The 57671-nt window shown below is 49.0% G+C and carries 52 protein-coding genes and 3 pseudogenes (2 of these 55 cut by a window edge); 14 read left to right on the forward strand and 41 right to left on the reverse strand.

Annotated elements, in window-relative coordinates; translation table 11 throughout:
* The 4 genes from NYE48_RS13850 to NYE48_RS13865 all read right to left on the reverse strand — a co-directional run.
* Nucleotides 1-725 carry the 5' end (the start) of a M56 family metallopeptidase gene (locus NYE48_RS13850; protein ID WP_340999081.1) on the reverse strand. The gene continues 1129 nt to the left of window position 1, outside the view, so 725 of the gene's 1854 nt are visible here — the first part of the coding sequence; its start codon is at nucleotides 723-725; its stop codon lies off the left edge, out of view.
* 3 nt (nucleotides 726-728) lie between these two features.
* A complete protein-coding gene (locus tag NYE48_RS13855) occupies nucleotides 729-1136 on the reverse strand; it encodes a BlaI/MecI/CopY family transcriptional regulator (protein ID WP_340999082.1) in 408 nt (135 codons plus the stop codon).
* A gap of 146 nt (nucleotides 1137-1282) precedes the next feature.
* Complete coding sequence (locus tag NYE48_RS13860; protein WP_340999083.1) at nucleotides 1283-1951, reverse strand: hypothetical protein; 669 nt, start codon at nucleotides 1949-1951, stop codon at nucleotides 1283-1285.
* 27 nt (nucleotides 1952-1978) lie between these two features.
* Nucleotides 1979-3129, reverse strand: a protein-coding gene (locus tag NYE48_RS13865) for an IS3 family transposase (protein ID WP_340999084.1) whose coding sequence is annotated in 2 segments (ribosomal slippage) — nucleotides 1979-2874 and nucleotides 2874-3129 — 1152 coding nt in all. Because the reading frame shifts where the segments join, the coding sequence is not laid out codon by codon here.
* Nucleotides 3130-4078: 949 nt separating this feature from the next.
* On the opposite strand from NYE48_RS13865, the pseudogene NYE48_RS13875 reads away from it, so the two are divergent.
* Nucleotides 4079-4411: pseudogene (locus tag NYE48_RS13875) on the forward strand (class I SAM-dependent methyltransferase); the annotation flags it as partial.
* Nucleotides 4412-4722: 311 nt separating this feature from the next.
* On the opposite strand, the gene NYE48_RS13880 reads toward NYE48_RS13875, so the two are convergent.
* The 3 genes from NYE48_RS13880 to NYE48_RS13890 form a co-directional block, all read right to left on the reverse strand.
* On the reverse strand, nucleotides 4723-5001 hold the full coding sequence (locus tag NYE48_RS13880) for a hypothetical protein (RefSeq protein ID WP_340999085.1): 279 nt from the start codon (nucleotides 4999-5001) through the stop codon (nucleotides 4723-4725).
* Nucleotides 5002-5934: 933 nt separating this feature from the next.
* Entirely contained in the window at nucleotides 5935-6957 is a 1023-nt protein-coding gene (locus NYE48_RS13885; RefSeq protein ID WP_340999086.1) for a 2,3-butanediol dehydrogenase, read from the reverse strand.
* Between the two features lie 221 nt (nucleotides 6958-7178).
* Nucleotides 7179-7715, reverse strand: a complete 537-nt coding sequence (locus NYE48_RS13890) for a TetR/AcrR family transcriptional regulator C-terminal domain-containing protein (protein ID WP_340999087.1) — start codon at nucleotides 7713-7715, stop codon at nucleotides 7179-7181.
* A gap of 108 nt (nucleotides 7716-7823) precedes the next feature.
* On the opposite strand from NYE48_RS13890, the gene NYE48_RS13895 reads away from it, so the two are divergent.
* Both NYE48_RS13895 and NYE48_RS13900 read left to right on the forward strand, forming a co-directional pair.
* A complete protein-coding gene (locus tag NYE48_RS13895; protein ID WP_009226929.1) occupies nucleotides 7824-9125 on the forward strand; it encodes an IS1380 family transposase in 1302 nt (433 codons plus the stop codon).
* 786 nt (nucleotides 9126-9911) lie between these two features.
* Nucleotides 9912-10343 (forward strand): annotated as a pseudogene (locus NYE48_RS13900) (alpha/beta hydrolase fold domain-containing protein); the annotation flags it as partial.
* A 284-nt stretch (nucleotides 10344-10627) separates the two neighbouring features.
* Here NYE48_RS13900 and NYE48_RS13905 read toward each other — a convergent pair.
* Nucleotides 10628-12019 carry a family 4 glycosyl hydrolase gene (locus tag NYE48_RS13905; protein WP_340999088.1) on the reverse strand — a complete coding sequence of 464 codons (1392 nt, stop codon included), beginning with the start codon at nucleotides 12017-12019 and terminating at the stop codon, nucleotides 10628-10630.
* 173 nt (nucleotides 12020-12192) lie between these two features.
* On the opposite strand from NYE48_RS13905, the gene NYE48_RS13910 reads away from it, so the two are divergent.
* Nucleotides 12193-13044 carry an AraC family transcriptional regulator gene (locus NYE48_RS13910; protein ID WP_340999089.1) on the forward strand — a complete coding sequence of 284 codons (852 nt, stop codon included), beginning with the start codon at nucleotides 12193-12195 and terminating at the stop codon, nucleotides 13042-13044.
* Nucleotides 13045-13183: 139 nt separating this feature from the next.
* On the opposite strand, the gene NYE48_RS13915 is transcribed toward NYE48_RS13910, so the two are convergent.
* From NYE48_RS13915 to codB, 6 genes are all read right to left on the reverse strand, one after another.
* Complete coding sequence (locus NYE48_RS13915; RefSeq protein WP_212952231.1) at nucleotides 13184-13567, reverse strand: cupredoxin domain-containing protein; 384 nt, start codon at nucleotides 13565-13567, stop codon at nucleotides 13184-13186.
* A gap of 57 nt (nucleotides 13568-13624) precedes the next feature.
* Entirely contained in the window at nucleotides 13625-13819 is a 195-nt protein-coding gene (gene tatA / locus NYE48_RS13920) for a twin-arginine translocase TatA/TatE family subunit (protein WP_340999090.1), read from the reverse strand.
* A 71-nt stretch (nucleotides 13820-13890) separates the two neighbouring features.
* Entirely contained in the window at nucleotides 13891-15570 is a 1680-nt protein-coding gene (locus NYE48_RS13925; protein ID WP_341000658.1) for a GMC family oxidoreductase, read from the reverse strand.
* A 67-nt stretch (nucleotides 15571-15637) separates the two neighbouring features.
* The gene (locus NYE48_RS13930) at nucleotides 15638-16426 is read right to left on the reverse strand and encodes a gluconate 2-dehydrogenase subunit 3 family protein (protein WP_340999091.1); all 789 of its coding nucleotides are present in this window, start codon (nucleotides 16424-16426) and stop codon (nucleotides 15638-15640) included.
* 431 nt (nucleotides 16427-16857) lie between these two features.
* Nucleotides 16858-18126 (reverse strand): cytosine deaminase, encoded by a 1269-nt coding sequence (locus tag NYE48_RS13935; RefSeq protein WP_212952234.1) that lies wholly within the window; start codon nucleotides 18124-18126, stop codon nucleotides 16858-16860.
* The gene (gene codB / locus NYE48_RS13940) at nucleotides 18095-19372 is read right to left on the reverse strand and encodes a cytosine permease (protein WP_340999092.1); all 1278 of its coding nucleotides are present in this window, start codon (nucleotides 19370-19372) and stop codon (nucleotides 18095-18097) included. Before codB ends, NYE48_RS13935 begins: the two co-directional genes overlap by 32 nt.
* 519 nt (nucleotides 19373-19891) lie before the next feature.
* On the opposite strand from codB, the gene NYE48_RS13945 reads away from it, so the two are divergent.
* Entirely contained in the window at nucleotides 19892-21193 is a 1302-nt protein-coding gene (locus NYE48_RS13945) for an IS1380 family transposase (protein WP_120463466.1), read from the forward strand.
* Nucleotides 21194-21368: 175 nt separating this feature from the next.
* On the opposite strand, the gene NYE48_RS13950 is transcribed toward NYE48_RS13945, so the two are convergent.
* Complete coding sequence (locus NYE48_RS13950; RefSeq protein WP_340999093.1) at nucleotides 21369-22085, reverse strand: MerR family DNA-binding transcriptional regulator; 717 nt, start codon at nucleotides 22083-22085, stop codon at nucleotides 21369-21371.
* A 153-nt stretch (nucleotides 22086-22238) separates the two neighbouring features.
* Between NYE48_RS13950 and NYE48_RS13955 the strand changes: the two genes are divergently transcribed.
* Nucleotides 22239-22925: a DUF6273 domain-containing protein gene (locus NYE48_RS13955; RefSeq protein ID WP_340999094.1), complete on the forward strand. Its 687-nt coding sequence runs from the start codon at nucleotides 22239-22241 to the stop codon at nucleotides 22923-22925.
* Nucleotides 22926-22977: 52 nt separating this feature from the next.
* Nucleotides 22978-23886, forward strand: a complete 909-nt coding sequence (locus tag NYE48_RS13960; protein ID WP_340999095.1) for an RCC1 domain-containing protein — start codon at nucleotides 22978-22980, stop codon at nucleotides 23884-23886.
* A 62-nt stretch (nucleotides 23887-23948) separates the two neighbouring features.
* Here the strand turns inward: NYE48_RS13960 and NYE48_RS13965 are convergent, their stop codons facing one another.
* The 3 genes from NYE48_RS13965 to NYE48_RS13975 are packed head-to-tail and all read right to left on the reverse strand — an operon-like array spanning nucleotide 23949 to nucleotide 25114.
* A complete protein-coding gene (locus tag NYE48_RS13965; protein ID WP_340999096.1) occupies nucleotides 23949-24293 on the reverse strand; it encodes a hypothetical protein in 345 nt (114 codons plus the stop codon).
* A gap of 6 nt (nucleotides 24294-24299) precedes the next feature.
* On the reverse strand, nucleotides 24300-24710 hold the full coding sequence (locus NYE48_RS13970) for an SHOCT-like domain-containing protein (RefSeq protein ID WP_340999097.1): 411 nt from the start codon (nucleotides 24708-24710) through the stop codon (nucleotides 24300-24302).
* A 38-nt stretch (nucleotides 24711-24748) separates the two neighbouring features.
* Complete coding sequence (locus tag NYE48_RS13975; RefSeq protein WP_212952241.1) at nucleotides 24749-25114, reverse strand: DUF2089 domain-containing protein; 366 nt, start codon at nucleotides 25112-25114, stop codon at nucleotides 24749-24751.
* Nucleotides 25115-26084: 970 nt separating this feature from the next.
* Between NYE48_RS13975 and NYE48_RS13980 the strand changes: the two genes are divergently transcribed.
* Nucleotides 26085-26879, forward strand: a complete 795-nt coding sequence (locus tag NYE48_RS13980) for an SDR family NAD(P)-dependent oxidoreductase (RefSeq protein ID WP_212952242.1) — start codon at nucleotides 26085-26087, stop codon at nucleotides 26877-26879.
* A gap of 178 nt (nucleotides 26880-27057) precedes the next feature.
* Here NYE48_RS13980 and NYE48_RS13985 read toward each other — a convergent pair whose 3' ends face one another.
* From NYE48_RS13985 to NYE48_RS14025, 9 genes are all read right to left on the reverse strand, one after another.
* Nucleotides 27058-28638 carry a DUF4179 domain-containing protein gene (locus NYE48_RS13985; protein ID WP_212952243.1) on the reverse strand — a complete coding sequence of 527 codons (1581 nt, stop codon included), beginning with the start codon at nucleotides 28636-28638 and terminating at the stop codon, nucleotides 27058-27060.
* Entirely contained in the window at nucleotides 28619-29191 is a 573-nt protein-coding gene (locus NYE48_RS13990; protein WP_212952244.1) for an RNA polymerase sigma factor, read from the reverse strand. The genes NYE48_RS13985 and NYE48_RS13990 overlap by 20 nt, the downstream gene beginning before the upstream one ends.
* 216 nt (nucleotides 29192-29407) lie before the next feature.
* Nucleotides 29408-30262 carry a copper amine oxidase N-terminal domain-containing protein gene (locus tag NYE48_RS13995; protein WP_212952245.1) on the reverse strand — a complete coding sequence of 285 codons (855 nt, stop codon included), beginning with the start codon at nucleotides 30260-30262 and terminating at the stop codon, nucleotides 29408-29410.
* Nucleotides 30263-30509: 247 nt separating this feature from the next.
* Nucleotides 30510-31277: an ABC transporter permease gene (locus NYE48_RS14000; protein ID WP_212952246.1), complete on the reverse strand. Its 768-nt coding sequence runs from the start codon at nucleotides 31275-31277 to the stop codon at nucleotides 30510-30512.
* A complete protein-coding gene (locus tag NYE48_RS14005; protein WP_212952247.1) occupies nucleotides 31277-32047 on the reverse strand; it encodes an ABC transporter ATP-binding protein in 771 nt (256 codons plus the stop codon). Before NYE48_RS14005 ends, NYE48_RS14000 begins: the two co-directional genes overlap by 1 nt.
* A gap of 14 nt (nucleotides 32048-32061) precedes the next feature.
* The gene (locus NYE48_RS14010) at nucleotides 32062-32928 is read right to left on the reverse strand and encodes a pentapeptide repeat-containing protein (RefSeq protein ID WP_212952248.1); all 867 of its coding nucleotides are present in this window, start codon (nucleotides 32926-32928) and stop codon (nucleotides 32062-32064) included.
* 301 nt (nucleotides 32929-33229) lie between these two features.
* Nucleotides 33230-33625: a cupin domain-containing protein gene (locus NYE48_RS14015; protein WP_340999098.1), complete on the reverse strand. Its 396-nt coding sequence runs from the start codon at nucleotides 33623-33625 to the stop codon at nucleotides 33230-33232.
* A 90-nt stretch (nucleotides 33626-33715) separates the two neighbouring features.
* Complete coding sequence (locus NYE48_RS14020) at nucleotides 33716-34471, reverse strand: carboxymuconolactone decarboxylase family protein (RefSeq protein WP_340999099.1); 756 nt, start codon at nucleotides 34469-34471, stop codon at nucleotides 33716-33718.
* A gap of 44 nt (nucleotides 34472-34515) precedes the next feature.
* Nucleotides 34516-35490: an aldo/keto reductase gene (locus NYE48_RS14025; protein WP_340999100.1), complete on the reverse strand. Its 975-nt coding sequence runs from the start codon at nucleotides 35488-35490 to the stop codon at nucleotides 34516-34518.
* A gap of 243 nt (nucleotides 35491-35733) precedes the next feature.
* Here NYE48_RS14025 and NYE48_RS14030 point away from each other — a divergent pair, with 243 nt between their 5' ends.
* A complete protein-coding gene (locus NYE48_RS14030) occupies nucleotides 35734-36279 on the forward strand; it encodes a TetR/AcrR family transcriptional regulator (protein WP_340999101.1) in 546 nt (181 codons plus the stop codon).
* A gap of 163 nt (nucleotides 36280-36442) precedes the next feature.
* Here NYE48_RS14030 and NYE48_RS14035 read toward each other — a convergent pair whose 3' ends face one another.
* Both NYE48_RS14035 and NYE48_RS14040 read right to left on the reverse strand, forming a co-directional pair.
* Entirely contained in the window at nucleotides 36443-36619 is a 177-nt protein-coding gene (locus NYE48_RS14035; protein WP_212952250.1) for a hypothetical protein, read from the reverse strand.
* A gap of 208 nt (nucleotides 36620-36827) precedes the next feature.
* A complete protein-coding gene (locus NYE48_RS14040; RefSeq protein ID WP_340999102.1) occupies nucleotides 36828-37877 on the reverse strand; it encodes an NAD(P)-dependent alcohol dehydrogenase in 1050 nt (349 codons plus the stop codon).
* A gap of 201 nt (nucleotides 37878-38078) precedes the next feature.
* On the opposite strand from NYE48_RS14040, the gene NYE48_RS14045 reads away from it, so the two are divergent.
* Complete coding sequence (locus NYE48_RS14045; RefSeq protein ID WP_340999103.1) at nucleotides 38079-38627, forward strand: TetR/AcrR family transcriptional regulator; 549 nt, start codon at nucleotides 38079-38081, stop codon at nucleotides 38625-38627.
* Nucleotides 38628-38753: 126 nt separating this feature from the next.
* On the opposite strand, the gene ppsA is transcribed toward NYE48_RS14045, so the two are convergent.
* From ppsA to NYE48_RS14060, 3 genes are all read right to left on the reverse strand, one after another.
* Entirely contained in the window at nucleotides 38754-41348 is a 2595-nt protein-coding gene (gene ppsA, locus NYE48_RS14050; protein ID WP_340999104.1) for a phosphoenolpyruvate synthase, read from the reverse strand.
* Between the two features lie 515 nt (nucleotides 41349-41863).
* Nucleotides 41864-42268 (reverse strand): nuclear transport factor 2 family protein, encoded by a 405-nt coding sequence (locus NYE48_RS14055; RefSeq protein ID WP_340999105.1) that lies wholly within the window; start codon nucleotides 42266-42268, stop codon nucleotides 41864-41866.
* A 109-nt stretch (nucleotides 42269-42377) separates the two neighbouring features.
* Complete coding sequence (locus NYE48_RS14060) at nucleotides 42378-42845, reverse strand: DinB family protein (protein ID WP_340999106.1); 468 nt, start codon at nucleotides 42843-42845, stop codon at nucleotides 42378-42380.
* Nucleotides 42846-43017: 172 nt separating this feature from the next.
* Between NYE48_RS14060 and NYE48_RS14065 the strand changes: the two genes are divergently transcribed.
* Nucleotides 43018-43866: a LysR family transcriptional regulator gene (locus NYE48_RS14065; RefSeq protein WP_340999107.1), complete on the forward strand. Its 849-nt coding sequence runs from the start codon at nucleotides 43018-43020 to the stop codon at nucleotides 43864-43866.
* Nucleotides 43867-44395: 529 nt separating this feature from the next.
* Here the strand turns inward: NYE48_RS14065 and NYE48_RS14070 are convergent.
* Together NYE48_RS14070 and NYE48_RS14075 are read right to left on the reverse strand one after the other, a co-directional pair.
* On the reverse strand, nucleotides 44396-44860 hold the full coding sequence (locus NYE48_RS14070; RefSeq protein ID WP_036715134.1) for a hypothetical protein: 465 nt from the start codon (nucleotides 44858-44860) through the stop codon (nucleotides 44396-44398).
* Between the two features lie 212 nt (nucleotides 44861-45072).
* A complete protein-coding gene (locus NYE48_RS14075; protein ID WP_340999108.1) occupies nucleotides 45073-45552 on the reverse strand; it encodes a GyrI-like domain-containing protein in 480 nt (159 codons plus the stop codon).
* 110 nt (nucleotides 45553-45662) lie between these two features.
* On the opposite strand from NYE48_RS14075, the gene NYE48_RS14080 reads away from it, so the two are divergent.
* Nucleotides 45663-46625, forward strand: coding sequence for a helix-turn-helix transcriptional regulator (locus tag NYE48_RS14080; protein WP_340999109.1), 963 nt, complete (start codon nucleotides 45663-45665; stop codon nucleotides 46623-46625).
* 130 nt (nucleotides 46626-46755) lie between these two features.
* On the opposite strand, the gene NYE48_RS14085 is transcribed toward NYE48_RS14080, so the two are convergent.
* The 5 genes from NYE48_RS14085 to NYE48_RS14105 all read right to left on the reverse strand — a co-directional run bounded on the left by NYE48_RS14085 (nucleotide 46756) and on the right by NYE48_RS14105 (nucleotide 51611).
* Nucleotides 46756-47775: a glucosaminidase domain-containing protein gene (locus NYE48_RS14085; protein ID WP_340999110.1), complete on the reverse strand. Its 1020-nt coding sequence runs from the start codon at nucleotides 47773-47775 to the stop codon at nucleotides 46756-46758.
* Between the two features lie 497 nt (nucleotides 47776-48272).
* Nucleotides 48273-49253 carry a glycerophosphodiester phosphodiesterase family protein gene (locus NYE48_RS14090; protein WP_340999111.1) on the reverse strand — a complete coding sequence of 327 codons (981 nt, stop codon included), beginning with the start codon at nucleotides 49251-49253 and terminating at the stop codon, nucleotides 48273-48275.
* Nucleotides 49246-49515 carry a hypothetical protein gene (locus tag NYE48_RS14095; RefSeq protein WP_340999112.1) on the reverse strand — a complete coding sequence of 90 codons (270 nt, stop codon included), beginning with the start codon at nucleotides 49513-49515 and terminating at the stop codon, nucleotides 49246-49248. Before NYE48_RS14095 ends, NYE48_RS14090 begins: the two co-directional genes overlap by 8 nt.
* Nucleotides 49512-50030, reverse strand: a complete 519-nt coding sequence (locus tag NYE48_RS14100) for a MerR family transcriptional regulator (protein ID WP_341000659.1) — start codon at nucleotides 50028-50030, stop codon at nucleotides 49512-49514. Before NYE48_RS14100 ends, NYE48_RS14095 begins: the two co-directional genes overlap by 4 nt.
* A 189-nt stretch (nucleotides 50031-50219) precedes the next feature.
* Nucleotides 50220-51611: an amino acid permease gene (locus NYE48_RS14105; protein ID WP_340999113.1), complete on the reverse strand. Its 1392-nt coding sequence runs from the start codon at nucleotides 51609-51611 to the stop codon at nucleotides 50220-50222.
* Nucleotides 51612-51997: 386 nt separating this feature from the next.
* Between NYE48_RS14105 and NYE48_RS14110 the strand changes: the two genes are divergently transcribed.
* The gene (locus NYE48_RS14110) at nucleotides 51998-52744 is read left to right on the forward strand and encodes an EcsC family protein (RefSeq protein WP_340999114.1); all 747 of its coding nucleotides are present in this window, start codon (nucleotides 51998-52000) and stop codon (nucleotides 52742-52744) included.
* Here the strand turns inward: NYE48_RS14110 and nasC are convergent.
* On the reverse strand, nucleotides 52741-54861 hold the full coding sequence (nasC, locus tag NYE48_RS14115; RefSeq protein WP_340999115.1) for an assimilatory nitrate reductase catalytic subunit NasC: 2121 nt from the start codon (nucleotides 54859-54861) through the stop codon (nucleotides 52741-52743). The two genes, NYE48_RS14110 and nasC, sit on opposite strands and share 4 nt — an antisense overlap.
* 53 nt (nucleotides 54862-54914) lie before the next feature.
* A complete protein-coding gene (gene nirB / locus NYE48_RS14120) occupies nucleotides 54915-57068 on the reverse strand; it encodes a nitrite reductase large subunit NirB (protein ID WP_340999116.1) in 2154 nt (717 codons plus the stop codon).
* 451 nt (nucleotides 57069-57519) lie between these two features.
* Between nirB and NYE48_RS14125 the strand changes: the two are divergent.
* Nucleotides 57520-57671, forward strand: a pseudogene (locus NYE48_RS14125) (nitrate/nitrite transporter) (it continues 1074 nt past the right edge of the window).

Here is a 57671-nt window from a genome sequence, read left to right on the forward strand (position 1 = left end):
GCCAAAATCAATTGAAGCTGATCCTTTTGCAATGTAACGAGCAGGCTTGGCGAAATCACCACTGCAGGTTTAAGAAAACCGACCACGGCTGGTCCGGGAATCCGTTCCGATGCGACAAACCTCACATTGCGCTTGATGCCAAATAGATGCTTCGTTTCTTGAAAGACTGCCGATAAAAAAGGAGTATCGATGGTTCGCCCTGCGCGCAAGGCTTGTTTCAATCGGTTCTGGTCAAATACCGTTTTCGCCGAAAAGAATAACACGCCCGCAAGCCATACCGCTAACAGCATATGGATGAAGCTCATATTTTTGATCTCGCTCCACCAAAAACCGCTTTTCTGCACGCTTCCCGGTTCATGGGATGAGGCAGGCACGGTGGCTCCATTCGATTCCGGGCTTAAGGTCCGATTCCTTTGAACCGCCGTCTCCCCTGCGATCACCGCATTCTTAAATGCCGTGGGATCCTGGGCCTTCTGATGAAATCCGGGCGCTATGGCCTCCAAAGACAAAACATTGTACAAGCTAAGCGAAGATTCCGGCGCCCAAGGAAGCAGCAGACGGATCGCTACAGGCAGCCAAATCAAATATTTCCATCTTGCTTCAAGCTTGTTTTTGAATAGAAATTGCACGATCAGGACAAGTAGAACCAAAATGCCGGCCATAAATGATCCGCGAATCACCCAGCCAAAAACGGACAATACATTCGCTTGCAATGTTGGACTCATCAGTTATCTCTCTTTTCCAGGTTCGCCGTCGCTACGGTTTTCGTCAAATAAAGCTTTCAGATCCTCGACTTCCTGTGCATTCAGCTTTCTATCCTTTAATAAGTTGGCCAGCATCGGTTTTAATGCCCCGCCATACAGCTTTTTCATAAAGGATGTGGTTTCGGACAGCAAAAATTCCTGCTCGCTGATGATGGGATAATACAGCAGGGTGCGCTTTGAACCCTCTTCCTGCTTGGCCCCCGCTGCTTCCTTCTGCACTAACCGGTTCAAGAGCGTCCGCGTCGTATTCGGGCTCCAGCCCATTTTGTCTGCTAGCTGCTTTACAACTTCACTGGAAGGGCAGTCGGGATTTGCCCACAACACCCGCATAATTTCCAGTTCTGCATCCGTAACCGATGGTATTTGTTTCATGCATGTAACCTCCAAAGTTCATTCGCCTTAACTACATACGTAGTATAGTTCATGCTACATTTGTAGTTTGGTGATGTCAACATTTAAGAGAGATAAGATTCCCTATTTTTGTTACATGCACAAATCCGCGCCGCTTCCCAAACATATTATTTCTTTACCGCAGCCTTCAGCATCGCGATTTTCTTTTCTCTAGGGATATCCGAAGTGGCAGAGACACCGTATTCGTATTTGCCGCCATCATACCAGAATACGGATTTTGGATAGATATTCGCAGGAAGCGTATCGTTAAAGAACCCTTTCTTTTTGCTTCCCTCCGTATCTTTTGTATACTTTGAGAAAGTTAACGTGCTCTTTCCGTTCGTATACTTGAGACGGATATCCGCCGCTTCCTTCCACTCTATTTTCTTCGCATAGATCGGTTTGCCGCTTTTTTTGCCTTCGGCCTTTACTTCATCAACGAATTTTCCTTTTGTTGGACCTTCGATGGTCGCTGACAAGAACTTGTATCCGGCCGGCAGGTTTGCGGGCTGCTTCAGGATCGAACCCTCCAAAGTGGAAGCTCTTTTCAAGTAGGCTTCGTAAGAAGAGAACTCTTCCACCAGTCCCCAATAGCTAAGTGAAAGTCCGCTATTTAACTGAGGATATTTGTGATATAGGACATACGACTCGCCTGGCTTTTTGGATAGCTCCTTTATTCTGTTGATCTCGTCTTCGATAAACTTTTTGTCCTTTTCAGGTATAGATTTGGTCGCCTCGGCTGTTTTTTTAACGGTTTCTTTCTGAGCTTCCTTATAAGATTTCTGGACCTCTGTCAATAGATTGGACAGCCAGAATCGAGAAAATTACGCAATTTGACCGTACATTTGTTCGTATTGAAAAGGTGTAAGATACCCGATAGCGGAATGTACGCGTTTCCGGTTGTAGAAAAACTCGATGTATTCAAAAATCCGACTTTGGGCTTCCTTGCGGGTTCTGAACTTCTCCAGATAGACGAGTTCCTTTTTGAGCACGCTGTGGAACGATTCGATGCAGGCATTGTCATAGCAGTTGCCCTTGCGGCTCATGCTGCATTTCATCCCGTATTTCAAGAGCCGTTTTTGGTACTCATGAGATGCGTATTGGCTGCCGCGATCGGAATGATGCAGGACTTCGCCTTTCGGCCGTTGACGGTTGTAAGCCTGATCCAGAGCTTGCAGGACCAATTCCTTGGTCATTCGCTCATCGGCGTGCCAGCCTACGATTTTGCGCGTGTACAAGTCCATCACGCTCGCGACATAGAGCCATCCCTCGTCTGTCGGAACGTAAGTGATGTCCGCCATCCAGACTTGATTGGGAGCTTGTGCCCTGAACTGCTGGTTCAGCACATTGTCATGCACTGGCAGATTGTGGTTCGAGTTCGTCGTCGCCTTGTATTTCTTGACGGTGCGCGACTTAAGCCCCAGTTCCTTCATGATGCGGGCGACCGTTTTTTCGGATACCCGAACACCTTGCTGGCGCAAGACTTGAGCGATCTTCGGGCTGCCGTACAGGCGACGCGAGTCCACAAAGATACGGCTAATCTGTTGTTCCAGTTCTCGGCGACGTTTATTTTGCTCGCTTTCCTGGCGCCTGGTCCATTGATAATAACCACTCCGGGATACGTTCAAAACCTTGCACATCTCCGATACCGGATACTTGGAGCGGTGTTTGTGGATAAACGCAAAGATCAGTTCCGGTCTTTTGCGAAGATGTGCATCGCCTTTTTTAAAATTTCGTTCTCCATCTCGAGTTGGCGGATTCGTTTCTGCATTTCGAGAAGGGTTTTTTCCTCGATTTTCAGGTTGCCGCTGCCGCGAAACGCATTGACCGGATCCTGTTTGAATTCGTTGATCCAGCGGTACAGAGTATTGTCGGATACGCCCAATTCTCGGGCGACCTGCGCCACCGGCTTCCCCTGTTCCTGAATCATTTTTACGGTTTGGATTTTAAACTCTTTGTCATATTTCTGACTCATCTTCGGACACCTCGATTTTGCTAGGTTTATTGTCGCATTCTCGATTCTCGGTGTCCACTATTTAGTCTAGCATCATTCGTTTCCGCCGCAAAGCTCGCCGAGGAACCCAGCAGTAATACACTGCTTAATGTTACGATTGCCGCTTTTGATGCTACATTCATTTTGTAATGCTCCTTTCCTGGGATGGTTTAGTAAACTACAATTGTAGTTGACATTAATTTATACTACAGTTGTAGTTTAATTGTGTCAACCCTTTTTATAAAATACATCTTGTTATACGTACAGTTTGTTTTTTCAGTGGATGATTAAACCTCTAACAACCGCGGGGTTAAGCGTTCATGTTGGAGATTTTCACTTATTTCATAGCAGTTTCATTCGTTTCGTACCGATGAGCTGCAGCAACTCAAAAAAGGCTTTTCTTGCTATTTAAGAATCCCCTTTCGGTTCTAAAGCCTTAAAGAAAATGTCAACAGCCACCGATCAGTTTGGATGTATACAGTTTGATTTCGAAGTGTTAGAGCACGTATACAGTGTTCGACCTAAAATCTGAAAGGCGGAAATCAACCATAAATAACTTAAAAGGGAAAACAGCGATTGTTACGGGATTTTCGATAGGAACTGGCCGTGTTATAGCCGAACAACCAGCCAATTTAGCCGCTAAGGTGGTCATCAATTATTCCGGCAGTCCGGCCGGGGCAGCGTGCTCCGAAGAGGTGCCTTCACTGATACCATGTGCATCAGGCCGGTACCATTGCCACACGATAGGTCGTTCATACTCGAGGGATTAGATAGACTGTTCTATGGATAATTTGGGTAGATTTGTCCATAGACAATTGGTACATTATTCGGGGATCACTCGTTCGTGTTTGTTAGGTGTTATTGGAATAACGGCAGGTCCGGATATACGTTTAGGATCATATTTTTATATTTGGGAGGGCGTCGATATGATGGCTGTGGAACCGGTCATTCCTTGCAATATCAGGGGGAACGAAATGTATCTGAACTATGGGCTCTGGATATCTCCGAAAAACAGATCGAAAAAGCAAAGCAACATTTGACCGCATGCGGACTTTCGGCAACCTTTATCTGCCCTCCCTTGGAAGAAGAATGCAGCATACCAAAGGATGATTTCGACTTTGTTTATTCGGTTTATGCCATAGGCTGGACCACCGACCTTGAGGGTACATTTTGCCGAATCGCCTCCTACCTGAAAACAGACGGCGTGTTCAGATCTTGCACCCTCAAATGTGCGGCGTCCCTGATTGAAAATCCTGTCCGGTAGCAGCGGCGCCAATTCGAGAGCATGGATATACGCATATATGGTCCCGTCAGAATGTGCTTATTTTTATCGCCCTGCTGAGAGTTCCCCGGGAAGGCTCCTCCCCACCTGAACGCTCAGCCGCCGGGCATAATTTAAAGTGAATTACAATAAATCCAGGGCTTTCAGTAAGGCGTACTCACTTGATTTGGCGCCTTCTAGAGAAAAATGCGCCTTCGGAAACATGGGAGCCAAATGGTGGTATCCAGGGAATACATGTGATTCAACTAAGACACCGTCAAAAGTCAGTTGTTTTGCAAACATTAAAGCTTCATCTATGAACAAATCAAGCTGCCTATGCTTATATAAGTGGGGGGGTAAACCGGCGCCTGCGCTGTGTGGATATCGGGACCGCCAAAATAACTTGGCACCGCCCTTTCTTCAAACGTGACAGGAAACAGCTGCGTGATATCGGTTTGCGGTAACATTTTTGCTGAATTTTCCCGGGATTCCATTAGCGTGCTTTCGGTAAGATCGCTTGTCGGAAATAAATCAATCGCACGGATAATCTCCTGGTCGACCAAATGTCTGCTCCTGCTTTGTTGTTCGTTCATCGCTAGTGTTTCCTCGCTTTCTTGTTCATTCCATTCTATTGCTGCACACTCGGAATTCGAATGGGGATGGGTTAAGCATTCCTTTCTTGGATCCATTTAAAATAGGCGCATCTTTCTCCCGCCTTAACGGTTCCTCTTTCGTCCTATATATACTCTAAAGAACTCGTGTAGCGATTGAAACGTAAACAATAACTTAGAATTGTATTCGACATCTCGTCGTCATTCAAGGAAGATACTTTCTACCACTAAAAAACACTGACGAAGAAGCCTTCATCAGTGTCGTTCGCTACTTTTATTTTCCGAAATAAACAATTTTCTTAATGGTTTCAATGGAGAGAAAATAGTCTTTAGCAAGCTGTTCAATACTGCTATTACTCTTAAAAGCTTGTCTAATTGCGGCATTTCGGCGAACTAACCACTGTCTTCCGCCACTCAAGCTTCCCCAATGTTTATATTCCTTCTTCTGTTTGTAAAAAACGTACTCCATATAATCCACGGAGCCGTTAAAATTAAATAAGCCTCATAACGCATGCGGATTGCGGGTAATGTAATCCAATCCAGAACATGTTCCTTAGAACCCACCTGCATTCGCTTGTTTCATCAGAAGCAGCTAACTCTCCCCCCACAGCTTTACACACAAAATCAAACATGACCTTTGTAGGAACATCCGTTGCGCCGTCATACCACTTATGGATCGCCGTATTCGGAACGACATTAATTAAATGGCTCAACCAACTCTTCAAACGAAGGATCGCCAATGAGGTTAATTTAAAAACAAGAAAATCCCGTATGCAATAAAATACGGGATTGTTATAAATCAGTTTATTTTTAAAATTCATTAGTTAAATATTACTTATTTAGAGAAAAATTCAGATTTCTTGGCTCAAACACCTTTTCTGTATCGTTCTTCACGCTGCAAATGATTCAAGAAAATTAATGTGCACCACTTAATTTAACTAGAATTTTTGCTTGAGATTTATCATTAATTAACGCTTCAAAGCCTTGTTCAGCAATATTATCTATATCAACTTTACTTGTAATAATTGATTGCGCTGGCAATTTTCCATCAGCAAGTAATTGAATGACCTCATTATAAGTTTCATTACTGTATCCCACAGATCCCATTAACTGTACACCACTAAAGAGCAGGGAAGCAGGGGCATTAAATTGGATTTCTTGAGTGTGGAAGCTGATAACCATCATTATGCCACGAACCTTCGTTGATTGAATGGCTTGATTAAATGTTGACTCAACACCTGCAGCTTCAATTGTCACATCTGCGCCATTTGGGAATACGTTACGAATTGCTTCAACAGGGTTCACATCTTTAGCATTATAGACATGTGTTGCACCAACTTCAGTCGCTTTGTCGAGTCGACTATCAAATAAATCGATAACAATAATATTAGAAGCGCCTGCGGCTTTCGCACCTAAAACAGCAAATAGCCCAATAGGACCCGCTCCGTAGACGACGACAGTATCTCCTTCTTTTACGTTTGCATCCTTGATTGATTGGAAAGATACAGCTGCTGGTTCAATCATTGCTGCTAATTCTAGCGGTAAATGATCTGGAATTTTAAAAATCGTTTTTTGAGGAAGTATCGCGTATTCAGCGAACCCTCCGTCGATTTGTGCCCCAACTGCGTCTAAAGTGACGAAACGTTCGGTTTCAGCATTTAAAGGATTTTTAAGCATCATTGGATAGATGCATACTCTGTCACCTTCTTTAAATTTTGTTACATGAGAACCAACTTCTACAATTTCACCGGAAAATTCATGTCCGAGTACCGTATTCTTATTCATTGGTACTGAATCCGGGTGCAAGTATGCATGCAAATCAGAACCACAAATACCAGCCCATGCCACTTTAACTTTTACATCATTGGGTTGTAGTTCTTTCGTTTCTCTTTCCTCGATGCGAATATCTTTTTCACCATACCACACTGCAGCTTTCATAAAAAATCCTCCCTTCAATAATTCAAATATTACATATTTTTTTATTTGGACATTTTGGTGTAATTCGTTTTTTAAAGCATGAAAGCCGTTTTCTTTTGCTCTTTAACGTTAATCCTCCTTTTCTATGTTCATTAATCTATCATAGGTTTTTGGGGAAATCGATGAACAAAAAATAATATACGTCTTAAAAAGAGACATTTGTTTTAAATCGGTTCATTCATTTATAAATTCTTAGAAATCTGAATTAATTCTTCTTTTGTATATGAATATTCATTGCTTAACCATTTTTTTATAATCTCAAAAAAACCGCTACAATAAAAATCACATAGTACCATCGGGTAGTCAGAGCTTTGGATTTTTTTAGAAAGTGGATCATTATATTTTATTGAATTTTCATATAAATTTTCTGCACCAAATTGAATCAATTTTTCGTATAACTCAAGGCTATTATTTTTACTGGTAATATTTAAAAAAAATTTGCGATTAACATCGATGTATTCGATTATTTCCTCAAACAATGTATGTTCCAGATCCAAACCTTGTTTTGTTTGTTCAAAGAGGTTTATCGCGATGGAATTTGATAGATCACTAAATAGCTCATATTTATCTTCATAATGACGGTAAAATGTACTTCTATGAATCATTGCTTTTTCACAAATATGATTAATGGTGATGGATGAAAATTTTTTCTCTTTTAATAAGTCCATAAACGCATCCTTTATTATGGTCTGTGTGCGTAAACGTGTAAGATTACTCAACCTGAATTTCGAAAGTATCGCTTCTTGAAAATATGAAAAGGGCTCCGAATCTTTGGTAGAATGGTGTTTACTTGGAACACTACACCCAAAGAGAGGAGCACCTTATAGGTGAAGTCTACCACAACGATCAGCAAAATTAAAACAGAATTTTCACTACAAAACGCAACGAGCTGCGGCGGCATCAAAATCTTCCTGGCCTTTCTCGAAAAAATCAAACTGCCGGAGGCGATGTGCAGCCTCTCCGGCGGCAAAGCGCGCAACTCCCTCTTCCCCGTTTACCGTATTCTGCTCTATCTCATCGTTGGCTGGATGCTTGGCTGCGAACGGATTTTTCATTTCCGTCGTTTGCAAAGCGACGTGCTGCTGAGGCGCTTTCTCGGCGGCCGCTGCCCGCATCACAGTCTGTTGTACAAGGAATTGATCCGGCTTGGTCGTTTCTGTCCCTCTCTGGTTAACGAACTGCGGAGGCTGAATCAAGAGATCATTCGACCCTGCTTGCCACCTGAGCTGATTCTCGATCTGGATTCCACGGTAGAGACCGTGTATGGCGATCAGTCCGGCGCGGCCAAAGGCACAAATCCACACAAGCCCGGGCGTAAGAGCTATCATCCCCTGCTTGCCTTTGAAGGCCAGAGCCGACTAAACTTGAACGCCGTGCTTCGACCGGGCAATACGCACTCTTCCACCGATGCGGCCGACTTCCTGCGGCAAACCTTTAGACTGCTCGACGAACACAAAGTGAAGTACGCAAGGTTCGACAAAGGCTTTGGCGGTGAAGATTTTTACAGCTTGTGGGAGCAGCACCACATCGGCTATGTCGGCAAGCTGAAATGGACCCAGCGGCTGGCCAAGGAAGTTGGGGCTTGTCGTTACTGGACGCGATATGTCGACGAAGAGTGGATCATCGAAGGTATTTGCTTGATCTACCAAGCGACCTCCTGGAACAAGGCGCGTCGTGTAGCGATCATCCGTAAGGCGCAAGTGTTCGAGGAGGGCCAAGGCCGCATTGTATTCGATTCGGACTGGCAGTACGAAGCCATGGTGACTAATCTGGAATGGGAACCGATCGATTTGTGGCGATTCTACAATCAGCGCTGCTGCATGGAAAATTACATTAAGGAAGCCAAGAACGGGTTTTCCATCGATCGCATTGCGACAGGTGATTTCAAAGCCAATGGTCTGGATCTGCTGATCAAGCTGCTGGCCTACAATTTGTTCGAGCGCTTCAAACGTGACTGCTGTGAGCCAGTCCATCAAGGCTATACGATTGCCCGGTTCCGTCTGGAATTCTTTTATTGCGCCGCAACGCTCATTCGGCATGGTCGCTCTATCCTACTCAAGCTTGCGAGGGACTTTCCCAGCCGTTATGTCTGGAAACGAATCGAGGTTCGAGTGGCGCAGTTAGAATAATGATAAGCAAAATTTTACATGGAAATCAGGACTGCCTCTTCATTGGGGAGGGGGAAAGACCATCTGCCGCAAGCTTCCGTCTCCACTAAAACATGGGAAACTCCCACCTTTTCACTTCTTAAGTCGCCATTGCTTTAGCATCTTGCATTGATCTTATGCACTTTCGAAATTCAGGCTCAATTTAAGTACCTCCTATATTTAACTTAAGTCATGCTTGAAATTATACTAGTTTGCATAGGCTTATTTTTTTTAGTATGCCTGAATTAGTAATATCCAAAACATACTACTTTTAACGAAACTAAGATGGATAATATAAAATTGGCTCTGGTGCACCTACACCAGAGCCAATTTTATATATCCCGTTGTAATTGCTCAAAAACATTTGGATATTCTACGAAACAATATAATGCGTTTTCCAAGGTGTAATGAGGATTATACACCAAAGAACTTAAATATTTAAAAAATTTATCGAGAAAAGAACCATTTTGAGATAAATGTCGCATTTTGATGCATGTAATCTTTTTTGTTTGTCGCTTTGCATTAATCCCTATGATAAATTGCTAAACATAGCTGGATTACAATTTAATTTTGATGATTTCGTCACTATTAAATTATTTTAAGTTATATTTCACTTTTAAAAAAATAAAAAAAAGGAGTTTTCTAAAATGAAAAACCGAGTAAACTCAGAGTTATTGCTTAGAAATGTATCCGGATCAAGATTTACGTCCAGAATTTTTGCAAGCAATGAGAGAAGAAGCCGCAAAAGTCTTTCCGGCTACCGTTGTTGATCGACAATACCCTTCTATTTGTTTCCAAATGCCACTTTATCCAATGATTGATGATCGTAATAATACACCTTCTGCGAATGAAATTAAAGAAGGGTTTGTTTGGAATCAAAAATCAAATGAAGCTGGCTGGAAAATGTATTTAGGAAAATTACATGGAACAGATCATATTCCTGCCTATGCAGCCGCTGCGCGAGCAGAAGATTATCGTAATCTGCCACGCACCTACACCTGTGTTGGTCAATTAGATCCATTCCGTAGTGAAACATTAACCTATGTAACCAAACTTGCGGAAGCTGGTGTTGATGTTGAATTCCATTTATATCCTGGAGCTTATCATGGGTTCGAAATGTTCCACCCAGATGCTGATATATCTATTCACGCGTTGAATGATTATGTGCGAGCAGTTAAGACTGGTTTTGCAAAAAAGTAGCCAAGGAAGCGACTTAATCTCTTTACAAAAGAACCATTCGCAAATGAACTGGACCCAAAAAGTTGGACACATATTTAAGCAGCTAATAAGGATTGCAATCCGTATTGTACAGGGGGCAATCCTTTTAATTATGTTGCTGATGTACATCATGGCAAATGCCTATTAGTTATTGAACCCGATTCTCCTTAGGATAGGAAAACCGGGTTTTTATATTCCAAAAAATGTATTAGCGTTTACAATATCCGCGTTTTGACGTCAGGCCCCCAAGTTAATTTTCTTGTTAGTCAGTCATCATACCAAGCGTCCGGGATCATCTCGCGTTCCATCACCAGCAATTCTTTGATGATCTTGTCCGCGTCGCTGATGGAATTTACGAGCGGATCCGTCAACATCGCTCTCCTCAGCTTCTCGTAGCTCTGCTCCACGACCGCCTCCGCCGTAAGCTCATGCGTATCGAGCACAAGCTCCTGCATGCCTCGAATTCCCCGCGGCATCTCGCCTACGTGAACCGGCTTCGCCCCGTCCATGCTCACGTCGCACAGCAGTTCCAGGAACGAGTCGTCGCTCATATTCGTCACCGCGCCGCGGTTAAGCGTGTTGATGAAGAATCGTTTCCCCAGGTTTCCCACCATATTTTCGATAATGTCCGTCGCATGATCCGGGCCGAAGGTACTCATGTAATCGGCGATCGGAAGGTTCCCCAAGAGGAAGTCATCCACCTGCCGCCACATCTCATCGTGACGTTGATACCGGTCCTCCGTCTCCCAAATCGATAAAGGCGGGATGGCGTCCGGCGTCTTGCCCAAACCTTGCCAATAACGAACGTATTCCTTCGTGTGGGCCGTGCAGGTAGGAATACACCCGAATATATCGTAAAGTTCATACGTGATGGCGTCGTTATGGAGCGCTTTCGCGCCGCGGTCCCCGCCGTTGTTCTCCTCGCCGGCTGCCTTACGCATGGCCTCCGCGATCGCGGGCATGACATTTTTCCCTTCGTATTCCGCTTTCAGCAGCCACGTGAAATGATTGACGCCGGCAACACGGAAATCGAACTTCCGATTAATCTCTTCGGTGAACTCGCTTATGTCCGCGATAATTCCGGCTCGTATTGCGTAATGGGCCTTCTTATGCGGCATATGGTGGCTGTCGCATAATGCGAACGATTTCAACTTCGGCGCATAACGGTGCAACGCGATACCATGGACGGTAGACGGATTGATATAGTTGATAACCCAAGCGCCGGGGCACAGCTCTTCAATGTCTTTGGCGCATTCCATAATGACCGGCAATTCCCGCATCGCCCGAAAAATACCGCCCGGTCCGATCGTATCACCGGAGCACATGCGGATGCCGTATTTTAAAGACACCTGGCAATCGATGCCCCGATATTTCACCGATTGCTCCGCAAAGCTGAGAACGACGAAGTCGGCCCCGGAAAGCACCTGTCTCCGGTCCGTTGAGCCCTCCACCTTCAAAGATACGTTGTTTTCCCGGGCTACCATTTCCGCAAGCCTTACCATTTTCGATAACCTTTCTTCGTCCGTATCCACCAAAGCAAGCGTCCCTTGATTCAGGTATGGGGAGTGGACCATCTGCCAAATCGACTGACGGCCGAAAAATAGACTGCCTGCTCCGATGACGACAACCTTCGGCTGCTGAATGTTCGAAACGTTCACGAAAAACCCCTCCTTATAAGATATAAATCCATTATAGGAGAACGGCCGGAAAGCGGAATGTGCGGTAGTCTTAAAAACATGTCATATAGTACGATCAAGCACAGCCTATATGTTCTTTGATATAATAGTTAAAATGACGAATGTCATACGGTAGAGGTGATACGGAGATTCCTATGGATGAAAACATGATGAACATGAGTATAATCAACGATCTCTCGGAGTATATTACTCTCCGCATGAGCTCCTATTTGGAGCAGAGTCACGATAAGCACTGGATCGAACACAAGTCCCATCCCGATTACGACCTCTGGTTCATTCAATCGGGTTCCGTGAAGGTGACGATCGACAAGTGCGAACATACGGCGGTCCCGGGAGACGTGGTGTTTTTTTATCCCGATATGCCCTATATCGCATCAACGACCGAAGACGTATGCCGGTTCATTTACATTCATTTCGAGTTCGGCATCGGAGAACAAAAGCGAATTCTGGGCGAGTTTCCACTCCCGGGTATCGTGCCGGGCGAGCTGATCCGGGAAGAAGCAGCGTTGTTCACCAAAGCTTATCGTCGGTTGAAACAGGGCAGCGGCATCCCAGGGAACCGACTCTATTTAAAGGCTTGCCTCCTCGCCGTCATCGCGAAGATCGTCGAGCTTCACGGGCAAGGCGCTTACACCGGTGCGTTTCTCAACGGCAGGAAACCGAGAAAAACCGAAGGAAGCTTGGATGTGCTGCAGGATGTATTCCAATACGTGGATGCGAACTTGCACCGTTCCATACGGATGAACGAACTCGCGGCGATTGCCGGCGTTTCCGAAAAGTATTTTATCTCCTACTTCAAGAAAAACGTGGGCATCACGCCGGGGCAGTATATTTCCCAAATCAAAATGAATCGGGCAAGAGACTATCTCTACGAAAAAAAATACACGATCCAACAAATTGCAGGTTTCCTCGGCTATCCTGATCCGTTCACATTTTCGAAAGCTTTCAAGAAATATTACAACGTGCCTCCTTCGAAATTCGAGTAGCCGCGTTTCATCGGTACAACGCATCTCATCCCGTGATCATTGCCGTTTTTGCGTTCTCTCGTTGCAATCGGCAAATACAAATTGGTATAGACCATACAAAAAAGCCGCAACAATGCGGCTTTTAAGCGTTTAAGCATGCTTATTCAACAATCAGGGTTCCCTTCATGTCGCTGTGTCCGGCTCCGCACATGACGGAGCAGTGGAATTCATGCTCCCCGGCCTGATCGGCGGTAAATTCGGCCGAGCCCGGCTGCTGCAGGTCCACGTTGAAATCCGGAATGGCCAGGCCGTGGTTTCCATCTTTGTTCTCCAGCGTAATTTTGACTTTCTCGCCTTTTTTGACTTTGATCTCCGAAGGCTCGAACTTAAAGTTTGACGCCGTCACCTTGATTTCTTTCACGCCGTCCGATCCGCCCGAAGACGAAGACCCGTCCGACGAGCCGCCTCCTTTTCCGCTGCTTCCGCAGGCGCTTAGTACCAGAACAAGCATTAACGTAAGTCCCATCAGCATCCATTTTTTCATGTTACATCCCTCCAGATGAAATCATTAAGTTGCCTTTGTCGATGCATACAAATCATTCTAAAGCTCTTGCCGGGTGCGCTCCGCTTCCTGCTTCTCATCCTCCTCTTCCGTCAGCTGCCGGGCGGAACTGCGGAATTCGTGAAGCGTCGTTCCCACCGCCCTGCCAAGCTGCGGCAGCTTGGACGGCCCGAACAGCAAGAGGGCGAGCAGCAGCAACAGCAACAGCCCCGGTATTCCGATCGTTGAAAGCATGGTCCATCCCTCCTTTCCAAGGACGTTATATCAATTCGTAAGACGATCGGAAGCATGAGGCACTGAGCCGTTCAGACAAGCATGCCTCCCTGTTTCAAATATTTCTGGATCCCTTCTGCCGCCCTGTAGGCGAGCGCGCCGACGGTATCGGTCGGATTGTATCCGCTGTTGTGCGGGAATGCCGAAGCACCCACGACGAACACGTTTTCCGCTTCCCACATCTGCAAATAGCTGTTCACGGCGGACGTGTCAGGGTCCGAACCCATAATAACGCCGCCTGTGTTGTGGGTAGATTGGTAAGGGACGATATTATACGGGTCCAACTTATCCTTGATCTCCATATGGGAAGGACCCATCTCCTTCATGACCTCACCCGCCTTGCCGGCCACAAATTTCGTCAGCTCCCGGTCCTGGTCCTCAAAGTCAAACGTAATCCGCAGCAGCGGTTTGCCGTAAATGTCTTTATAGGTCGGATCGAGATCCAGGTAATGGTGCTTCCAGGGGAGGCTTGCCCCCTGCGTCGCGACGGTCAGCACCCGGTTGGCATATTTCAGCGTGGTTTCCTTCCACTTCTTGCCCCAGGTCGGCGTGCCTTGCGGCGCCGGATTGTTCTCGATCGGACGCAGGCCGTTTTGGCTGATCCGGATGCCTGCCCCGTGCAAAAACTTCAGATCGGAGTGATCGAAATTGTCCCCGTTGAAGTCGTCGAACTCCATGCCGAGCGCTCCGGCTCCCATGAACGTGCTGAACTCTTCGTCATCGTAAAAGCCGACTGCATGCCCGGAGTTGACCTGATATGCGTAATTCCGGCCGATCGTTCCCCGTCCGGTCTTTCGGTCGTAGGGCGTCCCGAGCTTGGAGTTCAGCAGCAATCGCACGTTGTTCAGCACGAAGCTGCCGAGAATGACCACGTCCGCCGGCTGGGTCACCTCTTCCCCGGTCACTGTGTTGATGTACACCACGCCGGTCGCTTTTTTGCCGTCATGAAGAATTTCCGTCACGTTCGAAAACGTGCGCACTTCCAGCTTGCCGGTGGCCATCGCCGTCGGGATGACGGTCACGACAGGGTCGGCCTTGGCGCCGTATTCGCACCCGAACCGCTCGCAATAACCGCAGTACTGGCAGGCTGCCCGGGAGATGCCGTCGGGATTTTTATAGTTCTCGCTCAGGTTGGCCGAAGGGATCATATACGGATGGTATCCGAGCTTCTTCGACGCCTCTTCGAACCTTTGCAAAATCGGCGTTTTCTTCATCGGCGGGGTCGGAAACGGATTGGACCGTTTGCCAAGCATCGGATTGGCTTCCGATTCCCCGGAAATGCCGGCCATCTGCTCAAACTTGTCGTAATACGGTTCGATTTCGTCATACGTGATTCCCCAGTCCTGCAGCTGCATGCCCTCGGGAATTTTGCCTTTTCCATACCGCTCCACCGTCTTGCTGAAGATCTCAAAATCATATGGAAGAAAGCGGTGCGTCTGCCCATTCCAGTGCGTCCCGGCACCGCCGAGCCCGTCCCCCAGCAGAAAGGAGCCGTAGCTGCGCATCGGCAGCGCCCTCATGGATTCCGAATTGCGGAACGTGATCGTTTCCTTGGACAGATCCTGCATCAATTCAAAACGCCGCGCATACCGGAGCTCGTCATGATCCATGAAATAATCCTCCGTGCTCCGGTTCTTACCGCGCTCCAGTCCGACGACCTGGATGCCCGCTTTGGTCAGCTCGGCCGCAATAATGCCGCCGACCCAGCCCATTCCAACAATAACCACAGGTACTTTAGGTAATTTGGCCACGTCTGATGTCCCCTTATATCCGTGAAATTTATTCGCTCATGTGAGCCTGCAGGCTTTTCGGCTGGATCTTGACCAGCCCTTCCTTCGTAATCTGCTGAGCATAGCTCATTTGGTTGCCCGGAAAATTGCGCATCTTCCATCCGTTCATATTCCGGTTGCCGCCATAGAGCGGATCCGCGTAGACCCCTTCGATCGTCAAATTCCTCAGCATGTTGAAGAAACTGCTGCTCTTTACCCCGCGCATGGGGAAATGGTCTCCTTTCTCCATGGCGGCCAGCACTTCATCCTGCTGCTGGGCCTCAAGCTCCGTAAAATCCTTTTGATGCTTTTGCCGGCAGTAGCTTTTCAGCCCTTCCAGCCCCAGCGTGAACATTTCGTTGCGCTTCAGGCGCGACTGTTCTCCCTGCGTTGCCTGGGCTTGGACGAAAGGACCCATCATATAGTCCCGCGCGTTATAACCCCAAGGGCCTGCAAGCTGATGATCAATAAAAAAGGCCACGCCCAGCGCCTTGGCACCGGGACCGTTCTCATCTTCGGGATAAATCCGTTCCACGGCCGCTTCGGTCATTTTAAACTGCTCCTGATTAAAAAACATCAGCGCATCCTGCAGCGAAGCTTCCGGCTTGTTGCTGGCCGGCGCGGGCGCGGGGGCATGATTTTTCTCCAGACTGTCCGTCAAGACGCCCCCGAACACGCCGCCGACGACCAAACCGCCCAGCGTCATGCCCGAGGCTTTCAAAAATTTCCGCCGGGATTCATCCAGTTGTTTTGACCGGGCCGGCTTGCTGTTTTTTCTCAGTTTCAGTCCTGGCAACATGATCCCTCCGATTATGAATATTGTGGATACAATAATTAACACCACTGCGAATGAGTTACCCAAAATTTCTCTGTATTAAACGGTAGCATCTGACATGAGCTGTCATATCGGGACCAAATGCCTAGCAAGACGCCGCCTGCGATTTTCAAAAAACGCCCTGCTCTGCGTGAATGAGCGCGCACGCCGCCTGCTTCGGTTTCGGCAAGACCCGTCCCGTTTAGGACGCAAAAAAGGCCGCAGTGATGCGGCCATTCAACCCGTATGCTTCTCATCCGAAACGAATGTATTTATCCGTTTTTTAACGCACTAAAAATCCCCTCATGCGTGACAGGAGGATTTCGCGTTCACGCGATCCTTGTTACCCTGTCAGCCATGAGGGGATGTTGGTTTAATGCGAAGGCTCTGCTTGATGCAACCCGCGCTTCATTCGGTTATTTATTGAAAGTGATTTTCTCCGGACCGCCCTCAAGCACGATCGACGTGTCCCGCGGCTTCGTTTCCGCGATTTTGCGGCCGCCTCTGAACGAATAAAGCACTGCCGCCTGTTTGCGTACGGCTTCATATTCGTTTTCTGCTTCGAGAACGATGAAGTTGGCCGGCTTGCCTTCTTCAATGCCGTACGCATCCTCGATATGCAACGTTCTTGCGCTATTTTTCGTAATAAGGTCGATCGAATTCACGATTTGATCGTAACCGAGCAGCTGCGAAGCATGGATGCCCATGTGCAGCACCTGGAGCATGTTGCCCGTGCCTAGCGGATACCATGGATCAAAGATGTCATCGTGCCCGAAGCACACGTTGAGCCCGGCTTCCTGAAGCTCTTTGACGCGCGTCAGCCCTCTTCTTTTCGGATAGGTGTCGAAGCGGCCCTGCAGGTGGATGTTAACCAAAGGATTGGAGACGAAATTCAGGTCCGCCATCTTCAGCAATCTGAACAATTTGTACGTATAAGCATCATTGTAGGATCCCATCGCCGTCGTGTGGCTTGCGGTCGTCCGGGAGCCCAGCCCGCGTTCGTAGGCTTCTTTGGCGACGACTTCCACGAAACGGGATTGCTCGTCGTCGATTTCGTCGCAATGGATGTCGATGAGACGGTCGTATTTTTCAGCGAGATCAAACGCGACCTTCATCGAATCCACGCCATACTCCCTCGTGAATTCGAAGTGCGGTATGCCTCCGACCACGTCAACGCCCATTTTCAGCGATTCTTCCAGCAGTTCCGCGCCGTTCGGGTAGGAGTGAATGCCTTCCTGCGGAAAAGCGACGAGCTGGATATCGATGTATGGCGCCATCTCTTCTTTGACTTCAAGCATCGCCTTCACTGCGGTCAAGCTTGGATCGGTGACGTCCACATGCGTCCGCACATGCTGGATGCCCTGCGCGATCTGCCACTTCAGCGCCGTTTTGGAGCGCGTTTTGACGTCTTCGTGCGTCAGGAACGCCTTGCGTTCCGACCAGCGCTGGATGCCTTCGAAGAGCGTTCCGCTCAAATTCCATTCCGGCTCGCCGGCCGTCAGCGTAGTATCCAGATGAATATGAGGTTCAATGAACGGCGGCAGTACAAGCGATCCGTGAACGTCCATGATTTCATCGTCCGCCGTTGGTTCCAGCGATTGCGTGATTCGTTCAAACTTCCCGTCCTTCACGACGATATTCCATAAGCCTTCTTTACCCCGCAATTTTGCGTTCTGTATAATCATTTGAATTCCCCTTTTCTTTTGATTCTTTGGCAGGAACGATCAGCATCAACACGATGTAAACCACCGCCGTGCCGATCAGTGCGTTCAATGGCGTTACTCCCGGAGCCAACTGGGCGAAAGCTACGCCGATGGCCCAAGCGGCCATCGCTATCCAGTTTACCTTCTTAAAAGCCATATCGGCAAAAGGTTTATAGTTTCTCCGCTTCACAACGAAGAAGTCGGCGACGATGATCGCCCCGATGGACGGGATCGCCGCGCCCAGCACATTCAGAAACCCGACGAAATTGTTGTACATCCACATGGCAAATACGGTACCTACGATGCCGTTCACAACGACGAAAAACTTTTTCGAAATTTTCGTGATGTTGGCGAAGCCCAGCCCGGAAGCATACAGGGCATTATCGTTGGTCGTCCAGATATTCAGCCCCAGAACGATGATCGCCGGAACGATCAAACCTTGCAGGAACATGACCTCCGAGATATCCGCCAGGTTATAAGCCATTGCGCCCACCGCACCGAACAGGAACATGAGCGAGTTCCCCAGGAAAAACGAGATGACCGTCGCGATCACCGCCTGCCGGGACGTCCGGGAAAACCGGGCGAAATCGGGCGTCAGCGTTCCGCCGCTAATAAATGACCCGATACAAATGGTCAACGCTGCCGCAACCGTCAGCGCCTGCGACGGCGTGTAATCGAGCAAGCCTTGCAGGCCGCCCAGTGAATTTGCTCCCTCGAACATCGAATACCCGCCGAGAATGGCAATGGCCGGAACCGCAATATAGCCCAAAATGACGAGCGACTTCATGCCGAAGATGGCGGACGCCGTCATGGCGAGACCAAACAAGAAGATCAGCAGGTATACGTTCCAATCCATCGCCCTCGCGACCGGAACCGCGAACATGGCCACGCCGACGCCGAACCATCCGACCTGCGTGAAGCCAAGCAGGAACGAAGGAAGGTACGACCCTTTCTCACCGAACGAATATTTTGCCAGCAGATGCGTTGAGAGGCCCGTTTTGGCGGCGATATGTGCCAGCGCTCCCGTATAGATGCCGAGAACCAAATTTCCCGCAAGCACAATTCCGATGAACTCCATGAACGTCAAGCTGACTCCCAGCGTCCCTCCTGCCAACATGCTTGCCGAGAAGAACGTGAACGCCAGCATGACGGAAAATGTCTTCAAAAAATTGTTTCTCTGCGTTTTCGGTACCTCTTGCCACGAAAACTCTTGATCTTGTTTGCTCATCAGAATACCTCCAGCTTCAAGTTTCCTGATACCAAAAAAGCAGAAAAAAGAGGCTACTCGTCAAGTTTCAAACTGACAAAGTAGCCTCTTTTTTTACATCATAACCCGCGCGAAGACACAGAGCATCCCCCTGACGGAACATGCACCGATTCACGCGTGATTATAAACATCCGCTGCCCTTGCCAGCCTCTCTGGACTGATTTAAAGGTACCAGTATTCAATTACATTCTATTATTTTGGAAAAACCCGCGGATGTCAATGTCATTATTATCCAATGGTACTGTAAACGAAAGTGACCTGCAAGCTCTCAAAGCAATTTAATAACAAATGCCCCGGGCCATCCTCGGAAAATCCTCCGCAAACTTGTCGCAGCTTCAGAGAGCAAATGCGGCCCTTTTATAAGTATTCAACCTGAATTTCGAAAGTAACATCGTCTGAAAAACAAGAAAAGGGCTCCAATTCTTTGGTAGAATGGTGTTTGTCCAGAACATCACCTACAAAGAAAGGAGCACCTTTTAGATGAAGTCTACCACACCCGTCAGCAAAATCAAGACCGAATTTACCTTGCAAAACGCCTCAAATGTTGGAGGAAGCAAAATCTTTCTGGAATATCTCGAAAAAATCAAGCTCGGTAAGGCTTTGCAGAATTTAAATTGTACCAAGCAAGGCAATTCCCTGTTCCCTGTTTTCCGCATCCTGCTCTATCTCATTGTCGGCTGGATACTCGGATGCGAACGCCTCTTTCATTTCCGCAGGCTGCAACATGACGCGCTCATCCGGCGGTTTCTCGGCGGGCGCTGTCCGCATCACACCCTGCTGTATAAGGAACTGGATCGACTCAGCAAGACCCGCCCAACCTTAACGCTGGATTTGCGAAAGCTGAATCAGCAGATTATTGCACCCTGTCTGCCTTCTGAACTCATCGTGGACCTAGACTCCACGGTAGAAACGGTATACGGTCACCAAGAGGGGGCGGCAGTCGGCACGAATCCCCACAAACCCGGACGTAAAAGTTACCATCCGCTGATGGCGTTTGAGGGCCAGTCGCGCCTGTGCCTGAATGCAGTACTGCGTGCTGGGAATACGCACGCTTCCACCGATGCAGCCGCCTTCCTCCGTCAGATCTTTGAGTTGCTTGGTGACCGTCCGGTAAAGTACGCCCGGTTTGACAAGGGATTTGGCGGCGAAGACTTCTACAGCCTATGGGAAGCCAAGCGAATCGGGTATGTCGGGAAATTGAAATGGACGCAGCGACTTCAGGCCGAAGTAGGGCGATGCCGCTACTGGAAGCGGTTTGTCGATGAGGATTGGGTCATCGAGGGGATCACCCTGATCTACCAAGCCACCTCATGGAAGAAACCGCGCCGCGTTGTGGTGATTCGTAAAGCGCAGGTGTTTGACGGCGATCAAGCTCGGCTTCTCCTCGATACGGACTGGCATTACGAAGCGATCGTCACCAATCTCGAGTGGGAGCCGATCGACCTTTGGCGCTTTTACAACCAGCGTTGCTGCATGGAGAACTATATCAAAGAAGCCAAACGCGGCTTTTCCATCGATCGAATCGCTACCGGTGACTTTACCGCTAATGAAATCGACCTGCTCATCAAGCTGCTCGCCTACAATCTCTACGAGAGATTCAAGCGAGACTGTTGCGAACCGGTCCATCAAGGGTATACGATTGCCCGGTTCCGTCTAGAGTTTTTCCACTGTGCAGCTACGATGATTCAGCATAGCCGACAAGTCGTTCTGAAACTGGCTAAAGATTTCGCGAACCGCTGCGCCTGGCAACGTATCGCCGCCAAAGTCGCTGCCTTAGAATGACGTTTACCACAAATTAACATGGAAACCGTTTAGCCCTGTCTTATGGGGAGGGGGAAAGACTACCCTCTTTTCAGAATCGTCGCGTAATCCACTGGGTATTTCCCTGTTTATTACAGTTGTTGCCTACTAATCCTGCTACAAACTGGCCACCATTATGGGCTTTCGAAATTCAGGTTCAATTTTCGTCTCTTCTTTGCAAAACGTCGATATATTTCATCATTTCGGATATGCCGTTCATTTGATTTTTCAATTGGTCATCCAGCCGTTGCAAAGCCATTTTGAAGGAGCGTTCAATTGCGGCGAGATCGTGCGTCTCTAGAGCTTCAAGCAATTGCTTCATGCTTTCGATAAAATAAACGGTTTTTCTTAAACTGCTTAGCACAATAATCTTTTTTAACTCTCGGGACGTAAAGGCCCTATAACCGTTCTCCGGATTCCGCATAGAGCGGATAAGCCCTTCCTTCTCCCAATGCCGGATCGCGGATGGGTTGACGCCTGCGATCGCGGCGACCTCCCCGATTTTCATCTCTTCCGTGACCTGCACATTCCTGTACTTGGAGAAGTCGGTTTTTTGAACCAGGCTCATGATCTCTTCCAATCGTTGTTTCTCGGCTTGGATGTTGTGCTGTTGTAAGTTGATTTTCCACAAAGCCTGTTCGACGCGTCCCTTTTTTAACAACCCCATGACGTCGTAGCTGACGGGAATGCCGAACCCCTTTTTTAAGGCACGCAAAGCTATAAATGCCTGAACATGGCACGGCGTATAGCATCTCCGATTGCCGGCCGTCCGTGGAACGTCGGGCACCAAGCCGAGTGTTTCATATCTTCTCAATGTGGTGGTGCTGACATGAAGTCTCGTGGCCATTTGTTTCGGCGTAAAGTTTCGGTCCATCGGCTGCACCTTCCTTAAAGTCAAACCCTAAAGTACGGCAACAATATTATAAGGAATCCCCTCCCTCCCCACAAGGACGATTGGCATATAAACCGAAATCTTGCATGAATGTTGTATGATCGGAGTCGGATAGAAAAATCAAGGAGGGAACTTATGGAAAAGGATCTTTTGGCCTTAACCTGCGGGAACACAAAGCCCGGCGGATTCATTACGTTCGGCAAGTATCCACAGACCGCAGACGGTATAGAACAGGAGATTGTATGGCGCGTACTTCAAAATTCAGGAAACGAGCTGTTTGTTTTGAGCGAATCGATTTTGGACTGCAAGAGGTACCACGGCCAAAGCACGGAATTGAAGTGGCGGGATTGCACGGAAACGACGTGGCATGACTGCGATTTGCGCGAGTGGTTGAATCATGAATTCTATGATGCGGCGTTCCATGCGGCCGAAAAGCGGCTCATCAAGACGACTTATTGCACCGGTAACGGAGAAGGCTGCCCGGATACCGGGGACAAAGTCTTTTTGCTAAGCGTTGACGAGGTCAAAGTTTTAACCGAAATTCACGGCAAGGGTTTGCTGCGCGCCGTCGGAACCGGTTTTGCCAAGACGAAAAAGCCCGACGGATGCAGCTTATATGTGTATGATAAATCAAACAAAGATAACTATATCATGCAAGACGGCGAAGAACTCGGCTGCTCGTGGTGGTGGCTGCGAACGCAAGGCAACAAGCCGACGCGTGCGTGTTTTGTAGGAACAGGCGGCAGTATTCGCAGTTATGGGAACAACAGTATCGGCGGTTATGGGGTGCGTCCTGCTTTAAGGATCCATCTTTCATGGTAAAGATGATGCATGAAATGATATAAACCAAGTCTTCTTTTCTAGGAGGTTAAACATGGATAATCGTTCACCGAAAGAAACCGCGTTAACAGTGAAACGGTGGCCTAAAGCTCCCCTGGCGGCGGGTCGTCGCCACAGCGTCGGCCTCCGAGCGGACGGCACGGTGACGGCAGTCGGCGATAATAAGCATGGTCAATGTGAGATGAAGGACTGGCGGGACATCGTAGCGGTCGCGGCGGGTAATGTTCATATGGCGACGAACACGGGCAATGCTCATACGATCGGGCTTCAATCGGACGGCATGGTGGTGGCCGCAGGTTGGAATAAGCATGGCCAATGCGAGGTAAGCGACTGGCGAGACATCGTAGCGGTTGCGGCAGGCTGGAGTCGTACCGTCGGACTTCAACAGGATGGCACGGTGGTGGCCGTGGGGCGGAATCTTGAGGGCCAATGCAACGTAAACGGCTGGCGTGATATCGTGGCAGTATCGGCGGGGGACTGGCATACGGTCGGGCTCGCCTCGAACGGCGCGGTGGAGACGGCTGGCAATAATCGGTACGGCCAATGCAATGTAAGCAGCTGGCGCAATATCGTGGCAGTATCGGCGGGGTACCTTCATACCGTCGGGCTTCAATCAGACGGCACGGTGGTCGGTGCAGGTTTGAGTAAGCATGGACAATGCAATGTAAGCAGCTGGCACGATATCGTGGCGATGGCGGCGGGTAGTCATCACACCGTCGGCCTGAAATCGGACGGCACGGTCGCGGCCGTTGGTTGGAATAAGCATGGCCAATGCGAGGTGAGCGGCTGGCGCGATATCGTGGCGATCGCGGCAGGTTGTGCTCATACTCTTGGCCTGAAATCGGACGGCACGGTGGTGGCTGTAGGAGATAACGAATATGGCCAATGCGATGTAACCGATTGGCATAGCATCCAACGGCCAGGCCATTCGTTTTTAAGGTGATGAATCCATATGGACATGAAAGCCATGCGCCGCCGTGCCCTCGCATGGCTTATACGCTCAAACTACAATTTAATAAATACTTTCGTGCCGTCCTTCGCTTGAACATCAACCAGAACCGTTCCTTTGCAACATTGCAGCTCCTGGACGAGCTGCCTGATCGCTTGCTTCGTGTTTCGGTCTTCGAGAATCGACAGCAGCAGCTCGATCCCGAACCGGCTGCCGTCCGGATCAAAATCTTCCTTTTGACTTGGGTGCGCACCTGAATTCCCGCCGTTTTTGTCTAGCCACCCCTTCATTTTGCGCTGGACAAAATTGGAGGTCAGGATGCCGCTCCCCATGCGCAGCACGGTATATGGGACTGGAATCGTAAGAGAGCCCTCTTTGCTCTTCACCTTCACAATCATCATGACTCATCACTCAATTACTATGGAGACGGTATCCTTTTCACCGGAACGGACGTCCACGATTTGCCCGTCGAGCTCGTTCTCGATGGCATCGATCAAGAGATGGATATCGATATCCTTCACATATTTCGCGGCCTGCGGAATATTGGAAGCGATGCTGTGCCCCGCTCCAAGAAAAGCCTTCAGCAGTTTAATCGGCAAATTGATGCTGACATTATCGTTATCTTGGGTTGTTACCCGTATTTTTAACGTTTTGTCTAAATAAGCGCCGGCATAGTCGGCTTTCCCAAGCACCTGCATGCTTGGCGAAGTAAGGGGCATTTGCTTTTCTTTTAGCGCGCTAATCAACTCTGAAGCCTTGTCTGAATCAATTTTGCCTTCCTGCATCATGGACAGCACTTTGCTGATTTCTTCTTTCATCGTTTTTTCCTCCTGAACGTTTTTTGGGCGCGATAGGCTTATTCGTCCTTCAACATTTTGACGGCTTCATCGGCGGTAATTTCGCCATTTTCCAGCATGGAAATGACCTTCTTCTCATCGACTTCCGGCTTCTTCCGCGTATCGTATCCGAGGGCCGCAATGACATCATTAAGCTTGCCGCGGACCGTCGGGTAAGATATGCCGAGCTCTTTCTCCACTTCCTTGATGTTGCCCCTGTTCACTAGAAAAGTGATGACAAAATGGAGCTGTTCGGGCGAGAGTAGAGCCAGCTTCGACAATTCGAACTTGTTCTCGATTGTCGTCCGGCAATGCCCGCATTCCAGCTTGACGGCGTGCAGCGGATGGTCGCATACGGGACACTGTGTGATGATGGGATATTTCATACGCTACTCCTTTCTTTTTTTGAATTATAAACCAGTAAATACCATTTGTAAATATAAGAAATCAATTTTATTAATCACGAAATTAATTTTGTTGATTTTACATGTTGCTATGATAAACATTTTAAAGCATTTGATTAAAAACAAAAATGTCCGAATCGGTCGTCTACCTCGCATAGTAAATAAAAAAACACTAAAGCAATACATGCTTTAGCCAGGCTGTCGAGAAACCCCCTGTTTTTTTGCAGGGGGTTTAAAATTGCCTCGTCGGTCACTGAAGTAGGGTTCTCAGAGCGCTTTAAATCGATTTTTATTTTAAAAGATATGATTCCCCATATAAAAAATAGAGTGTCGAAAAGTCCGTTGGACTTTCTCGACACTCTGACTAAAGCAATACATGCTTTAGCGTCATTATGGAACAAACAGGCTCTCAGCGCTAATTCATCATATGAAATTTGTCATAAACATTTGATCGAAGAAAGAAAAGGAATGCCTTGCTTTTCCAGCACGGAAAAGTCTGCATGTTAAAGCGAACGATGTTCCCAATCGAGCTGCCCCTTCCTCATTTTTGCAATCGGCCCCATGATGCTCATCATCGGTAAGACGTTAGGCGCTTATGTCCTTCCGGGACTTAGCCGCTCCTTCGAGTCGTGGCTTGTCAGCGTTCAAGGTACCGCCGCCACGGGCTGTCTGTACCAGAGCCAAGTTTTGCTTCAAAATTCATAGGCTCCTGGATCGGAATGTTGACTGCCTGCATTCACACGCCCGTTCGAGGTTTGTTTGTCTTGCCCAATAGAACCTTTAGGTGTCTACGGCACTTCAAAGTGCCTACTTTTCATAATTATCCCTAGATCTCATAATAAATTTAACGGTTATTAACCACATTTTGGAGTATGATTCGGTTTGCGGTTGGTAAAGCTACTGCCAGCACAAATCTCGGCTTCTAAAAACATAACATCCAGGAGGGATATGCATGGATTTGGAACTGAAAGGAAAAACGGCACTGGTTACCGGGTCTACGTCAGGAATCGGAAAAGCCATCGCCATGTCGTTGGCGGCTGAAGGCGCCACCGTGCTCATTAACGGACGTCGCGAGGAAAAGGTGAATCAGACCATAAAAGAAATTCAAGAACGGTATCCTGAAGCCGTCCTTCAATCCGCTGTCGCCGATCTAGGAACGGAGCAGGGATGCGAAGAGGTTATCGGAAAATACCCGGAAGTAGACATTCTTATTAACAACTTGGGCATTTTTGAGCCTGTAGAATATTTTGATATTCCTGATGAAGATTGGTTCAAACTGTTTGAAGTCAACATCATGAGCGGTGTCAGGCTGACTCGCCGGTACCTGAAGCAAATGATTCATAACAAGGAAGGCAGAGTCATCTTTATCGCCAGCGAGGCGGCGATTATGCCCTCTCTGGAAATGGCTCACTATAGCGCGACCAAGACGATGCAGCTCTCGCTCTCCCGCAGCTTAGCCGAATTGACCCAAGGAACGAACGTGACCGTAAATACGGTGATGCCTGGTTCCACTTTAACGGAAGGCGTCGAAACCATGTTAAACAGCCTTTATCCTAACGAGAATATGACCATGGACGAAGCCGAAAAGCGATTTATGAAAGAAAACCGGCCGACCTCCATTATCCAAAGGCTTATTCGACCGGAAGAAATTGCACATCTTGTCGCCTTTTTAAGCAGCCCGCTTTCTTCTGCAATCAATGGTTCCGCGTTGCGAATCGATGGCGGATTAGTGCGCAGCGTGTTTTAATCAACCACATGGAAGCCATATAAAATCCCGATGCTTTCAACGCAATACGGCCGGTGCTTCCCGTAAGAAAAATCCTGCCGGACTACCGGCAGGACATCGGCCTAAATACATATTAGCAAAATAGCATATCTCTTTCGTGTCATGATCCGCAGATCTATCCGCCTCCACTTTATCGTGTTCATTTCCCCGGCATATTTTCCCAGGGAAGCTGCGTATCGTCCCACAAGTCCACACTCCAGTCGACATCCTTGAACACGCGGTTAACCACGGTGCGCGTAAGCGTCAGCCTGGAAGGCACATGATCCATTCCATCGATCCGAAACTCGGAATCATGGATGATTTTTTTATCCCCGTCCGGTGCCGAACCATGGCCGACGAAAACCGGGTATTCGCGCCCCTTTTCGTCGATGGCGATCCATTTTTCATTCATCTCCTGATTCACGTAGGTTCCGTTTGCCGTCAGAATCAACACTTGTCCCCCTTTGGAGTCGTATGATCCAAGTTTATACGCGGAAAACGCCAACTCATCGCCCGATCCATGAAATACAGCCGGTTTTGCAGACAGCTCGGCGGGCTTCATGCTGATGGATTCCTTCACGTGGACCGGCATATAAAAGCCATCCAATACGAAACGTATATTTTTGCTTTCGGGCGGCATGGCAAGAGGATGGATGATGTTTATAAACTCCTTGGTTCCCTCGTTATGGGCATCGGCTCGCTCGGATTGAATCAAAGGCTCGAAGACCCCCGGCTTGCCAAAATCGTAACGCCCCCTTTTCCCTTCCCCGTCAACCGTCTCCAAGTGATAGAAGATCTTCAAGTGTTCCGCACTGGCATCGCTCGACTGTCTTTTTAGTTTTTCGCCAAGGGATGCCGCATAATCCAACCGTATTCCGCTTGGTGTCCGGATGATTTTTTTGAAATCAAGCTCCAACCCGTCCGGGGACGTGTAATGCTTGTCAATTTGCTTTTCGGCAGAGAGCTGTTTGGCCTTCCGCGTATCGAGCTTGAATTGAAAATGCCAATTGACCTTCACCGGTTTTCTGTCGGGCATGGTCGCCGTGAACCGTTCAATTTCGCCGATTTCGCTCGTCACCATTACCACATCAGGCACGGGTCCCGTAAAGACATAGGCGTATTCTTCGATTCCCGGATAGGAGTTTAGGGTGACGGGCACGCGTTTTGCTACTTCGTTGCCTTCCAGGTCCGTGATTCGGAAATCGTCCGTTTCCCGCAAAGGAGACTGCAGCACGCTTCCATCCGGCGCGGTCTGGCGGGCGGAAATGACGATTCGCGAGCGGTCGATAAGGACATGCTCAATTTGAATGGCATAACCTTGATCCTCGGCTTTGACTTCCGGTTTTACCAACAATCCAAGGGGTCTCGATCGTTCGTAATCGTTGTACCAAAACCAGTCTTTCATGCCGGGCGGTACCGTTTCTTCCGGAATCGTCGGTTTCGGCTTGTATGTTTTGAACACGCCTGAAACTTTGTCTCTTAGTTCCGGCTGCTGCCATAAAGTCAAAGCCGACCCGAACACGATGACTGCCGCCGCCGCTCCCCCCATCCATTTTAGTTTTCTCCATCTTCTTTTCGCCGAAGCATAAGCGTTCAGGTTCGGCAGCTTTTCCTTGTCGTTCACCATCTGGACGTTGTCCAATTTATCCAAAACCCGTTGCGTAAAATCGGCATCCATATGGAGATCGGAGAACAGGGCATCTTTCATCGTTTGGTCATCTTTATTGGAAAAAGGTTTCATGGGCCAATCCTCCTTTCTTTTCCATCTCTTTTTTCAGTCGTTTTTTTCCGCGATGCAGAGCATTCCGAACCTGGATGCTGCTTAAGCCGGTAATCTCCATGATCTCCTCATACGATAGTTCATTCGTGTATTTGAGGAGCAAAACGAGCCGGTAGGTATCGGGAAGAAGGTTCAGGTACCGGTATATGTCCCGCTGCATTTCTTTGCGGATGATGTGCTGTTCGGGCGTGGCCGCCGGATCGGACTCTTGGGCATGCCCATCCATTTCGGCGGGGATCGGGCGTCGTTTGCGCACATGATCTTTCATGACGTTAACGGCGATCGTATAGACCCAGGCGCTGAAACGGTTTCCTTCCTGATGCCGGGGCAAATACTTGTACACGCGTATGAACGTTTCCTGTGCCAAATCCTGCGCATCCTGATGGCTTGCCCCCATTCCCCGGAAGATTCCGTAAACGTTGTATTTGTACTTATCAACGAGCACGGAAAATAACTGCTTGTCATTAGCAATGATGCGGCGGATCAGCTCCGTCTCTTGCTGTGAATCCATCATGATTGTCCTCCTGACTTGTCATTCACCCTATAGACCTTATCTCGCTGCCAAACTTCTCACTTTCATCGCTTTTTTTGTTAAAGCTTATCAGAAAAAAAATCAGGGCATCGTCTTGGATCATGTGAGTTGAGTCCGTCCTCCGACAGGTTACGAACAAAAAAGCCGCATACCCAATGCGACTTTTTTGTGATTCCGTGTATTTTTTTCGTCCGCCGTTCAGCGTGAGATCACTTCAAGCACTTGGCCGCTGCCATCTTCGATCATGCGTATGTTTTGGTCATCGATGAGTTGAATGGTTCCGTCCGACTCGAAGCTATCATGCTTCTCTTTTAACCCGTGGGCAACGGATTTTCGTATCAACCCTTGATTCTTAAATACCAACGTATACAGGTCATAATCTCCTGTCTTTCGATTCGTGTATTCAATGAATAAAACCTGCAAATGCTGGGGTGTCGATTCGAAGTTTAAGGTAAGTTCATGGGTGTTCACGTTAATGTCCTTCATGCCTAGCGGAATCAAATTCTTTTTTCCCGTATACAAATCAGTAAACTCGAGATTCCCGTTTGCTGCCTGAATCCTAAAGCTGTATCCCAACATGCTTCCATAAAAAGTGTCCGTATAATTGTTGAGTCCCGTCACGGTGACCTTTCCCGTCTTCGGGTCCCTGTCGGCCACTTCCCCGTCCAAAGCGGATGCCAGGAATCGAATCGGTACATAAAGGTGACTGATATACCATACAGGTTCTCTGCCCATATCCACTTCCCGGCCGTCAACTTCGGCAATGCTGCTCCCCATATGTACGACAATGCGTTTCTGATCCCTCTTCAGTACCGCCGTATTGTCATTTTCCATCCCCCACAGCAGGCCTGATCCGCTGCCGAGCGAGAACAAACTTCCGTAAGTCACTCCGTCTTTATGAAGCGTCTGGATATGAGCAGCTTGACCGTCTTCCCATTGGGCTTCGAGCTCCACGTACTTGGATGCCGCCTCTGTTTCTTGAGCGCCCAACGGCAAAATCGCTGATGACATCAATAAAACGGCGATCGCAGTTTTCCACTTCTTGAGTTTCACGACCAATATCCCCCACTAATTGTAAATTAGATTACTACAATACTAACGTTTATTTCTTGTGAAAGTTGCTATCACCATGCAAATGCGCAGAAAGTGTATGGATTACCGTGTCTTCAACAGCCATGGCGGAACCGCGCTCGCATCGTCTCTTGAATGGCGGCGCGGTTCTATTCTCATTGCTCATTTACAACCTGTTTCCAAAATCAAGGGTCTTTTATTCCATCGTTTCGATTCATTTTTAGCTATTTTACCCCCGCTTCTTATACGCTCGCATCGCAAAGAGATAGGCCACGAGCATGATTCCGACGCACCAAGCCAGAGCGACCCATATTTCATTTCCCACCGGCTGGTCAGACAGCAGCGCACGAATAGCTTCCACGATCGAGGTCACCGGCTGGTGTTCGGCAAAGGCCCGGACGACGCGCGGCATCGAATCGGTCGGCACAAACGCCGAGCTGATAAACGGCAGGAAAATAATCGGATAGGAAAAGGCGCTTGCTCCATCGACGGATTTGGCGGACAGTCCGGCAATCGCCGCAACCCAAGTCAACGCCAGCGTAAACAGCATGAGTATGCCGGCTACGGCAAGCCATGGCAGCACCCCCGCCGGCGAACGAAAGCCCATCAGGAGCGCGACGAGAATAATGACGACAAGGGATATGGCATTGGATACCAGCGAGGTCAGCACATGCCCCCACAGTACGGAGGAACGCGCAATCGGCATGGAATGGAACCGCTCAAAGATGCCCCGCTGCATATCCATAAAGAGGCGGTAAGCCGTGTAAGATATGCCGCTTCCAATAGCAATCAACAAAATACCCGGCAGCAGGTAATTCACATAGTTTCCCGTTCCCGTCTGGATCGCGCCGCCAAATACATAGACAAACAGCAGCATAAACGCAATAGGCATGATGGTCACGGTAATAATCGTGTCCATGCTGCGGGAAATATGGCGCATGGAACGCCCGAGCATCACGCCCATATCGCTAAAAAAATGTTTTTTTATCGTTTCCATTACCTTTCCTCCTTTTTGCCGACGATGGCGAGGAAGATTTCCTCCAACGACGGCTGTTTCTCGACATACTCCACTTTGGCGGACGGGAACAGCTTTTTCAGCTCCGAAAGCGTGCCGTTCGCAATAATCCTGCCCTCGTGCAAAATGGCGATTCGGTCGGCAAGCTGCTCGGCTTCTTCCAAATACTGCGTGGTCAGGAATACGGTCGTGCCGCTGTCGGCCAGTTCCTTAACGATCTTCCAAACCTCGATGCGCGACTCGGGGTCAAGACCGGTCGTCGGCTCATCGAGGAAAATGATCTGCGGATTGCCCACAAGGCTTAGGGCGATGTCCAGCCTGCGGCGCATCCCTCCCGAATAAGTGGACGCCTTGCGGTCGGCTGCGCCTGTCAGGCCGAATCGTTCAAGCATGTGATCCGCCACCTGATGCGGGTTTTTGAGGTGTCTCAACTTGGCAATCATCACCAGATTTTCCCGTCCGGTCAAAATCTCATCCACGGCCGCAAATTGGCCGGTCAGGCTGATCGATTGCCGCACGTGATCCGACTTGGCCGCGACATCGAATCCGTTGACGGTGGCGGTGCCGCCGCCAGGCTTAACCAGCGTGGTAAGGATTTTTACCGTCGTCGTCTTGCCCGCGCCGTTGGAGCCGAGGAGAGCGAAAATGCTGCCCTTTTCCACATCGAAATCTACGCCCTTCAGCACTTGGTGCTGCTTATAGGATTTTAGTAGTCCTTTGACTTGAATCGCCTTGGTCTGCACGGTTTGCATCCCTATTCCCTCCCTTATATGACTGTCACTTTGGACAAATCGGCTTCCATCCCTTTAAGGGCGGCATAGGTCAGTTTATCCATCGTTGCGCCGTCAAAGGAGATGGTTTTGATCATGCGATAATACTTCTTCGTTAAAGTAAACCCCGGCTGAAAGGAAACGTTTTTAAAGGTAGCGTGCTTGAACGAAGCTCCGGTCAATGCCGCTTTTTCAAACTTAACGCCGATAAACGTCTGTCCGTCAAAACATTGCCCGCTCAGATCGGAGTGCTTAAAGTCAACGCCATCAAATAAGCATCCTTCAAACACCGCGTTTCTAAGATCGGTCTTCGATAATATGACGTCGGTCAGCCTTGCGTCTGTGAATTTGGCTCCATCCAGGCCCGACGCGGTGAAGTTGGTGCGTACCAGGATCGTTTTATTGAAGCTTGCATTTGTCAGGTCGAGGGCAAACAGGCTGCAATCCGTCAGATTGGCAAAGTCGAAATTAGCTTCACGCACATCGCTGCTCTCAAACGAGCTGCCGGTTAAATCTGCCCCTGAAAAGTCGGAGCCGTGCAGCGCGCTGCCATTAAATCGACCTTGATGAGCCGTCACGCCCGCAAAGTCGCTTTTCGCCAGGTTGCTCGAGCTAAGGTTTGTCACCACTTGCCGTTCCAGCGAACGGGAGAGGTTGGCGACCTCCAGGATCGTTTGCTCGATGTCGCCGATGCCCTCCACCGTCATCTTAAACGCCGTTTCATCGTCCTTGCCTGCGGCTTTAAGTTCACGGAACCGCTCCTGCACATCGGCGAGTAAATCTGCCTTTAATTCCGCGACGCTTTTTACCCCATCATAGGGTGCGAAAATACCGTTCAAATAACTGGATAACTTCTCATTCATCGGGCCATATCTCCTTATAATAAGTTCTCTAACAAGCGCTTTGCATACAGCTTCAGACAAGAGCCGTAAAATCATCGTATCCGTATGACCGCGCAGCGGCTCGGATGTGATTTTGTTATCGCTCCTGCAATCACCTTCATATCTGCATAATAAATCATATTACTGTGTCTGTCAAGGTAATTTGTTTATTAAAATACCTTGGCGGTTTTTCTATTCATTATGCTGAAAATCGCCAATAAACGCGACAAAGCTGCCGATCGATCGTCGATTCGGCAGCTTTGTATTTTGAGCACATTTTTTATTAGAGTTTATTGTATTCTTCCTCTGTTACGGGTTCTAACCAATCGGTTTGCCCCGGCGTAAGTGCCAAGTGTACAAACCAGCTCTCTTTGGTGGCCCCATGCCAATGCTTTACGTTCGGCGGAATGTTGACCACGTCGCCTGTTTGGAGCAGTCGGGCCGGTTTGCCTTCTTCCTGGTACCACCCTTCCCCTCCGGTAACCAACAACACTTGCCCGGCATGGTGAGCGTGCCAGTTATTGCGGGCGCCTGGAGCGAAAGTGACGTTTCCGATCGCCGTATTGAGCGGGGCGGGATCGGTAAACACCATCTGCAAGAAGGCGTCACCGATAAAATGTTGTTCCACTTTCTCACCTAACGGAAAAATAGTGCTGTTGCTTAAATGCTCGTTTTTCATATCATCGTCCCTACTCTCTTTTATTATCATTAGACGGCCAGAACGGTTTGGGCGCGTGTTCAATCCCCTGGACCCGACAGTAAAACGCCACTATTCCGGAATGATTTCGTTTATGCAGCCCAAAGCATTCAATGTTCTCGGAAATCCCATATAGGGAAGGCAATGCGTGATGGCGGCAATCATCGTCTCCTTGTCATTGCCCACATTCAGATTGCCCCGGACATGCGCCTTGACTTGACTTTCGGCACCGCCGAGCGCGCTTAACATGCAGAGGGGAAGCAGCTCGCGCGTTTTCAAATCGAGACCTTTTCGGGTGTAGAAGTCACCAAAACAAAAGGCCGAAAGATAATCCTGCATATGCTTCTGATCGGGCGATGCGCTCTCGCGATTTTTTTTAATCGTATCGCCAAAGATCTCCACCTGCACGGCGAGTCCTTTTTCAAACCGGTCGTTCTCGCCAACCTGCTTCTGGCTTTCGAGCGGCAAGGTTATATTTCTTTCTGCGAACACCTCATTAATCACCGATATGGAACTTAAAGTTTTAGGAAATCCTAAATAAGGTGCACATTGGTATATAGCTTCTTTGATTTCTATAGGCGTCAGTCCAACATTCAGCGCTGCATGAGCATGTGCTTTGAGCTGGGGCAGGGTTTGATTGGTCGCAAGCACGACCAGGGTTACAAGCTCGCGTTGTTTGTCGTCCAGGTTGCCTTGATAAAACACTTCCCCAAAAACGAAACGGCTCAAGATGTCCTGAATATCAGGATCTGTTGCGTACGCCGCTGGGACATCGTCGCCAAAAAGCTTCTTGTAGGTTGTCTGGCTCTTTTCGTACCGATTCGTCATAACAAATCCTCCTGTCCGTTATTCGGGGTAATCATCCTTGTTGCTTAAAAATGCCCGACGACCGGGTGCGGTACATAGGGTTCCTCCAGGAACGCAATTTCATCGGGCGTGAACTGAATGGAAAGAGCCGCAGCCGCATCTTCGAGCTGGGCGATTTTGGTCGCACCGACTATAGGAGCCGTTACCGGTTCCTTATGAAGCAGCCACGCAAGCGCGATGTGAGCCCGGCGGACGCCGTGTTTTTCCGCGAGAGCCGCCACCCGGTCGATCACCAATTGATCCGTATCTGCGGTTGCATCGTATTTTTGTCTGGCTATTTCATCGGTTTCGGCACGACGGGTAGCTGCCTCCCGGGCCAATCTTCCTCCTGCCAGCGGGCTATACGGAATGACCCCGATTTTTTCTTCCTGACAAAGCGGCAGCATCTCCCGCTCCTCTTCGCGGTATATGAGGTTCAGATGATTCTGCATCGATACGAACCGCGTCCATCCATGTTTCTCCGCTGTATATAACGCCTTCTGAAATTGCCAGGCCCACATGGCAGAAGCCCCGATGTAACGCGCCTTGCCCGCTTTGACGACGTCATGGAGAGCTTCCATCGTCTCTTCGATCGGCGTATGGTAATCCCAACGGTGAATTTGGTACACATCCACGTAATCGGTTTTCAGCCTTTTCAAGCTTTTATCGATTTCGCTCATGATCGCTTTGCGGGAAAGCCCGGCCCCGTTAGGTCCTTGATGCATCCGTCCGTGTATTTTCGTCGCAATGACAATTTCATCCCGCACCGCATAATCCTTTAGTGCCGCTCCGACGATTTCCTCGCTGGTCCCGTCGGCATATACGTTTGCCGTATCAAAAAAATTGATCCCAAGCTCCAAAGCCTTTTTGATGATCGGGCGTGCCTGTTCTTCATCAAGCACCCATCGGTGATGCCCTTTTTTCGGGTCGCCGAAGCCCATGCAACCCAGGCAAATCCGGGATACATCCATGCCGGTATTTCCTAGTTTCGTATAATCCATTGAAAGATTCCTCCTTTTTTCTTAGAAAAGCTGCCATCGAATCATCGACCTGAGGAACTGGCGTCGGGGGACAATGAAAACATGTCAATCGCCCTAGAATTAAATGAACATTGATCGAATAATCAACTCTCGTCTATAATTCTAATCAGTAACCTTAAAGGTTCAATGATCAATTTCTTGCGATGTGTGGATTATTCAACAAAATCTCAACTATTGCCGATTATCTGAGGGAGGAACAGCGAAATGACCAAACGGGATCGCAGGGTTGTCAAATCCCAAGAAGCCATAAAAAAAGCCATTCTTGAACTGATGACAGAAAAAAACTTTGAGGACATTACCATTCGGGACATTTCCGACAGGGCCAATGTGAATCGGGGAACCATATACCTCCATTACATGGATAAATATGATTTGCTGGATAAAATCATCGAGGAACATATCAACAATCTTCGCGAGCTCTGCCACGCTGCATCCGAAATGAGCTTCCAGGAAGGGAATTACGTCTGGTTTGAATACTTCGCGGACAATCATCTGTTCTTTTCAACCATGTTAAACACCAAAAGCGCGGCTTATTTTCGAAGCCGATTCCTTGATTTAGTCATCCAAGAGTATAAGGTTGAAGTCGACGTAACCGAAGGGAAAAATCAAGGCTTAAACAAAGAGGTCGTTCTTCAATTTTTGGGGGCGGCGGTCGTGGGGGCCGTGGAATGGTGGTTCAGAAACGGAATGCCGATCCCTGCGCGAGCCATGGCAGAACAAACAGGGATATTGCTGGACAGAAATTTCTAACTTTCTGCTCCTTCCCTTCTCGTTCAAGTCCATTCAAGCAAAAAAGCATGGAGTCGCCAAAAAAACTCCCGCCTGAATAGTTGGGAGTTTTTACGCTCTTGTATGCTGCTTACAACGTTTTGCAATCCTGCTTGAGGAAAAAGGGTCCGGATATAAAAAGGAATTAGTAAAGTCGCTCTTCGCCCGTCACCGGATTTTTAAATGCGGATCGAAAATCGCTGCCGTTGAGTTCCTCGGATGCTTCGACGTCTTTTGCTGCTTGCGTCTCTTTGAGGGAGTTGGTACTTGGGAACCGGTCCTCGGCCTCGGCTTGTTTGGATTTGGTTTTTTCCTGATCCATTTCAGTTGCCTCCTGGGTAAAATCCTTTTTCCTGTAGGATGCGACTTCAGCTTTATCCCTATACATTCTGAAATACGTTTTGCGCAGTGCGGGATGACCCTTTTTTGAACAGCGTCCTAATCGTCCCTCGCTTTAACAAAAAAGAGCCGCTGATCTGCGACTCTTAAACGAGATTGCCGGACGGTCTGAAAGAACATCCGGATTCTCCTTATTCCTTGCCCATCGTGCCGATGTCGATGACGAACCGGTACCGGACATCCGAAGCAAGAACGCGTTCCCAAGCTTCATCAATCTGATTGGCGGAGATCAGCTCGATTTCAGGCGTAATGCGGTGTTCGGCACAGAAATCAAGCATTTCCTGCGTTTCCCGAATGCCCCCGATGGCCGATCCGGCAAACGACCGGCGATGCGGGATAAGGGAAAACACTTGCACAGGCAATGCCTCCGGCGGAGCACCGACGTTGACCAAGGTGCCGTCGACGGCCAGCAGCGAGAGGTAGGCATTTAAATCAATCTTTGCGTTTACCGTATTCACGATCAGATCGAACGTGTTGGCCAGCGTCGTAAACGTTTCCGGATCGCTGGTGGCATAATAATGGTCCGCGCCAAGCTTTAAACCGTCTTCCTTTTTCTTCAGCGTCTGAGATAAAACCGTTACCTCCGCCCCCATAGCATGGGCGAGCTTCACGGCCATGTGTCCAAGCCCGCCGAGTCCAACCACCGCGACCTTTTTGCCCGGCGCGGCGCCCCAATGGCGAAGCGGCGAATACGTCGTAATTCCGGCGCACAAAAGCGGTGCGGCGGCATCCAGGGCGATGCCGTCGGGAATGCGGACGACGAAATCTTCGGTTACGACGATGTGGGTGGAATAACCGCCCTGCGTGTATTGGCCGTATCTGTCGATCGCGGCGTAAGTCCCCGTATGACCATGATGGCAATATTGCTCCTCTCCCTTGCGGCAGCTTTCGCATTCTCCGCAGGAATCCACCATGCAGCCTACTCCTACTCGGTCGCCAATCGAATATTTCGTAACGTCCGATCCAACTTGGGCGACAATGCCGGCGATCTCGTGTCCGGGTACGAGAGGATATTGGACCGGCCCCCAATCGCCGCGAGCGGTATGGATATCGGAGTGGCAAATGCCCGCGTATTTGATCTCGATGAGAACATCATGCGGCTTAAGATCCCTGCGCTCGATTGTCGTTAATTCGAATGGGCCTTCCGGACCGAAAACAGCACGTGCTTTAGCATGAATCATAGTATAGGACCTCCAGTTGATAAAAATTTAGAACGACGTATCGACAGAAAACAATAAGCGAAAGAGGTTGTTTAATCAACTCGTGTCTATTATTATAGAAGGAAGAAAACGAAGTTCAATGGTTAAAATAACGCGTTTTGTTCAAATATCAACATAATAACGAAAAGTGTCCATTATCTTGGAAGTCAGGTGGGGATCACGATGGCAAAAGTCGACCGAAGAATTGTTAAAACGCAAGAATCCTTAAAAAAAGCGGTCATCGAACTGATGGCCGTCAAAAATTTCGACGACATTACCATTCAGGACATTGCCGACCAGGCCAATGTAAACCGCGGTACCATTTATCTGCATTATCAGGACAAATATGATTTGTTGGATAAAATCATGGAAACCCATATTAATGAATTAAAGGAGATGGATACATGGGCGTGCGAGTTGGAATGGACCGATGCCCTGGTTCCTTATTTCGAATATTTCGAGAAAAATTACTTGCTTTTTTCCACCATGTTAGCCAGCAAAGGGATGCCATCCTCTTTCAGAACCCGGCTTCTTGCTTCTTTTAAGGAAGGGTTTAGAGGCGAGATTGACAAAGAAAGCGGAAAAAATGCGGATTTAAACGAGGACGTGATGCTGCAGTATGCCGGAACGGCCTATGTCGGGGTCATTGAATGGTGGATCAAAAACGGGATGCCCTATCCCCCGAAAGTCATGGCCAAACAAGTCGGAACCTTGTTGGAAAGAAGCCTATAAATAAAAAAGAGCGCCCGGGTTATCTCCAGGACGCTCTGCATGCTCTTACTCCGGCTCGTCCAGACCGGTCACGATCTGCTGTCGACGCCCATGTGTTCCTACCCATACCATTTTATACGGACCCCATTACAATATTTCAACATACCCTTCCGTTCCATTGACGCGAATTCGCTGCCCGTCCTTGATCAACCCGGTAGCATTCTCCACTCCGACAACAGCCGGCAAGCCATATTCGCGCGCGATCACGGCGCCATGGGTCATCAGTCCGCCGACTTCGGTGACCAGACCTTTTATGGATACAAATAATGGCGTCCAGCTGGGGTCGGTATAAGCGGTGACTAAGATATCGCCGTCTTCCAGATCGGCATCTTCCATGTTCCATATGACGCGTGCGCGTCCCTCGATCACTCCGGAGGAAACGGCAAGGCCTGCTAATGCTCCATCCGGAAGATTTTCCCGGTTGTATTCCCCTCTGATGATTTCGCCATCCGACGTCATTACGCGCGGTGGAGACAGTTTTTCATAACGTTGGTACTCTTCTTTCCGTTTGCTGATGATCCGGTCATCCAGTTTCTTTGTGCGCGCGGCTTCGTGAAGCTCTTCGAAAGCGAGGTAGTAGATATCTTCTTTTTCACGGATCACGCCCGCTTGCACGAGCCGTTCGGCTTCTTTCAGCAAAGCCTGCTTATAAACGAAATAGCGATTCACCATGCCGTATTTGGGATATTCCCGGTAGCCGATGAAATTCCGGACGAGGTCGATCATCCGTTTCGTTTCTTTGGCTTTTTGTTCGCCGTCCGGCAGTTGCTTCAAGCGATGGATCAACTCTTGTTCCTTGGCCAAAGCCTCCCGGCGCCCTTGTTCAAATTTGCGGCGGCTGGCGTTAGGCTCAAAGTTTTTGATGTTGCCCAAAATCAACGGGACAAGCGTGATCGGTTTTTCGCTCCAACGGGTCCGGGTCAAGTCGATTTCTCCGGCACAGCGCATGCCATATTTGTCGAGAAACCCTTGGATCGCGTCCCGGCTTTCCTGGCCGCCATCAAACTTCACCAGCTCATCCAGAAAGTTATCGTCTTTGGTCAGCTGCAAATAGTCAATCACTTCCGGATAAGGACGAATGACATCGGCGACATCCATCAGCGCCAGGCCCATCTCCGAAGTAATATTGCCGTCTACCGATTGGGAAAGCGTGTCTGCCGCGTTTTTTTCGCCCAACCATGCGTTCATGTTGTCATTGATCCATGCCGAAGCATTCATCGCAGCCATAAACACAGCCGTACTTTGCGGGTCGAATAGAATCCGCCTTAATTCCTGGATATCTTCCAGAATGAAATCAAACAAATCCGGCCCCGATTTCCCTTGAATGTTTTGTTTTAACTCTTCGATCGAGGTTTCACTACGCTTAATCAAATCCGAAACGATTGCCGGATCGCTCTCGAATGCAGCCGGCATACCTGTATTTCCTCTGCCCGGAACCGGTGCCGTTGGATCATGGGGTAACAATTTTATAAAATCCCGTTCGATGATGGTCATGAGTGCGCCTTTGATGAGCGGATCGGATCCCACGGTATTTAATAAAGCTTCCCGTCCGGCAGAGGTAGCCAGCCGAGGCGCAACATCAACAAACAACCTGCCGCCGGCTGTACGCATGGGTGCGGGAGTGGTTAACAGGTAAAAAGACAATCCCAATGGTTTTATGGGATCGGTCATCATTTGTTGATGGCCCACAGAGATGTAGACGTGGTTTTCTTGATCATTCTCTGCAGGAATCGGAAATAAAGTCGTGATGGGACGACTCTGAACAATATGGAAGGTATCCTGAGCCAAACACCACTCAATATCTTGCGGCTGGTCGAAATAAGCTTCGATTCGTCTCCCGATGCGTGCCAATCTTAAAATTTGATCATCCGTAAGCGTTTGAGTCTTTTGTAGATCGGGATCGATCGGCTTGGTTTCCGTTCCGCCTTCTTTTCGGCCATAAATCGCCAATGTTTTGGTTGCGATCCTCTTGTCGGCGATTTCTCCTTCCCGTACCTTGTAATGATCGGCAGTTACTATACCGGAGACCAACGCTTCTCCCAGGCCGTACCCGGCATCGATGGCAAGCAGCTTTCGGCTTCCGCTCATCGGATCGGCGGTAAATAAGATCCCTGAAGCCTGAGGGAAAACCATCTTTTGAACGATCACGGATAAATAAACTTGACGATGGTCGAATCCGTTTTGCATCCGGTACATGACCGCGCGATCCGTAAAAAGGGACGCCCAGCATTTGCGGATATGCTGCAGGATGGCGTCGACGCCGATGATGTTTAAGTAGGTGTCCTGCTGTCCCGCAAAAGAAGCATGCGGCAAATCCTCGGCGGTCGCGCTGGAACGCACGGCAAAAGCTTGTTCCTCTCCAAACCGGGAGAGATAACGAACAACGGCATCCGCAACATCGGAAGGAATTTCTACATCCAATATGGTTTGTCTGATCTCCCTGCTGATTTCGCCCATTTGTTCTCGAGCCTCTGCGTTTAGCATGGTTAGTCGATGGAGCAACGCTTGATACGTTTCGTTTGGCTCGATGGCTTTTTGATAGGCTTCGGTGGTCACGCAAAATCCTTCGGGAACTTGGATCCCTTCGATTTTGGATAATTCCCCTAAATGCAATCCTTTCCCGCCTACGAGCCCAAGCTGCGTTTGTTGCATTTCCTGAAAATCGAGAACCAACGATCTCATTCCACATCTCTCCTAACCATGAAATAAAAAAACATTTGACAAGAAATTTTCGGCATGCTACAATTAAATTGTAAGATGAGATACATATAGACTTTTATCAAATGTCAGTCGTGGTCTGATTATATCATCACGTCTGTTTATATGCAATAAAAAAAGAACCTGATCATACGATTCAGGTTCCAGAGTGTCGAGAAAGTCCAACGGACTTTTCGACACTCTATTTTTTATATGGGGAATCATATCTTTTAAAATAAAAATCGATTTAAAGCGCTCTGAGAACCCTACTTCAGTGACCGACGAGGCAATTTTAAACCCCCTGCAAAAAAACAGGGGGTTTCTCGACAGCCTGAGAACCTGATCATACGATTCAGGTTCTTTTTTTGATTTCCGCTATGCTTTTGTCGTATCCGAACTCCTTCAAAGACGGTCATTTCATGCAATGAAAAATAAACGACTTGCTGTCGGGACTTGCTTGTTTAAACTCCCAATCGCCATAAGTTCATGTCAGTACCTAATTATGGGTTCTCGTAGTTTTTTAACGGCATTCCGACATATTCGCGGAAGGAACGGACCCGCTCCCCTTCGAACTCGAAAACGATGGCAAGCTCATTGCGAAAATCCCGCCCGTTCAACGAACCTTCCGAGCGAAAAACCACCATCCCGTTATCTTCATTTTCAAGCACGATAAGCGGAGTCAACTGCATTTGAAACACGGAACGTTCGAAACGGACCAAATCCTCGAACCGCTTTATGCCTTGCTGCTCGTCATTCCACCCTTCCAGCGGGAGCGGAACGGAGAACCGAAAATCTTCCGTCGCCTTTTGAAGAAAATCGTCCGTATCCCCCGTTTCCAAAGCCTGCTTAAAAGCATCAAACACGTCGCGAGTTCGGGATGGGACTGAGCCTGCGTATTTTTCCATGAGAGAATCCTCCTCATTATGGTTCATTGATCGTTACCATCATCCTTTTCATCAAGCCACTTGTTTCATGAAACGCTATAGAGAAAGGGCGCCTGCTCATATAGGGCAGTTAGCTTGACAGAACCTTAAGCTGGCTCGAAATCGTGCCGAGGTGGATGGCTTCGTGAATCAAAGCGAAGTTGAACAACTCGCCGGCGGTGTGGAATTGGAAAGGACCCAAAGCATAAGGAGTCGAAGGCTTGTCGTCCAGCATTGCTGGCGTCAGCTCGGATAGGCGGGAAAGCTGTGCCGTTAACATTTCGACCAGTAGTTCCTTTGATGGAGGGGCAAATGTCCAGTCCGAAGGTTTCGTACCGGAGTTAAACAACGTTTCATACAAGTCGGGTATGGCTGTCGGGGAGCCGAAGCTCAGGGTTGCATACCGGTCCATCCAATAAATGATATGGCCGACGTTCCAACGGATGGTATTGTTGAATCCTGCCGCTTGAACGTCAAACCGTTCCTCAGGAATCGCGTTCACCTGCTGCAGCACCACTTGACGTATCGTTTTAGCCGTGTTAATGATCATTTCAGACATGCTCATTTCCTCCTTTGTCATTGAGAACCGCTTGATCTGATCCCAGTATAGGTCCCGCGGAACTTCCCATCAATGCAGTGGGCGTTACCGTATCGTTAAGCAAAAGTTAACGATCACTCGTTGACAGAATAAGGAAGATGAAGTAAAACTAACGTGTACCATCCATTCGGCGATGCAATCGAAAGCAAAAATGGGAGTCAGCGCCCCCAACGTCAGCCAGCAGATAAGGAGATTGGAAGAAGAATTAGGTGTTCTGTTGTTCGATCGTGTGGGGAAAACAATTGTCTTAACTGAAGCCGGTGCGATTCTTCGCGAACATGGCGCCGCGATGTTCGGGCATCTGCAGCAAGCGAGCGACGCGATTGCCGACCTGAAGAAGATGCAAGGCGGATCGCTATCCATCGGCGTTTTGCCAGGAGATGCGGATCTCATGTTTAATGCTTTGCTGCTGGACTTCCATCAAACCTATCCCGCCATTTCGCTGTCCCTTCTGGAAACCATGAAAGTAACCGAGCAAGTGTTGGACCGAAGCATCGATGTCGGCGTCACCATCGGACCTGTTAGCGACGAACGCCTCACTTCAATCCCTCTGTTTCACGAGGAGTTCGCATTGGCGGTAAGCAGGGATGATCCTCTGGCCGCGGAGAGCTTGATTCCCTTGAACAAGCTGCGTTCCTTGAAAATGGTCATGTTTCCACCCGAACATCAATGCCGCAAGCTGATCGACCGCTTTTGCATGGATAACGGATTTGCGCTGCAGCCGCATATGGTGACGACAACGTTATCTTCCCTTCTCCAGATGGTACAAAGCGGAGTCGGCGCATGCGTGCTGCCGCGGCTCCTGCTGGATAACCTTAACCGCCAAGACATCAAAGTCATACCTTTGAGAAATCCGACCCCTTCGCAGGATATTTGTCTGATCTATCGCAGCGACCGCTATGTCGGATATGCGATGCGGACGTTTATCAAAAAATTAAGATCCTATATCGAAACTGCCATCCAACAATCGAAGTCTTCGTAGTCCGTTCCCGCCCCCACGAATTAGATCACCAACAAGAGAATCACTAAGAGAAGGGGGCCGGAGACCGCCAAAATCGAAGACAAAACCTTATTTTTTACCGGTTGTACGAAATAAAAAACGAAAGAGCCTGCGACAAAAATGAAATACAAAGGCGGAAAGCTAAGCGATGCCAGGAAGCCCAAAACGATAAAGAGCGGGAAACCCATCCAATACGCAGATTCCATTTTTACTTTTGTAAGGACAAAAAACAACACGGCTCCAAGCAAACAACAAAAATAGTTATACAGTGCGACGAATAAAAGCTGGGTTTTTATATAATCGCGATGGAACGGAACAGTTAGAAAAAAGAGCAGCATTCCGATAAACAACCATGCGCCGGCACCTTTAAGATAGCGGACTAATACATTTCAGCTCCTCGTTATAAATGATATACACCTTAGAAAATAGAAATGATATAGAAAAACAAAAAGAGCCGCGGATGTATCGCTGCTCTCTTCATCTTATAAACCTGCATGCACCTGCGTTTCCTTTAGTATTCTCCTTTGATGACGAAAAACGAACCCCGAATGGTACCAGCCAATTTAGACTTTTGTCTAGCGAATTTGAACTTCCCTTCCAACTCCTGCGGTACCTCCATCCCCTCCGATAGCTTAAAACCAACGGCGCGCTTCTTGGGGTCGTCAATCGTGTACAAGACGTTCACCTCTAGACCGTCCTCATAAAAAACATAGGTCCATTTGATATTTTCCACCTGGAATTGCGACGTTTCTAAAGGCTTGGCCGCAAACGCAAGATCGCGTTCTTCTTTTAGAATCCGGTTCACGTAATCAAGAGTCTCCTGGCTTTCGCTTGCCGGCACCACCGTAAATTCATGCTTGTATTTGTTCATAAAGTAACGGGCTTCGTTTGCTCGCAAACCGGCGAGCGCTTCTGCTACGGGCGAAGACTCCAAACCCACCGTGGATACGTTTTTAAAGTCGACGATATAGGACATGTTCATCTCTCCTAAGAGTTTTGTGAGCGTTACTGCTGCGAATCAGCTTCGAGCAAAACTTGCATCGAAAGCATCAACTTAGTTTTGTGAGCGTTACTACAGGGAATCAGCTTCGAGCAAAACTTGCATCGGAAGCATCAACTTAGTTTTGTGAGCGTTACTACAGAGAATCAGCTTCGAGCAAAACTTGCATCGGGAGCATAACGCCCCCGTTATTTCCTAACGACCGGAATCCACATTTCCCCAAACACCAGGCCGTTCCGCTGCCCCATCTCCACCGCTGCGTTCGGGCCGCCGACATAAGCAACATTCCCGACCTCCGGCAACACTTGCCCAAAAGCGATGCCGGTCAGCATAAGACTCAATTCATCGGACGTTTTTGCTTCCCCTTGTACGACGAGGTATTCCCCTTTAGGAAACTGGATCACTCTTGTCGCTTCCGGTAACGATGCGTCCGTCATCACGCCGGCATAATACATCATTTTGTTATTGACCGCTTCGTTTACGGCAAAAATGTAGTCGTTTGCGGCAACGGCCTTTAAAGCGTCAAGTCTTCCATCCTGTTTCACCGCATCCCAAAATGCTGCTTTTTCCTTGTTGATGCCGGAATAGTCCGTGTAATCGCTTTGAAGCTCGGTTCCGATTCCCAAAACGGTGAAGCTGTCTTTTTCCTCAAGAGTATAATTGGCCATGTTCAAAACCTTCCTCTTCTTTAAATTGATCAAATGATTTGCGTTTTCACTTGATGGGTTTATAATAACTTTAAATCATGTCAAAAAATGATACTGTTTAGGAGCGTCCGATGAAAAAAGTTGAGCGGATTAATACCATGATGCGATATATCAACAACCGAGCCCACTTCACCATTTCTGAACTCATGCGGGAATTTAACATCTCACGTTCGACGGCGATCCGCGATATCCGGGAAATCAAAAGCATGGGGATGCCGCTTCTCGCCGAAGTCGGGAGGGATGGCGGTTATTTTGTCATGAACAACTCCGTCCTGCCCACCGTCCGCTTTACCGATAATGAAATCAAAGCCCTTTTTATCGCCTTTATGGCCACTAGGAATCAACAGCTCCCTTATTTAAAAAGCCGCCAGTCTTTGGCCGAAAAATTGCTGGGCCTCATCTCGGAGAATCAGCAAGACGACCTTGTTCTTTTGAATCAAATTTTGCTTTTCGAAGGAACGAATCCCAATAATCCCGATCTGCTCGATCTGACCGACCTGCCCCATCCGATGTTGGAAAACCTGATTCAAATCCTTCTTTTGGACCGGTATTTATGGGTTTTCATCAAAGAAAATAAGGAAATTAAGTCTTACCCGATCTACCTCCTTCATCTGTATCGCGAAAAAAGCATGTGGCATATTGAAGCTTTTGACTTGGAGGAAGAAAAGAGAAGGATTTTGCCCGTCGACAATCTCACCGATGTCAAACCCTATCCTGCGAAAAAAAGAGTGAGCGGGAAAAAGATTTTAGAACTGCTAAACAAACAGGAAGAAGTCAGCAACCTTGTCCTGGAGCTCGGCCCAAAGGCGATTTTACAGTTCAAAAAATACCATCCTTTAAAGTTCTCCATATCTTATACGAATCCTTTCCAAACCACCGCCATCTTAAAGACTTTTATCCATGTCGAGCATTCGGAAGAATTAACCGAAGCCATAGACTGGCTGCTTTTCCTGGGTGAAGATATCAAAGTCAGAGAGATGCCGGTAGAAGTTTTGCAAAGTTTACAAGAGAGAATAAGCTTATTTTGTCCATAAACCATGCGAGATAAAACCGAAACCATATTGATCCGCCCCCAACCGCTCTTTGATGCAACGAATCCAGCGAAAACGACCTTGTTCCGCTGGGTTCTTCTTCATGTCGCAAGGCTGCGGTACCTTTTGCCCCTTATATTTTCTTATAGTCGCTTTTCATGATCCCTTTCACGAGCCGCGGCCATTCCGGATTTGCAGGGCAATACTTTTTCGCGGCTTTCTCTATGGTGGTATAGCCTTTGTTCACATAGTTCTTCGAGATGAGTTGACCGAATTTCTCCACGCAATCTTCCTTCGATTTAAAATAGAACGCTTTCTTGTTCGAACCTCCTGTTGCGTTCAGTCCGAACAAATTGTTCTTCCTCGTCGCAAGCTTGCTTTTCCCATTGCCGCTCTCGAGCTTCATGACCGCAATTGTGAAATAGGCATTAATATTGTACTTATCTTCGATTTCGAGCACCGCTTCTTCGAGACCGTGTCCCGCTAGCGCCGTTCCGCGAAACAATTCCTTAATGTGCGAAACCTCCAATCCCGAATCCGAACGAATCGATGACGACGGTGCCGAAGGATTGCCGGAGGATCGCTTCGAAGCTGACTTGACCGACGTCTTCGGAGTCGTTTGTGCAGGGCGTTTCGTTGTAGTCACGGGGTCCGGATACAAAGACGACGTCTGCCCTTCCATTTTTTTCGCATAACCGCTATGTACGTATCCGCCATCCTTAAGCTTAAGCCATCCATTTCCCGTTACATCGACGATTTGAAGCTTGTTGCCATGCTCTTGTACCGCGAGAATCCGGGATTTCGCAGTCGGCTCGCTTCGAACATTCAGATAGGTCGCTGTCACTCTATATATGTGCAGTTGCTCCGTCCCAGATAAGTCCACGGATTTTCGCACATCCAATTTTTCAGAACGCAAAGCCTCGGCCTCCAAGGAGGGAGAGGCTAAAGGGGGTTGAGTAACGATAGGAGTATAAACAGGGGACGACACGTTTGGAGAAACAACGTGCGGACTCGATTCTTGAACAAACGTCGCCAACCTATCGTGTTTCTGCCCGTCAGCGATCAGACTCGGCAAAAAATCCATACCTGTGGTAAGCAGCACACTTATACAAATCACATATACGAACCATTTTTGCTTCAATATTTTACGCATGAACACACCTCTTCCTTGTAAAGTGATGAAGTTCCTCGTAACAATAAAGGTTAGAGTTGTACTCCACTCCGTGAACGGAGTGTGTCCGGCTGATTATGCTTCCTTGACTGAGACACTTCCACGAATTTTCTTTTTCAACTTCGATCGGACCCATGGACTTTAACCGAGCCTAATGGCTCGATCTGTTTATTTTGTCCTACAATATGTTACAAAACTGAAACTTATTCATCATCACGTTCTTTCGATACATTGCAACTAGTTACTCAATACTCATAGAGATCCTTAGTGCTCCGCTGGTCAGGAACCCGGTCTGCTCTCTCATGACCTTTCTTATGCAGCCGAAAAAAAAGAAGCAAGCCCCTTTGGCCTGCTCCATGATCAAAAATCACGGTTGTCAAAAATCTCTCTTCGATCTCCCTTGCCCGTCTATAGAATTGGTGGTCGTTCAAGTAACCAACACTATATAATAACCCATTTCGCGAATATTGGGATTTCGCCTATTGGTATAATGGAGCAATTCGGTCAATCCGGTTCGTCCATATGACTCCTGAATAGTTCGCCGGCAGCCGTTTCACATCCTCCGGCGTATCGAACCCGCTTGAAAAGTCGCTTCCATCCCCTCCGACGATGATCACCCGAGTATCGGCTTTCTTCATCCGATTCAGAAACTTATCGGGCCAGCCCCATATCCAGGGCGCGATTTTGTCTGGTATATGCAGCTCCGTATGCTTGCACGCAGCCGGTACATACCCGGTCCATCCCGCAGAAAGGTAAGGAATCATACAACTTTTCATCGTCGCTTTCGACATGACGCGCATATCCGGCATCATTGCCTTTAATGCGGCTATCGGTTCGTCTCCCCCATAGACCGCGAGCAAGCTTTGCTGCTTTACCGGGAGCTTCGACAAATATTTAGCCAGAAGTTCCCCCTCGGCGGGATCGTTGCTTTTTACATCGATTAGTAACGGCTTATCCGGAAACCGCTCCAACACTTCCGTCAGTGACGGCATCAGACCGACCCCTTTTCCGCGAAAAGGGTACGTAACACCGCCATCGGCCGTATATCCGTAGCCGATATCGGCCTCCTTTAATTCAGCCATGGTATACTCCCGGGTCACTCCTTTCATATTCGTACGGCAGTCCAACGTCCAGTCATGAAACACGGCAAACTGATCGTCCTTCGTAATATGTACGTCGAATTCAACAATGTCCGCCCCCGCTTGAAACGCCGCTTCCATAGAGGAAATCGTATTTTCCAGATAGGGGTGCTCCGGTCTGTAGATTCGCTCGGCGGTACAAGTATCGTTCGTAATGCCTTCCATCGTATAAGTCTGTGCAAGTCCGCGATGCGCCAGCAACATCGGATTTCCGTCCTGCTGTTTCATGAACAGAGAGCGGTTGTTCAAATAAATGAAGGCGATAAGCACGATGATGAACAGGAAGATCTTGCTTTTCATGATTTTTTTGAACCTATTCACCGGCAATCCCCTCCCAAACCGCATCAAGCTGCTGCTGTAAAACGGCGACCATCTTCTCTTCATCGGCCGTTTGTGACTCATGAATCAGCGTATGATAGAAGATTGCGGCCAGTACTGAAGCGCTGATCCTCGGGTCGAACCGTCTGCGGAGCGTCCCATCTTCCTGAGCTTCCTCCAATAAGTTGCGAATGGCCTCTTGAAACACGGAAAGGTTCGTGGAACCCTCATTCGAAAGAATGGCCGACTTCAACGTTTCAATCAAGGTAAGGCCCAGCAGGCTGGTATGATTCGAATAAATGTGCAATAATTCATGGAAATATTCATCAGCCGATCTTTTACGTTCCCTTCCCGACGCACGCAAACTTGCGTAATTTCATCTACGGTAACATTGTCGTATCCCTTCTCTTTAAATAATTGGACGGCATGCCGTACGATTTTTTCCCTCGTATCTCTTTTTCTGGATTCTCTGAGCATAAGATTTAAAATTCCTCCCATCAAAAAATGACCACAGTCATAAATGACTACGGTCATTATATTGTTTTGCCGCGGATTATGTGGCGCTTCGTTTCTGTTAAGCAATACTTTAATCTGATCCAAGGAATAATCCATTGATTTTAATGCAAGAATGGTTTGAAGTTTGATTAAGCCGTTCTTATCGTAGTAACGATATCCGTTCTCGTTGATTATTGTTGGTTTCAACAGATTGATCTGATCATAATAATGCAGTGTTCTACGACTAATATTTACTCTTTGAATGATGTCACCTATCGAATAGATTGTGTTTCAACTCCTTATCGTTTATTCATTGGTAAATCAACTGGGGCGCTATGATTATGACATATGGCTATTTATAACATTGACGTTAACGTATAGGTCGAGCGAAAATTCCTAACCTTATGAAAAAAACACCCCATTCCGTTGAAAATGGGATGTTTATGGTCATTTAAGCGGATATTAGCCGCCATTTTATCTGCTGCGGTTTTCAGCGCTTGTTTGATCGCTTCTTGGAGCAGCCTTGCCGACCCCAAAGGCGAAATAACTGATCACGACAATGGCCAAAAACACGATGCCGATGATCAGGGAGATGCGCGTATCGTCGTTCATCCACATCCCGACCAGCACCATAATCAAAAAGGCAATGGTTGCATAGTTTGTCACTGGAGAGAGAGGCATTTTGAACGGATGCTGCTTCATGCCATCCCCCTTGGCCTTTCTGAATTTGATTTGACTGATGAGAATGACGAACCACGGCACCATACCGGGAAGCACGCTGGCGCTGTATACGTGCACGAACAGATTTTCCGGCGCAACATAACTCAACACCACGCCGACTCCCAAACCCACGAGTACGCCGATCGTTCCCAACAGGGGCACGCCGTTACGGGACAATTTCGTGAATATTTTCGGCGCTTGTCCATTGACGCCTAGTGTATATAACATGCGTCCCGCGCTAAATATCCCGCTGTTGCAACCTGACATGGCAGAGGTGATGACGACAAAGTTGATGATCCCGGCCGCTGCGGTAATGCCGATTTTCGCAAAAGTGGCAACGAACGGGCTGCCGATGGCTTGCAATTGATTCCAAGGATAGACCGTTACGATGACAAAAATGGCGCCGATATAGAAGATCAGAATCCGCCAAATAATGCTTTGCGTCGCGCTCATTAACGTTTTTTGCGGGTTTTTCGCTTCGCCTGCCGTAATCCCGATCAGCTCGACACCCTGGTAGGCCCCGGTCACCAGCGAGAGCGCAAAGAAAAATCCCGACCATCCACCGGTAAAAAAGCCTCCGTGCTGCCACAAGTTCGAAAATCCGATCGCATGACCGCCGTTGCCGATTCCGAAGAAAATCAAGCCGAATCCTGCAACGATCATCAATATGATGGTCACGATTTTAATCATCGCAAACCAAAACTCGAATTCGCCGAACGATTTTACGGAAATGAGGTTGGCTGCGCCGAGAATCGCCATCGCGATGATCCCCGGAATCCATGCGGGCAAATCCGGAAACCAATACTTCATGTACGTCCCGACGGCAATGATCTCCGCCATCCCGACAATGACCCACTGGAACCAGTTGCTCCATGCCGTCGCATAGCCTGCCAATGGATGAATGTACTTATGGCCAAAAGTCGCGAACGACCCCGTGCTGGGTTCAACGTACTGCATTTCCCCCATTGCGCGCATGATAAAAAAGATAAAAATCCCTACCACGGCATACGCAAGCATGACCGATGGACCTGTCCATTGGATCGTGCTTGCAGAGCCCATAAATAACCCGACACCGATGGTGCCGCCCAAAGCGATCATCTGAATGTGACGAGCTTCGAGTCCCCTCTTCAATTCGTTGTTTTTCATCGCAGTTCCCCCTCTGCTGCACTCTTGGCTGTTCAATTGGAAAAGTTGCAAAATCTTGAAGTCTGTTTTATTTTGTAAGCGCTAATCTAATTGTATTATCTTGTTCCCATGAAAACAATCATTTTCATTTGGTAAACTGCATGCCGATCGGAACGTGCTTATCTGATTTCATGTAACAATTTGGTTGTCGCCATCATGAAGTTGATGCTGGCCGTAGAAATAGAGATCCGGTCAACCTCGAAAAGCCTCGATCGAAGGCGTGCATCCTATCGATCTCCGGGGGATGCTGGACTTTGGTCGAGGTCCGACACCTCCCGGGGTCTGTTCCGCAGCACGGAGAACTTCGTTACAATAAAGCCAATAGTCTTTTGGAGGAGCGATCGAGCATGAACTACGAAGATAAAATACAGAGGGAACTTGCAGAATGGGAACAAAAAATGTTCAAACCGCCCGGATGGCTGGAAAAAACATCGAAAACGATCGGCAATCGCATCAATCATTGGATTCCCCCGAAGGTGCACAACATTATCACGACAACGATCCGATCGATCGTGCGTACGGCGCTGTTCGGCGCGGAATATACGCCCAGCCGCGCGGTGCAGCGTCAACCGGAACTGGAGGCTGCCGATCAAGAAGCGAACGCGTTGTTTGCGTTGTACCAAAAAATTGCGGTTGCCGAAGGGGCCGGAACGGGGGCTGGCGGCATCGTGCTCGGCTTGGTCGACTTTCCGGCTTTCATTGCGATCAAGATGAAATTTTTGTTCGAGCTGGCGCATGTTTACGGTTATGACACGAAAGACTTCTCCGAGCGGGTATTCATTCTCAAGGTGTTTCAGATGACGTTTTCGGGACCGGAAAATCGCGCCCGGCTGCTGGATTCCATCAAACGTTGGCATCTCGAGAAGGAGCAGTGGCACTCCGACGCCGAATATTCCCGAAGCATGGACTGGGAAACGTTTCAAATCGAATATCGCGACGCCATCGACTTTCGGAAAATGCTGCAAATGGTGCCGGGGATCGGCGCAGTGGCAGGAGCATGGGCGAATTACGCCATTTTTGAGGATCTGCGCGAATTCGCCATGAATGCTTACCGCCTGCGCAGATTGCACGATCATTTCGCGGTGGTCGATTAATTCTTTAAAGGCCGGATCCGGACAGCGGTCGTCTTGAAGCCGGGCATTTTGCAGAACGGGTCCAGTTCCGGCCGCGTAGCATGATTGACGTTCTGGACCCCGCCCCAGTGCATGGGAACGAACAACGTGTCTTGCCGGATATGGTCCTTCATTCTGCAGCGCACGGTAAAGGATCCATGTTCCGACAGGATCTCTACCCACTCGCCGTCCCGGATCCGGTAACGCTGAGCGGTCAACGGATGAATCTCCGCGAAATTTTCAAGCTCGCGCGCAAGCAATGTCGGACTTCTGCGGGTCTGCACGCCGGTCAGGTAATGGGACAATACGCGTCCATTGGTTAGAATCAGCGGGTAATCCCCGGACGCGCCAGCCCACCGCTCACCCTCTGTTGCGGTGAAAACAGCCTTCCCGTCCGGATGGGCGAACGATTGTCGGAACAGCAATCCGACCCCGTCTTCTTCAGGAGAAGGGCAGGGCCAATACACCCCTTCCTCCCGGCGCAACCGGCCATACGTGATGCCGTAATAATCCGCAATCCCTCCTTTGCTTGCCAGTCTCAGCTCATTAAAAATCTCTTCTGGTTCGTTGAAGCGAAAAAACGGCCCTTTGCCCAGTCGATCTGCTATGGAGCACAGGATCGTCCAGTCATGGCGCGTTTCTCCCGGCGCCTGTCGGCCAGCCGTCCGCAGCAGGACCCGTCCCTCCAGATTCGTCAGCGTCCCTTCGTTCTCCAAATAGGAGGTTACCGGCAGCACGAGGTCGGCCAATCGGGCCGTTTCGGACATGAACATATCGGCAACCACCAGAAACTCAAGGTTTTTCAAGCCCGCCGCCGCATGCCCGGCGTTCGGATTCGAAACCACGGGATTGGATCCCATCACGAAGAGGGATTTGATCTTGCCCTGATGTATCAGCTCCATCATCTCATAGGCGGAGACGCCTTTTCCCGGCAAGCTTGAAGCTTCGACACCCCATACGGAAGCAACGTACTTACGGTCCTCCTCCTTCTCGATCGATCTGTAGCCCGGCAGTTGATCGGCCTTCTGCCCATGCTCTCTTCCGCCCTGTCCATTCCCTTGGCCGGTGACGGCTCCGTATCCGCAGCCTTCCCGACCGATTTTCCCCGTGGCCAAAACCAGGTTCAGAAAATGGAGCACCGCCAGATGGCCATCCGTCTGCTGTTCCACCCCGCGGGCTGTCAATATCATTCCCGTGTCCGCCATGCCATAGCATCGGGCCGCCTCCCGGATCAGCTCCGCCTCCAATCCGCACAGATCGGCGGCCCGATTCAGATCGAACCCGCTCATATAGGCAATGAGCTCATCATAACCGTTCGTTCTGCCCCGCACGAACGCTTCATCCACAAAGCCTTCATCCATGATGATCTTAAGCATGGATGAAGCCAGCAACGCATCCGTCCCCGGTCTGATCGGCAAGTGGATATCAGCCATGGCGGCCGTAGCCGTTTTCCGCGGATCGATGACTACGATCTTCGCCCCGTTCTCTTTCGCCTGGTGAAAGTATGGCAGCAGCGTCGGCTGGCACTCCGCGATATTGGTGCCGGCAAGGACGATGCAGCGGGCCAAGGGAATATCGGCCAGCCTGAACGTCAGTCCTCTGTCGATTCCAAAGGTTTTGCTCGCTGCAGAGGCCGCAGCCGACATGCAGAATCGACCGTTATAATCGATATGCCTCGTGCCCAGCGCCACCCTGGCAAATTTGCCGAGCAAATAGGCCGTTTCATTGGTCAGCGATCCTCCGCCGTATACGGCATTCGCATCCGGACCGTACTGCTCCGATATGGTCTGAAATCGTCGGCTGATCATTTCAATTGCCTCTTCCCAGGAGCAAGGAACAAGTTCGCCGTTCGAACGGACCAACGGATGCAGCAGCCGCTGCGAATGGACCGCATGCTGATGCGCATTCATGCCTTTGACGCATACCCTGCCTTCTGAAGCTGCGTTCGGCACACCTTCAACCTTGTACGCAGTCCGGTGCTGACCCGGAACGCCTTTCTCACCGGGAGTAACCGTCATCTTGCACTGTACGCTGCAAAAAGGACATTGAGTCTCTGCCTTGGCCGGGGCTCCCCCCGCATCCGAACCCCAAAGAAGCATAATATGCCACCCTCTTCCTTGAATTTTCCGCTCTTCCTTCTATTTTTCACGATTTAACCGGCCCGAGTTTTCACTGAACGTCGCGCCAGCTTCTCTGCCAGCTCTTGTTGGAGTTCAACGTCAAGCACATTCTCCCGGATCGCCATGACGCCCGTACGCTCCACCCACATCCATAGCGGTTCGTCATAAAATCCGTTCTGACGATACCACTGCAGGCAAGCGAATACGAGCCGAACGGCGTCTTCCTCGCGTTCTGCAACTCCGATCAGCTGTCCTTCACGGACAGGATGCTCCGCATGCCCGCCGAGATACACCTCCCAACCCGCAGGGCAAGCTGAAATGCCGATCCCTTGAACCAATATGCTAATGGACGACCCTGCACCAGCGCTTACCGGATAAGGAAGCGTCACGTCTTGCCAACCGATGCGGAGCCATTCTCCAATACGCCGAATGCTTGCAGCCGCCGGTCCTGAAGTTTCCCCGTCTTCAACGTATAGCCGGACTCCCCGATCAAGCGGCTGCCCTGCAAAAACGCCGCTAAGCGAAGACTTGCTTGCCGATGCCCGTTCTTCATCGTCCGCAACACCCGCTATTTCCAGGTAAAAGCGGATGACCGGGAAGCATGCTGCACACCCGCCCGCCTTCTTCCAGCCCAGATGCGCCATCATTTCCGGGATGGAACGACATCCTTCATTCACGGCGTGAACCATGGCTTGCTTCAATGAAGCATGGCCAAGCTCCGTACAATCGCATACAGGAACTTCGGCCGGCGTACCTGCTGCCGTCTGCAACCTCTCCCTCCTTTTACCGCTTCGCATCGTTTTGACGATCCCGGCCACCATAGGCCGGCAGCCGCCGCAAGAACCGGATGCTTTGGTATGCTCCTTAACCTCTTCGGCGCTTTGCAAACCGTGGTCGGCAATGGCCCGGATGATTGCCGCTTTGCTGACGCCATTGCAGGCGCACACCGTTTCATGGTCCGGCAGCGCCTCCGCCGCTGTTGCCGCCGGGCTGGACGCATTTTCACGCGGAAGGAGCTCTGAAACCGCCGCGCCTCGCTTCACGAACCCCAGCAATGCAGCCCCTTCCGACGTATCTCCGAACAGGATCGCACCGGTAATTTTGCCTTTGTGCATGGTTACTTTTTTGTATGTGCCGCACACGGCATCATAGTGCTGAATAGCGGTCTCAACGCCGTCCCCTGAGATGATGCCGGCGGAAAAAACGTCGACTCCCGATACTTTAAGCTGGGAGCATGGAATAGACCCGCGATACGGTTCAGACTCCCGCCCGCAGATGACGCGGGCCAGCACCTTCGCTTGCTCGTACAGGGGAGCAACCAGGCCATAGCTCACGCCCCGATGCTCCGCGCATTCTCCCACTGCATAGATGTGCGGATCGCTTGTTCTCATGAAATCATCCACCAGAATCGCCCGCTGCGTACGAATGCCGCTTCTTCGGGCCAGTTCCGCATTGGGCCTGATTCCCACGGCGAGGACGACCACGCCGGCATCCAGCCGCGTCCCGTCCATAAACCGAAGCCCCTGCACTCTTGTACGGCCTCCGACGATTCGCGTGGTGTTCTTCGATAGATGGAATTGCATCCCTTGGCTTTCGAGTTCTTTCTGAAGCATATGCGCAGCCGTCTGATCCAGCTGCCGGTTCATGATATAAGGGGCGTTATGAACCACTTGGGTTTCCATCCCGAGATGAAGAAGCCCTCGGGCAGCTTCCAAACCTAACAGCCCTCCGCCGATGACGGCCGCTTTCGCGTACCTTTTGGACATTTCGGACATCTTCGCGCAATCGTCGATCGTCCGGAATGAGATAACTCCTTCTTTATCCGTTCCGGGAATGGGAGGTATGAACGGGGATGAGCCTGTTGCCAGAATTAGCGCATCATACGTTTCCCGAACGCCGTTGACCGTCTCGACGCAGCGGGCTTGCGGATCGATATGATGAACGGGCTGGCCAGCCAGCAGCCGGATGCCGTGCCGCTCATACCAGGACCAGTCGTTCAGGATCAAGTCCTGTAAGGCATGTTCGCCTTGAAGAACCTTGGATAAGAGGATCCGATTATAGTTTGGATAGGCTTCGGCGCCGAATACCGTAATGTCAAAGAGCTCCGGCTCAAGCTTCAGGATTTCCTCAACACACTTTATCCCCGCCATGCCGTTCCCAACGACAAGCAATTTCTTTCGCTTCATGAGCTTCCTCCCTCCAACGCCATGTCATACTCATGTAAGAAAACAGAAAACGCCCTCCCCTGTAATCAGGAAAGGGCGTCATTGCCACCAGACCGACACGACATTGTGCCGAGTTTCAATCGGTATGTTAAATATAGATTAGTTGATGCAAATGTTTGTGTCAATATATGTAACGCAAAATATGGTCTCAATGTGTTAAATTAAATTTTTTGAACAAACGTGTTATGTATATTGACATTCAATTGACCTCTTATCTATAATGTGATCATCAAATTCAACTGTTAATTTCAGACAAAGGCACAATGAGGTGTCTTGGGTTTGGGGCAATGAGGCCGCGAATCGTTCTTTTCTTGCAAAGGGCGACTTGCGGCCTTTTTATGCCTGGAGCAACAGATCGACAGCATGAACAGAGAAAAAAGAAAAAAATACATCTGGATAAGGAGCGATAACCATGGAGAGAAAAGGATTTTGGCAAAGCGGGCATAAGCCCTCCCTGTTTGGTGCTTTTTTGTATTTCGACATCAGTTTTATGATTTGGGGCTTGCTTGGACCCCTTGCGGTGGTAATTGCCGCGGATTATCCGATGGACCCGGTGCAAAAGGC

The organism is Paenibacillus sp. FSL M7-1455 (genome assembly GCF_038004655.1).
GTDB classification, from domain to species: domain Bacteria; phylum Bacillota; class Bacilli; order Paenibacillales; family Paenibacillaceae; genus Paenibacillus_AQ; species Paenibacillus_AQ cookii.

Excerpts from the sequence above, each read along its gene's own strand:
- NYE48_RS14055 (WP_340999105.1), bottom strand. The coding sequence starts at position 42,268 with ATGGAAAAATACGCAGGCTCAGTCCCATCCCGAACTCGCGACGTGTTT.
- NYE48_RS14085 (WP_340999110.1), bottom strand. The coding sequence starts at position 47,775 with ATGCGTAAAATATTGAAGCAAAAATGGTTCGTATATGTGATTTGTATA.
- NYE48_RS14075 (WP_340999108.1), bottom strand. The coding sequence starts at position 45,552 with ATGGCCAATTATACTCTTGAGGAAAAAGACAGCTTCACCGTTTTGGGA.
- NYE48_RS13925 (WP_341000658.1), bottom strand. The coding sequence starts at position 15,570 with ATGGGCTGGGTCGGCGGCATTATTGCGGCCGAGCTGACCAAAGCGGGC.
- NYE48_RS14040 (WP_340999102.1), bottom strand. The coding sequence starts at position 37,877 with ATGATTCATGCTAAAGCACGTGCTGTTTTCGGTCCGGAAGGCCCATTC.
- NYE48_RS14015 (WP_340999098.1), bottom strand. The coding sequence starts at position 33,625 with ATGAAAAACGAGCATTTAAGCAACAGCACTATTTTTCCGTTAGGTGAG.
- NYE48_RS13980 (WP_212952242.1), top strand. The coding sequence starts at position 26,085 with ATGGATTTGGAACTGAAAGGAAAAACGGCACTGGTTACCGGGTCTACG.
- NYE48_RS13975 (WP_212952241.1), bottom strand. The coding sequence starts at position 25,114 with ATGAAATATCCCATCATCACACAGTGTCCCGTATGCGACCATCCGCTG.
- NYE48_RS14005 (WP_212952247.1), bottom strand. The coding sequence starts at position 32,047 with ATGCAAACCGTGCAGACCAAGGCGATTCAAGTCAAAGGACTACTAAAA.
- NYE48_RS13880 (WP_340999085.1), bottom strand. The coding sequence starts at position 5,001 with ATGAACGAACAACAAAGCAGGAGCAGACATTTGGTCGACCAGGAGATT.
- NYE48_RS14025 (WP_340999100.1), bottom strand. The coding sequence starts at position 35,490 with ATGGATTATACGAAACTAGGAAATACCGGCATGGATGTATCCCGGATT.
- NYE48_RS14035 (WP_212952250.1), bottom strand. The coding sequence starts at position 36,619 with ATGGATCAGGAAAAAACCAAATCCAAACAAGCCGAGGCCGAGGACCGG.
- ppsA (WP_340999104.1), bottom strand. The coding sequence starts at position 41,348 with ATGAGATCGTTGGTTCTCGATTTTCAGGAAATGCAACAAACGCAGCTT.
- nasC (WP_340999115.1), bottom strand. The coding sequence starts at position 54,861 with ATGCTTCTTTGGGGTTCGGATGCGGGGGGAGCCCCGGCCAAGGCAGAG.
- NYE48_RS14060 (WP_340999106.1), bottom strand. The coding sequence starts at position 42,845 with ATGTCTGAAATGATCATTAACACGGCTAAAACGATACGTCAAGTGGTG.
- NYE48_RS13970 (WP_340999097.1), bottom strand. The coding sequence starts at position 24,710 with ATGAAAGAAGAAATCAGCAAAGTGCTGTCCATGATGCAGGAAGGCAAA.
- NYE48_RS14000 (WP_212952246.1), bottom strand. The coding sequence starts at position 31,277 with ATGGAAACGATAAAAAAACATTTTTTTAGCGATATGGGCGTGATGCTC.
- NYE48_RS14030 (WP_340999101.1), top strand. The coding sequence starts at position 35,734 with ATGACCAAACGGGATCGCAGGGTTGTCAAATCCCAAGAAGCCATAAAA.
- NYE48_RS13950 (WP_340999093.1), bottom strand. The coding sequence starts at position 22,085 with ATGGACCGAAACTTTACGCCGAAACAAATGGCCACGAGACTTCATGTC.
- NYE48_RS13945 (WP_120463466.1), top strand. The coding sequence starts at position 19,892 with ATGAAGTCTACCACACCCGTCAGCAAAATCAAGACCGAATTTACCTTG.
- NYE48_RS14110 (WP_340999114.1), top strand. The coding sequence starts at position 51,998 with ATGAACTACGAAGATAAAATACAGAGGGAACTTGCAGAATGGGAACAA.
- NYE48_RS13910 (WP_340999089.1), top strand. The coding sequence starts at position 12,193 with ATGGATGAAAACATGATGAACATGAGTATAATCAACGATCTCTCGGAG.
- nirB (WP_340999116.1), bottom strand. The coding sequence starts at position 57,068 with ATGAAGCGAAAGAAATTGCTTGTCGTTGGGAACGGCATGGCGGGGATA.
- NYE48_RS13990 (WP_212952244.1), bottom strand. The coding sequence starts at position 29,191 with ATGATGGATTCACAGCAAGAGACGGAGCTGATCCGCCGCATCATTGCT.
- NYE48_RS14065 (WP_340999107.1), top strand. The coding sequence starts at position 43,018 with ATGCAATCGAAAGCAAAAATGGGAGTCAGCGCCCCCAACGTCAGCCAG.
- NYE48_RS14070 (WP_036715134.1), bottom strand. The coding sequence starts at position 44,860 with ATGTCCTATATCGTCGACTTTAAAAACGTATCCACGGTGGGTTTGGAG.
- NYE48_RS13935 (WP_212952234.1), bottom strand. The coding sequence starts at position 18,126 with ATGATTATACAGAACGCAAAATTGCGGGGTAAAGAAGGCTTATGGAAT.
- NYE48_RS13855 (WP_340999082.1), bottom strand. The coding sequence starts at position 1,136 with ATGAAACAAATACCATCGGTTACGGATGCAGAACTGGAAATTATGCGG.
- NYE48_RS13885 (WP_340999086.1), bottom strand. The coding sequence starts at position 6,957 with ATGAAAGCTGCAGTGTGGTATGGTGAAAAAGATATTCGCATCGAGGAA.
- NYE48_RS14045 (WP_340999103.1), top strand. The coding sequence starts at position 38,079 with ATGGCAAAAGTCGACCGAAGAATTGTTAAAACGCAAGAATCCTTAAAA.
- NYE48_RS14080 (WP_340999109.1), top strand. The coding sequence starts at position 45,663 with ATGAAAAAAGTTGAGCGGATTAATACCATGATGCGATATATCAACAAC.
- NYE48_RS14010 (WP_212952248.1), bottom strand. The coding sequence starts at position 32,928 with ATGAATGAGAAGTTATCCAGTTATTTGAACGGTATTTTCGCACCCTAT.
- tatA (WP_340999090.1), bottom strand. The coding sequence starts at position 13,819 with ATGCTTTCAACGATCGGAATACCGGGGCTGTTGCTGTTGCTGCTGCTC.
- NYE48_RS14020 (WP_340999099.1), bottom strand. The coding sequence starts at position 34,471 with ATGACGAATCGGTACGAAAAGAGCCAGACAACCTACAAGAAGCTTTTT.
- NYE48_RS13960 (WP_340999095.1), top strand. The coding sequence starts at position 22,978 with ATGGATAATCGTTCACCGAAAGAAACCGCGTTAACAGTGAAACGGTGG.
- codB (WP_340999092.1), bottom strand. The coding sequence starts at position 19,372 with ATGAGCAAACAAGATCAAGAGTTTTCGTGGCAAGAGGTACCGAAAACG.
- NYE48_RS14105 (WP_340999113.1), bottom strand. The coding sequence starts at position 51,611 with ATGAAAAACAACGAATTGAAGAGGGGACTCGAAGCTCGTCACATTCAG.
- NYE48_RS13985 (WP_212952243.1), bottom strand. The coding sequence starts at position 28,638 with ATGAAACCTTTTTCCAATAAAGATGACCAAACGATGAAAGATGCCCTG.
- NYE48_RS13915 (WP_212952231.1), bottom strand. The coding sequence starts at position 13,567 with ATGAAAAAATGGATGCTGATGGGACTTACGTTAATGCTTGTTCTGGTA.
- NYE48_RS13965 (WP_340999096.1), bottom strand. The coding sequence starts at position 24,293 with ATGATGATTGTGAAGGTGAAGAGCAAAGAGGGCTCTCTTACGATTCCA.
- NYE48_RS13955 (WP_340999094.1), top strand. The coding sequence starts at position 22,239 with ATGGAAAAGGATCTTTTGGCCTTAACCTGCGGGAACACAAAGCCCGGC.
- NYE48_RS13930 (WP_340999091.1), bottom strand. The coding sequence starts at position 16,426 with ATGTTGCCAGGACTGAAACTGAGAAAAAACAGCAAGCCGGCCCGGTCA.